The organism is Amphritea sp. (assembly GCF_016744155.1).
Lineage (GTDB): Bacteria > Pseudomonadota > Gammaproteobacteria > Pseudomonadales > Balneatricaceae > Amphritea.
In genome coordinates this window covers 57,672-101,987 of sequence record NZ_JADGEW010000014.1, presented here as the reverse complement: position 1 = coordinate 101,987, position 44,316 = coordinate 57,672, and the positions used below count along the sequence as shown (strand labels likewise).

The following is a 44,316-nucleotide window of genomic DNA, read 5'->3' as shown; positions in this document are numbered from 1 at the left end:
GACTAATAAAACAGCTTTGTTTTCAGTGATCTCAAAAATTGATTCAACGATCGCCTGCGGTACACTTTCTACCACAAAGATCTGTGACAAAATCATGCTGAACAAGATCATCAGCATAATAGTACCGACTGAGGTTGATGCCTCTTTTGCTGCAGCTAAGAAGGTTTTCAGATCAAGCCCTTTATAGATCCAGAAACCCACCGGTATAGCGTATATAACTGCAACAGCCGCCGCTTCAGTTGGTGTCATAATGCCACCGTAGATGCCGCCTAAAATAATCACGGGCATCAGTAACGCAGGGGTCGCATTAAATCCGCGAGTCGTCGCTTCAGCAACAAACTCTTTTCCTTTTAAGCGTTCATTCAAAACCAAAGGAAACTTTCGAGCTAACCATACGTTAACCACGGAGAAGTTAAACATGATCAACAGACCGGGCCCTAATGTCGCCAGGAAGCAGGCCAGAATCGAGGTGTCCGTCACCCAGCCATAAACAATCATCGTGACGCTTGGTGGAATCAACAGCCCTAGCAAAGAAGCGTTCGCGATGAGCGCTGTTGCATATTCACGGGGGTAGCCTTGTTTTTCCATTTCAGGAATGAGTAGCGGGCCAATGGCTGCTACACCTGTTAAGCCTGAGCCTGAAATAGCGCCAATCAAAGCGCAGCTGACGGTCGCTACCACACCCAGACCACCGCGTAAGTGCCCGACAAAGATATTAACAAAGTTAAGTAGGCTGGCGGCTATCCCGCTAACACTCATGATAGTTCCCGCAAAAACAAACAGCGGTATCGCTAATAGAACTGGATTACCCAGCTGCTGGAATCCCCACAGCATATTGCCTTTCATGAAGACATCACCTAAGTAATACATCACCATCAGGCCAGCGCCAAAACAGTAAGGAAGTGGCAGGCCCAAGGTCAACACAACAACCAGAACAGCCACTGCTATCAGTGCAACTTCAATCATTTTATTGCTCCTTATCAGTAGTCAGGTCGCAGATGTGATTCCACAAGTGCCACGCGGTATAAAGCATCATCAAGACCATGCCGGTCAGCAAGGCCACATCGACATAGAAAGTTGGAATGTAAAGCGTTGGGCTCTCTTTCCATACACGCAGAGAGTATTTGGTAAAGTCCCATGCCCAATACGTTAGCCAGCAACCAATCACCAAACTCAGTATCTCGCCAACGATGGCTAATGTGGTTATCTGGCGTTTAGTCTTCAAGAAAATTTCCAGCACATTGGCTCGAATATGCGTATTCTCACGCGAGGCATTCACGGCACCTAGCATGTATAACCACAGCGTTGGATACAGCAGGGATTCTTCCAACCCCATAACTGGAATCTCTAACACGTAACGTGTGATTACCTGGAGAAACTGACCACCTGCCACTAGGCAGATCAGCCCGGTTAACAGATAGCTAGCAAACTTGTTCATCAGAAAGCTCCTTGGCCACTATTCTTATCGTTATCAGTCCATGAATTGTTGCAACGGGAAGGCATAAAATCAATTTCAAAATATTGATACTTCCATAATATTAAATTATGGTTAGTAATATTTCTTATGAATAACAGTTAGTTAAAAATCACAAATATTTTGTGAAAAGCTGATCTATCTTTTTAGTAATGGTTTTTCAGCGGATTCAGCCTAGGGGAAGGCAATATGAACATCACTATTCGCCAGTTGCAGTGCTTTCGTGAAGTTATGCGAACGGGATCAATTTCAGAAGCTGCCCGAACATTACAGCGAACCCAGCCTGCCGTGAGTAACATGATCGCCACGCTTGAAGACGAATTGGGAGTTGAGCTTTTCGAGCGACAACGTGGTCGACTGATTCGAAAGCCTGAAGCTCACTATTTTCTAGAAGAAGCTGGGCACATTCTTGATCGGCTCAGTAAAACCTCAAGAACAATGAAGGAGATCGCCGGGCTTGAACAAGGTCGACTGAGAATCGCCTGTATGCCTGCCGCAGCAAATTACCTGATGCCGCGGCTGGTAGCAGACTTTGTGCGGGACAAACCGAAAGTGAATGTGTCGATGATGATGCGCGCCTCTTCAGTGATTGAGGAATGGGTAGCTTCACAGCAATACGATATCGGGTTGGCAGAAACGCCACCTATTAACCGGGCTCTGTCGATGCGCACCTTTGTTCTTAAGTGTGTATGTGCCCTGCCATCAGATAGTCCTCTTGCAAGTAAAAAGTTCATTACGGCTAAGGATCTCTCGGGCGAGCCAATGGCAACCCTACATGATGACCATCCAAACTATCATTCAACCCGACAAGCATTCAAAAAACAGGGTGCAGAATTGAATCAGCGGTTTGAACTACGTAACTTCCAGCCGGCTTTGAAACTTGTAGAAGAAGGGCTTTGTTACTGTATCTGCGATCCGATGACCGCCAGTGGCTATCTTGAGCGATTTGATGATAGAGCCAAGCTGGTATTCAAGCGCTTTGAGCCGGAAGTTACCCTCTCTATCTCAGTTTTAAATCCAGCACATCGACCGGCATCTGTTCTGGCCAGTAGCTTTATTGATCTGCTGTTAAGTGAGATACAACGTCTTAATGATCAGTTCATGTGATTAGGTCACTTATGCTCTAGGTTGAGATTAAAGCCCTCGCGTAACTTTAATAGCCGCTAAGGGCCCGTGGCAGTATTAACAAAGGGTGAAAACTTTGACGATCCACCGTCTTGAGTCGATAGGTTCGAGCCTTGCTCCTTCATTTGCAATAAATACTGCTAACAATCGGGCTTCAGATGTTTTGCTTGGGTTTGATGTTGTTAATGGAGAAATTAAGCACGGAAGCAGTCCCCAAAAACAGTTATAGCTGCGTATTTCATCCTTAAATTAGTGGTTCACTGAAATCATTATTGTATTTTTTGAGACCGCCACAGTGTCGCTTCTCTTGATAACACCTCGGTATGATCCAAAATATAGTTCTATTAGCGTTAAAACTGTTTCAAATCACTTATATCTCTGTTTAAAATGGCGCTCTCAAAAGCTTCAGTCACTACTCTTTCTTCAATTTTTAGCCATCAGCTTATTAGTTGCCGCTTATCCTGATGAAAGAGCGGCTATGGAATCGCGTCACCATGATAAATTTTGCCAAGTTACAGTCTAAACTCACAATCCTGCGCAGTAATAAAGCGTTCGAGCTGTTTGTGGTGTTTGTCATTATCAGTTCGGCGCTTCTTGTTGGTGCGAAGACCTACGAGCTTTCCCCCCTTTCGCTCGCGCTTGTATCCTGGATGGATCGCTTCATTACGGCGTTCTTTCTGATTGAGATCACCATCCGTTTTCTGGGTGAGGAGAATAAGAAAGACTTCTTCAAAAACCCCTGGAACCTTTTTGACACACTGATCGTGACTATCAGCCTGATTCCTATTGATAACACTGATATGGCGCTAGTCGCCCGATTAGTCCGTGTATTCCGGGTGTTGCGGATGATATCTGTGATACCTGAACTGCGACTATTGCTTAACTCACTGATTAAAGCGATGCCTCAACTAGGCTACATTATCCTATTGATGTTTATAATATTTTATATCTATGCAGCTATCGGAAGCACTTTGTTTGAAGACATCAATCCAGTGCTTTGGGGTGATATTACTATTTCACTACTGACGCTGTTTCGGGTGATGACTTTCGAGGACTGGACCGATGTAATGTATGAAACGATGGAGGTATATCCACTTAGCTGGGTCTACTACCTGACTTTCATTTTCTTCACTGCGTTTGCGTTTTTGAATATGGTGATCGGTATTGTGGTTAACGTCTTAGATGAAGAGCACGAGAAGATCAGAAAGCAGGAAGCGATAGATGCACACGAGCCTACAATTGCTGATCTTCAATTGCAGCTGGAACAGATTAAGACGATGTTACAGCAGCAGACAAAGTAGTAACCTCTTTCGCCAAATACTCTAGCTGCGTTTTTAAACGCAGCTAGAGTCTGCTCTTCCACCATGACGCATTTCTTTCAGATAGTTACGTTGGTAATAATCGCTACAATCGTACTAAAGCAGCTCAGTTTTACTCAAGTCAACGTCACCTGAAAGGTTCACTTTTGCGAACTGTACTGTAGACGTATCTCTTTCTTATTCAGCTTCCCAACGCTGGTTTTAGGTATTTCTGTGACAAAGCTGATCTCCGAGGGTACCGCCCATTTATTAATTCGACCGCTCTCAACAAACTGCTTCAGATGTGTCTGAATTTCCCCGGTATCGACCTTTTCACCGGGCACTGGTACAACTAGAGCAAATGCACGCTCGTCCCATTTCTCATCGGGAACCCCTATAACGGCTACTTCTGCGACCTGTGGGTGCTGGCTGATCAGGCTTTCCAACTCAATAGAGGATATCCACTCACCTCCGGTTTTAATCACATCCTTTATCCGGTCTTTAATCTGCAATACACCGTTTTCATCGATGGAGGCAACATCGCCGGTATGCAGCCAGCCGTTTTGCCACAGCTCTTCGCTTTTTTCGGGCTCTTTGTAATAGCCCTGAGTCAGCCAGGGGCAGCGAACAACAACTTCACCGACGGTTTCACCATCATGGGGGAGATCATTGCCTGCCGGGTCTGCAATTCTTAGTTCTACCAGAGCGGTGGGTACGCCTGTTTTTATCCGTGCAGGCAGCTGTTCAGTTAAATCAAGCTCACGTTCTGAGGGACTTAAGCTGGTCATCGTCAGTATCGGGCAGGTTTCTGACATTCCATAGGCGGTATAAAGCAGTATCCCCTTGTCGGCCATCTGCTGTGCCAGTGCCATTGTTGGTGCGCTGCCGCCGGTGAGCATCTTCCACCCGCTCATGTCAGTATGTTCCGCTTCTTCACAGTTAAGAATCATCTGTAGCACGGTCGGTACGCCGTGGGAGAAGGTCACCTTCTCTTCCCGGTAAAGTTTAACTAATTTGTTCGGCTCGTAGCGCCCGGGATAAACCTGTTTTACACCGAGCATGGTAGCCAAATAAGGAACACCCCATGCATGCACATGGAACATGGGCGTCATCGGCATATAGACATCATCAGAGCGCATTAGCGGCTGACCATTATAGGCACCCATCGACACCGCCTCGGCCAGCGTATGCAGTACTAATTGACGGTGAGTAAAGTACACCCCTTTCGGATTACCAGTTGTGCCCGTGGTATAAAACATCGTCGCGACCGAGTTTTCATCGAAGTCGGGAAAGTCATATGCCTCACTGGCATCCTGCAGCAATGCTTCATACTCGCCTAGAGTATTCAGTGATGTTGTTACCTGTTGTTTTTCATCGCTCAGCTGAATATAACCACGCACGCTGGGTAGCTGGTCGGCTAATTGCTCAGCGATGACCACAAAATCATCATGGACCAATACAAAATTGTCTTCTGCATGATCCATGGTATAGCGAATTTGATCAGGACTAAGGCGGACATTTACGTGGTGCAAAACCGCACCGATCATCGGTACTGCAAAATAGGCTTCCAGATAACGGTGACTGTCCCAATCCATAACGGCCACGGTCTCTCCCGCCTGTACGCCTGCATCACTTAAGGCGTTTGCCAGTTTGCAGATACGCTTATACAGGGTTTGATAATCGTATCGAAACAGATCGCTATAGACGATCTCCTGGGTGGGGTTATATCGCTTCCCCGACAGCAATAAACTTTTGATTAACAACTGAGACGGATGGGCGTTAGCTGCAGGCTCTATTATTTTTGTTTTCATTGTTGTTCCCTTAATTAAATCATCGCGTCCTTCATGACAGGTTGCGTCATATGGGGCTCCGGTTCTTACAATTAGTCAGGGCTGGTGTTGGTCAGACCTTAAGTCTCTGGCTCTATGTTTTTCAGGTACTTTATTGAGATAGAGTATAGGCATAAATGAGGGGGGATCTGCAAATCATTATGTCGCGGGGAAAGCAGATTATGGGGTTCGTGTGCTGTGAGCCTAATTACGATGTTGTGTACTTAATTGTCCTGGATCAAACAATTTAAGCTATTAATTAATATGGATCAAAAAATAGGAATAACTCTTAGATACATTCTCCTGAGCGACCCTTACTATGCCGCACAAGTTCAGGACAACCAAGGATTAGGTTGTGGAACTCAGCAAAGTAGCTAGAAGGATTGCAGGAAGCATAGGCTACATGGAAATGGATCGCTGATCGGGGGAGGGTTTTATGGATATAACGCTCCCTCACCCTCTTTTTTATATTTATATCATTCCTCTTTTTTACCCGCACTTTTAAGCTTATGCTATTGGTACTTATGCCCTTTGTGCATTAACCAACCATCGGTATGGCGACCTCTCGGGTCATGATGGGTCCAATGCACAACGCCACCTTTACTATTCCACTCATATTCACCATTGAAGCTAACGCTGTCACCCTCTTCCAATGAGTTGATGCGCGGAGCCAGGTCGATATTATGTGCGATTAATATCGTTAGCCCGGATGACATACGCAGAATAAACTTCTGATGGCGGCTACCCTCTAGATCGTCTGGCAGTATTCGTGTGACAGTTCCTGTCGCGCTGATTTGAAGATTACTTTGGCGGTTCTTATACGCCTGTTGCAGGCCCTCATCGTTATTAACTAACGCCTGATCATTTGAATATTGTGACGCAAACTTAGGTTGATCGCGAAAGCTGTTGTAGCCCATGCCCAGAACAACGAGCCCGATCACTATAATAGCGATACTCAGCGGACTGATTCCGCCCTTGCGCTTAGATGATATCGCGCCTCGCGGGTTGTGTGAGCTGGGCTGGGAATGCTTCTGAGGCTTTGCTGGTGATGTGTTGCGGGTAACGCCGGAGATATGGGCATCAGCAGCCCGAAGTCTGCCATCGCTGCCCTTCATGGGCTGATAATGGATTATGTCGCCGGTGCGAGGTTTACGGGGGATGTTGCCGAAGTCTCGAATATGCACGAAGACGTCTTTGCTACTGTCTGCTGGCTTGATAAAGCCAAATCCTTTGTCATTTTTCCAGACCACCAACGTCCCTGTCTGCTGTTCCATTGGTCGTTATCTTCCTGTTAGGTACCTGCTGCTTATTACTTAGATCTCAACCCCATAGCGGCCTAGTGATTAATTGGCAGCTGCATATGGAAAGTTGACCCCAGATCAGGGTCTGAAGTGACTGCCATATGGCCCTGATGTTGTTCACTGATAATATAGTATGAGAAAGACAGATGCTGCCCGGTATCAAAATCTTCAGCCTGAGTACTATTGCTGAAAAACGGTTCGAACAATCGCATCTGCTCCTCGCTGGTCAGGCCAACACCGTTATGCTGAATCTTTACCCAAAGGTTGTCGTAGCTCTCTGAAAGAATGATTTTTATGGTTGGCTCGAAGCCTTCTTTTACCAGGCTTTCATTTCCAAGTTTCTTCTGCATCGCAATACAGGCGTGACGGAACAGGCTAAGGAAAACCTGCTGTAATTCGGTGATATAACAGGGGACCTGTGGGAGGCCTTTTTCAATCTGCCATTCCAGCTTCACCTCTCTAAACATCAGCCCTTCAGAGATTGTGATTACCTCTTTACCCAGGTTAACCGTATGCTCCATTACATCAACAATGTCGGCCATCTGTTTTTCAGCTTGGCGATTACGGGCGAACGTCAGCAGGTTGTGAATAATGCTGGAAACCTGGTCGCCTTTATCGGACATATCCCTGAAGATCACATCCATCTGAGCTGATGTATCACTATCGCCCTGCTCTAGAGCTGGAACGGACGCCATGATGTTTTTAAATCGCTTTATATCCATCAGGATCGACTGCAATGGGATATTAATATCATGGGCCATAGTTGAGGCCAGCTCCCCCATAAACGACATCTTGTCGTTATGGATTAGCAGGTTTTCAGCTGTCGTTTGTTTTGAAACGTCATCCACCAGAATAACAACCCCGGCTTCGGTGCCCTGCAATGGATAGATGGTAATGTCAAAATGAGACAGGCTTCGAAGGCTCTGTTTCAGGTGGATTGTTTTGTTCTGTTCAATCGCCTGCTGAATATGTTCTGGTACCACGGTCATGGTTGGGTAGGCTTCCCAAAGCGTTTTTCCGAGCGCCTTCTCAGAAGATACGCCAGACAATTCTTCAACTCGCCTGTTCCACTGGGTTACCTGCCCATCTTTGTTTAGTCCTACCAGCATCAGAGGCATCGAGGTGAGTATGTCTTTGACATATGACTCAGACGCACGTAGCTGATCAGAGGTGATGACATGCTCTGAAATCTCGGATTCCAGTAACAAGTTGCTCTGCGTTAGCTTCTTGTTTGATTCGTCTATAGTTGCTGTTCGCTCTTTAACCCGCTGTTCCAGTTCTTGCTTAATGGTGGTCAGTTCACGATTAGCTCTGTGGGCACGCCGGCTATAAATAAACAGATATACCGCTGCGATCGACAGAATAATGATTAGCGTTGCGCTACTAAAATTAGCCAGATGTTGCCACTTGGTTTTACCGTTTTCATCTTTAAATAAGTCGATGCCAGCGGCAGCCCAAGGGCTATGTAAACAGAGTGCGAGTACAAAGAGTGCATGTTTAATCATATGTATTTTAACTAATCCTGATGAATAACGGAGAGGAAGTTCTGCCATGATAATAATTGACCGATAAGAATAATAGCCGCTTTAATTGCCTGAATATAGCCTTAGTCGGATTTTGATATCCGTTTTACTCTATAGGAGCTGGTGCTGATGTGATTATTAACATTGCATCTTGCTCAAAGGAAATTGCTCTATAAGCCTTAATTTATGCTTTCCCGGAATAAGGATTTTACGTCTATTGGTCAATTGCCGTCATTTGTGAACCTGGCAGACGGCCGCTTCGGCTTTGACGTAGACGCTTAACCGGACGCTCATCAATGAAGATATGAATAACCGCAGTGAGTAAGGCTATTCCTGCGGCAGCCCACCAGACGCTGTTATAACTACCAGTTTGATCGAACATGTAGCCGCCCACCCAGACACCTGTAAACGAGCCCAGCTGGTGATTCAGGAAAACAATGCCGTATAGAGTCCCCATATGCTTAAGACCAAACATCTGTACGACTAGGCCCGAAGTTGCCGGAACGGTTGCCAGCCACAGAAAGCCGGTCGCAATTGAGAATAGATAAACGGAGGTTGTCGTCATTGGCAACAGCATGAATAACGCTATAGCCACTGCCCGAAGCGCATAGATAATACCCAACAGATTTTTCTTTGAATAGCGGCCTGACCAAGAGCCGAAGAGCAAACAGCCAAAGATATTAAACAACCCAATGAGCGACAGACTGGTCACGGCGACTGAAGCGTCAAAACCTTGATCTGACAAAAATGAAGGCATATGCACCGTAATAAACGCAAGCTGAAAGCCACAGACAAAAAAGCCAGCGATCAATAGCCAGTAATGTAGATGGCCCCCCGCTTCCTGCAGTGCTTCTTTAAGGGGCTGTGATGATTCTTCCTGGTCAGCTTCACCTCCCTCTGAATCCTTGCGAAAAGGCGCAGCAAATATCAGCATGCAAAGCGCCCCGCCGCCCAACAGCAGTAAGGCTGTTTGCCAGCCATAGCTGGCAATAAAGGCCTGAGCTACCGGGATAACCATTAGCTGGCCAGCAGAGCCGGCCGCGGTACCCAATCCCAATGCGAAAGCACGTTTTTCAGGCGCAACCATACGCGCTAGTGCTGGCAGAATCACGCCAAAGCCGGTTCCGGCAATGCCCATCCCAATCAGAATGCCCGCCCCGCTGTGAAGTGCCCAGGCGCTATCAGCCGTGGCTGTCAGATACATTCCCAATGCGTAGATCAGCGCTCCGATAATCAGTGTTTTGAACGTACCAAAACGATCAGCAAAAGCGCCAGTAAAGGGCTGAAACAGACCCCAGCAGAGATTCTGTAACGCCAGAGAAAAGGCAAAAACTTCACGGCCATACCCAAACTCACTGGATATAGGCGCCATAAAGAAACCCATTGATGAGCGCAAGCCAAAGTTGATGGCAAGTATCAAACAGGCGGCAACGACGAATATGCTCAGAAGCTTTACATGATTATTCATAGGATTGTATTCGATAAGGTCCAAGCATTGAGATGATATGGCGTTAACTAAGCGCTCATTATACAGATCGAAAATGGCAATCGGCAGGTACAGATGGTGATAGAAATGACGTAAAACTGATTAACAGCCTTGTACCCGCTTTACTGAAAACATTCTCTTCCAGAGAGTCGTTTCAAACATATATGTATTCCCTTGCTGTTTTTCTACTACGCTTATCTCTGTTATAGGCATTATTTAAAGAGGTAAAAGGTTATGTCTGATCACCATACTTATAAGAAAATTGAGGTTGTTGGTTCCTCGCCAAAAGGGACTGATGATGCGATTCGTAATGCGCTGGCGGAGTGTAGTAAATCGTTAAAAAACATCGATTGGTTTGAGGTTATTGAAACTCGTGGACATGTTGTAAATGGTGAAATCGGACATTTCCAAGTAACTCTGAAGGTCGGTTTCAAACTGGAGCATAGTTAGAATAAAACAGGAGCATGAGTTTTTTGCTTCTATAAAAATCAATTTAAAATCAAATTTATAAGAAGATTATCTATAAATTAGTTTAACTCATGATAGTTTTTCTTTATCGGGTGTTTTTTTGACTTTGTAATTGTTTTTTGGGGTCAATTCAAGCTAATCGCCTAAGTCCTGATTTTTGATAAAGTACGTGTATTAGTCAGGTGCGGCCAAAGAGCAAAAACTGAATATAGCTTTAAAAAACAGAACCGCTTCCCTTCTATCTCATGCCCGGTAAATCGAATTCTCCAGCAGGTCTAAAGGCTACAATGCCCGCTGTCATAGCGCTATCGATATATAGTTTTCAGTCAGCTGACGGAGAGCCCGCATTTAAAGTCAAACAACAACAACAGACCCAACCCCTGCACGAGTCATATATTTAGGTGGTAGATCGCCACAGGCAATATCGATCAATTATGTAGCATTTAGATTCATCGCTCCCATTACTCGAGTTCTCCCAAGAAAACTCACCAACGACCCATAAATAAGCGGCTCCTTAATCCAGGGAATACTTTGTTGTGGGCTTTGATAGCTGCAGATACAACAGGCCCTGCCGACCTTTGGGTCTAGCAGATATAAGCGTTATAGATCTGACTGCGAATACAGTGTCGCTAACTAGATAATCAGGACATACGAATAAAAACATAATATGTATTCTGTATTTATAATACGAATTATCGATCTAATCGACAGATAACGCCCATTAAACAGCTTAACCTGCTTTACTCAGATGCAGTCCGACTCTAATATGCTGTTTATATATACAGTATGGTTTACAACTTATGCATATTTCATTGCTGGGGCGTTATTTGCGCCCTTCCGCCTCGATTGCTCTACCTTTGTTTATGAACAGTGTTGCTGCAGGGTTTCCTTCGCCCGCACAAGATTACATTGAGCGCACTCTGGATCTGAATGAGCTCTGCGTCCAGCATCCGGCAGCTACCTATTTTGTCCGGGCAGATGGCGATTCGATGAAAGGGGCTGGTATTTTTTCCGGAGACGTTCTGGTGGTCGATCGTTCATTGACCGCGGTTCATGGAGATATTGTCATCGCCTGTATCGATGGAGAGTTTACGGTTAAAGAATTGAACACGCGCCCTGTATTACAGCTGGTGGCCCATAACCCTGCCTATGCGCCCATTAAGCTAGGCGAAGAAAGTACCCTTGAGCTGTTTGGTGTGGTCACGACGGTTGTCCACTCCGTACGTCAGCGGGGTAAGTAACGGTGTATGCCCTGGTCGACTGCAATAATTTCTATGCCAGCTGTGAAAGGCTGTTCCGACCCGACCTGCAGGGACGCCCCATCGTCGTGCTATCTAACAACGATGGCTGCGTGGTAGCGCGCAGTGCAGAGGCTAAACGGTTAGGTATCAAGATGGCGGTGCCGCTGTTTCAGGTACAGGAACAGATCGATCGGGAAAATGTTGCCGTTTTTTCCTCCAACTATGCACTCTATGGCGATATATCCGCCCGGGTTATGACCGTTCTGGAACAGCAGGCTTCTGCTATTGAGGTTTACTCAATCGATGAGGCGTTTCTCGATCTGAGCGGCCTTGAAGCTAATCATTCGCTGGTGGAGCACGGTCTACAGTTAAAGCAGCGGGTATATCAATATACCGGCATCCATGTATCGGTGGGTATCGCGCCGACGAAAACCCTGGCCAAGCTCGCAAATCACGCCGCTAAGCAGTACCCGGCGACTCTGGGCTCGGTGGACCTGAGTGACCGGCACCGACAGCGTCGCTTACTCAGTTTGTTGCCGGTGCAGGAGGTATGGGGCGTGGGCCGGCGTTTGTCACAAAGATTGAAGCAGCAAGGTATAGAAACCGCTTTGGCCCTCGCTGATTGTGATCCAGCGTGGGTTCGCAGCCACTACTCCGTAACGCTGGAGCGTACCGTGCGAGAACTGAACGGTCAGCCCTGCATGGAGCTGGAAGAGTGCCCTCCACCTCGGCAACAGATTCTTTGTAGTCGTTCTTTTGCCCATCGAATTACCGAGCACAAGGATATGCGCTCAGCTATCGCGCAGTATGCGGCCCGGGCAGCTGAGAAACTGCGGGAGCAAGATAGTTTAGCCAGAGTGATTACTGTGTTTATCCGTACGAATCCTCATAGTCAGCACGAACAATTCTATAGCAACAGCGCGAGCCGAATTTTGAGCGTGCCCAGCGCAGATTCACGACGCCTATGTGGTACCGCACATCGATTACTGAAATCGATCTGGCGACCTGGTTGTCGCTATATGAAAGCAGGCATTATGCTGTCCGACCTGTATCTGTCGGGACACTTTCAGCCCTCCCTTTTTGAAGCTCCGGAATCACCTTCCGCGATGCGATTAATGCAAGCGATCGATAATATCAATCAGAGTGGTCGGGGTCAGGTTCGCTTTGCTGGAGAGATGCTTAGCACCGGTTGGCAGATGCAGCGTAATCACCTCTCACCAGCCTACACGACGCGCTGGGATCAGCTACCTTTGGTTAGAGCATAACAAGCTATTGAACACAGAATTTATATTTTAAATTATATAAAACAATATATTACTTAGTTTTATTAATCTAACTTAGATCTATTTGTCAGGAAATAAACAGGGCTTGTCAGCTGCTTTCCATTGCGGGTACTTTGTCATTACTCCGGTAAAAAGAGTCGATTCCAGATGATGATCCAACCAGCGTTGCAAGGCTGTATATGGCGCACTATAAAACCAGTTTCTATCCACATGGGCGAACTGACGGACAAAAGGAAAGATCGCTATATCAGCCAGACTACAGTTCTCTCCAGCAAGAAAACTGTGCTGTTGTAGCAGCCGCTCCAACTTAACTAAAGTTACTTCACACTGCTCTCGATAATAGCTCTGCGGATGACTGGGGTGGCGCTCAAAGTACTTGTAACGGTCCAGATGCTGCTTGAATACGAAATCATTTTCCTGAATCAACCCCTCAATCTGCCAAAGCAGGTCGGGATCATCACTACAGAGCCAGTTGTTAGGGTCACTCTGTCGCAATGCCCAGCGCATAATATCCCGACTCTCGTCGATTACCCTGCCCTCGAGTGGCACTAAAACAGGTACGGTGCCCTTTGGAGAGGCCTCCAGCATCGTAGCAGGCTTATCTTTTAATACGACCTCGCGCAGCTCCACGACTAGCCCGCTGCCAGCGATAGCTAACCGGGTGCGTATCGCATAGGGACAGCGGCGAAATGAATAGAGTATGGGGTGGTTTGTTTTCATAAGGCTAGTGTACAACAGATGGCAAAAAACGCAGTCTATCGGTTTGGTGGAAGAAGTCACTTTAAACTGTTATCAAGTTATGCAACCATGCCCGCCAGTAACTTATTTTTAGGAAGTAAATGTGGAATTACTTAATCTGGATTATCAGGGACAGAGCCTACGGCTGGAAGGCTCAATGGCGGGCTGGCAACTGTTGTTCTGGAATAATACACCGATCTCCCGGCGCGATGCAGATGGCGACTTTGATGGCATCAGTGAGCACCTGTTTGAGCTACAAAATGAGCAAGGTGAAACTCTGCAGTGCCGCTTGGAAACGGAGGTTCAGTGGGACCCGGTAAACATCAGCTATCGCTTTTATATGGGTGAGCAGCTGGTTGCAAACGGAGGGCATGGACGCGAACTGATGGAAAAGCAGGTCCCCCAAGGGCCTATCCGGCAGGAGAAACGTTCATTCAGTATTATAGGCCTTGGTGCTCTGGGCCTGAAACTACTGAAAAGTGCCAAGATCATCAAAGTGGTTATGGCCGGCGCCAGCTTAGCTGCCTATTCATGGTTTTTCTCTATCCCCTTTGCTCTGGCGCTAATCTTCTGTCTGGTGATACATGAGTATGGCCATATCCGTGCGATGAAATACTTTGGTATGAAGACCAAGGGGATCTATTTGATCCCATTCGTGGGCGGTCTTGCTCTGAGTGATGCGCGTATCAATACCCGCTGGCAGGATGTGTGTATATCTCTGATGGGACCGTTTTTTGGTTTGGGGCTTTCTCTGCTAAGTCTGATTGCTTATTGGATAACCGGTTCAATGTTTTTTGCCGGACTAAGTGCTTTTAATGCTCTGCTAAACCTGTTCAACCTACTACCTATCCTGCCTTTGGATGGCGGTCATGTATTAAAAAGTATTGCCTTCTCAATGAGCTCACTGGCAGGGCTGTTGCTCTGCGGGGCTGCTGCCGCTGGTGGCGTCTGGCTTAGTTATACTTTTGGGCTGGCGCTGCTGGGTTTTCTGCTGATTATTGGCAGCATCGAAGTATTTTTCGAATGGCGTAACCGCCATCACAGCTTACTATTACCGCTGGATCGGTATGGCAAGTTAGTCGCCAGCGCCTGGTATCTGTTAACCGTGGGTGGACTGATCGCAATCATCTGGTACTTCAGTGGCCTGGGTGATGCCCTGCTGGGGCTTCCGCTAAAAGTATTACAGAGCTAAACTGCTGGTTAAGTTACCATGGTTTAACAGTGTATGAGTGCCGGAATATGAGTGATAACGTCGTCGATATCAACAGTAAGCGGGATGATTTGCGCCATAAACGCAAAGAGAAGCAGCTCAGTGAGATGAAAGATAAGTTTGAGAAGGCTCTGCCTACTGAAGAGCAGGATCCAAAGCAGAAACTGCTGAATATTTTCAAGAAAAAACCTAAAAAGTAACGAAAAAAGCAAAAAGGCAGCCCTGCAGGCTGCCTTTTTTGTATAAGAACGACAGAGATTGAGGCTTATAATCAATGAATATACCCACATTAAACAGAAAATAGGTAGTAAAAAAACACCCAATTGCTCTTTTTAAGAGCGGTATCAATACTTTGATTTTTCCCCTGTGATAATTTTCCTCTTTTTCAAGTTTATAGAATAAGTCTTATTTTAGAATTTATCTGAGGATGCAGTCCGGATGTCAGAAGTAGCGGTAACCCTGAACACTATTTGTAGCATAGATGTTCTCCATGCGGCCCCCTTAGATTCTATTTTAAGCATCCTTCACCGGATGCGTCAGTCACACGTGAGTTCAATTGTCATCATTGAACAGAACACTCCGCTGGGCATCATTACTGAAAAAGATATTATCAAGCTTGTCAGCACCAGTGAGCCAGATCTGGAATCACTAACCGCCGCTGATATTATGACCTCCCCTGTAAAAACCATGTATGCAGACTGTGACTTTCAGCAGGCTTATGAGCAGATGCAGAAAGAAAATCTGCGCCATATTATAGTGATCAACCGGGATGGCAGTCTCAAAGGGATTGCTACTGAAACAGATTTTGTCCAGCACCTCGGTTTTGAATACCTGGCAGAGATTAAGCATGTAGAAGCAGTAATGGAGCAGGTCATCCTTTTTGTGGACGCTGATAGCACCCTGCGTCATGCATTCAAGATAATGAATAACAAGAAGATTAGTAGTGTCGTAGTGGGTAGCAGTAAGGAAGCTAAAGGCATTCTCACCGAACGAGATGTTGTACGACTACTAGATGATAAGATCGACCTGAATAAAGCCTTGGTTAGCCAGTATATGAGCAGCCCGGTAGCAACCATTCTGGGCGGCACATCATTGCTAGAAGCCCGGCATATCATGGAACAAAAGAAAATCCGGCGGCTTTTGGTATGCGATGCTGATGGGACAACCATTGGTTTACTCACGCGGCAGCATCTGATTGATCGAATGCAAACACACTTTATTCGTATGATGCAGGAGGCAATTGAAAACCTGAATCATCAATTGACCAGTAGTCGTCATAAGGAGATTCATTACCGTGGCTTTTTTGAAAACTCCCCTCTTGCTTATCAGTCACTGGATGCTAATGGAAGTATTCTTGAAGTAAACGCCAGCTGGCGAAAGATGATGGGGTATTCAAGTAATGAGGTAACCGGAAAACCTTTTAAGACACTACTGACTGAAGGACAAGAAGAGAAATTCAATCACTGTTTTTCTATCTTCAAACAGAAAGGTTTTGCCTCCGATATCCATTATCAACTACTGACAAAATACGGCAATGTGGTTGACGTTCAATTTGATGGTCAGTTGGTGCGTGATGAGCAACAACGATTTATTCAAACCCACTGTTTGCTGACCAATCTGACGGAGAAACATCGGATTGACTCACAGCTTCATCTTTTCAGGCAGCTGATCGACCGCAGTAATGACGCTCTTTTTGTTATCGATGCTGAAACGTCCCAAGTATTAGATATCAACCAGGCTACCTGTGACTACCTGGGTTACAGCAGAGAGCAGATATTACAGAGATATATCACAGACTTTAGCGAGAAAGCTTCTAGTCTGAAGATGTGGAAAGCGCAGGTAGAGAAGATTCAAGCGGATGATAACGGTTCTGTATTTGAAGCCGTTCATAGCACCTCAGACGGGCAAAGCGTACCCGTTGAAATTAGCGCAACCCTGCAGGAATCCGATGGACGGTTAGTCGTGCTCTTCACTGTTAGGGATATTACAGAGCGTAAGCAGGCAGAGTTAAAGTCCCGCGAGGAAAGCGACTTTCTACAGGCGGTGATCGACTGTATCGGTGATCCCGTTATGGTTATCGATACCGACTATCGAGTTATCAAGTCTAATCGTACTGCAAACGACTACTTTTTTAACTGTCAGCTAAAAGAGAACCTACCCTGCTATTTACAAGTGAACGATACCGGTAGTCCCTGCAAGGTTTGTCCGCTTAAAGAGGTTATGGCTCATAAACGCCCAACCACCCGGGTACATGAATACACGATAAGCTCAGGAGAGAAACGAACCTTTGAGCTAATGGCCAGCCCTCTGTATGACGCTGAAGGTCAGGTTACTGGGCTGGTAGAATCCAGTCGGGATATTACTGAGCATATCAGGATACATAAGAAGCTTAGAGATAAAGAGAAGAGTCTGGATTTCTTGGCTCACCACGACCCGTTGACGAAACTACCCAATCGACTGCTCTTCTCTGACCGTTTGAAACAGGCGCTACGTCACGCAAAGCGGACTAAAACCGGGCTGGCGTTACTCTTTATCGACCTGGATGAGTTCAAAGAGATAAACGACAGTTTTGGTCATAACCTAGGCGACCAGCTACTGAAAAAAGTATCGGAGCGGTTGAAAGATCATGTACGTGAAAATGACACCATTGCCCGCTTAGGCGGCGATGAGTTTACGATCATAGTAGAGGATCTCTCCCACCCGGATGACGCAGCAGTCATCGCACAAAACTTGCTGGATGCATTTCATAACCCTATCGAACTGGATGAGCATCAGCTACATGTCAGTCTCAGTATCGGTATTAGTCTCTACCCGAATGATGCGGAGGAAATAGAAGCACTCATCCGTAATGCTGATACCGCCATGTACAGGGCAAAGGCATCGGGTAAGAACCGCTATGACTTCTATACCCAGGATATGACCGACCAGGCCTTTGAGCGAATTCTGATGGTCGGTGCTATGCGCAACGCCATAGAGCACGAACAGTTTGTTCTACATTATCAGCCTCAAATTGACGTGCGAGATAATCGTATTATTGGAGCTGAAGCACTAATTCGCTGGAAAGATCCGCAGATGGGAACGATAGAACCAGGGCGTTTTATTCCGATAGCAGAAAAAACCGGCATGATACAGGTTATCGACCGCTGGGTGCTCGACACTGTTTGCCGAAACATTAAAGAGTGGCAGCAAGCGGGGTATGAGGTTCCACGAATTTCGGTCAATATCTCAGCGCGCCATTTTGGTTCGAATACTCTGGCAGCTGAAGTGGCAGAAATCCTCAACCGAAATAATTGCTCCAGCGATATGATCGAACTTGAGATCACAGAAGGTGTCATCATGAACAACCCTAATCGCGCAGGCAATGAGCTGAAACAGCTACGTGAGATGGGCATTCGCTTGGCTATAGACGATTTTGGTACTGGCTACTCATCTCTGAGTTACCTGAAAAAGCTCCCGCTCGACCGGTTGAAAATAGACCATTCCTTTATTACCGACATACCAGCTGATAAGAATGACCAGGCTATCTCCAGAGCTATCATTGCAATGGCAAACAGTCTTGGTTTGGAAGTTATCGCAGAAGGCATGGAAACCGAAGAGCAGCGCCAATTCCTGATCGATGAAAAGTGTTTTCACGCCCAGGGCTTTCTTTTCAGTAAAGGCGTTCCTGAGCATTCCTTCCTTTCAATGTTAAAACAGCACTGATCACCAGTAAGTGAAAGAAGCGCTAGCCTCATCAGTACAGACCCCTTAGTATCTGCAGCTATTCAGATCTAAATTTAAAGCTATCTGTAACACTCTAAGGGACGCAGATGAAAACTGTACTGATTACCGGTTGCTCCAGTGGTATTGGCCAGCATGTCGCTATCGGCCTGCAAAAACGGGGCTATCGCGTTATTGCCACAGCAAGACAGCTCAAAGATGTTGAGCTGCTGAAACAGCAGGGACTAGAGTCTACTCAACTTGATCTGGAGCGATCTGAATCAATTCAGCAAGCGATGGACTGGGTTGAAGCTGAAACCGGTGGTGAGCTTTATGCCCTTTTTAACAATGGCGCGTACGGCCAGCCTGGAGCCATTGAAGACCTCAGCCGCGACCTGCTTCGGCAGCAGCTGGAAATCAATCTCCTCGGCTGGCATGAGCTCACCTGTCGGGTATTACCGCTGATGCGCCGCCAGGGTTTTGGCCGGATTATTCAGAATAGCTCGGTGCTTGGATTGATCACTATGCGCTTTCGGGGTGCCTACAATACCAGTAAGTTTGCTCTGGAAGGCTACACTGACACTCTGCGCCAAGAACTGGCAGATACCAATATCCACGTGTCTCTCATCGAGCCAGGCCCGATAAGAAGTCAATTCCGAGTCAATGCACACAAGGCATTTCGCGACAATATCAATATAGAGACCAGCCCTTTTCACGAGACTTATAAGAGAGTACTGCAGCGATTAAGCAAAGAAGACAGTGGTGATGATCCCTTCACCCTGGGGCCTGAAGCGGTGTTAGACAAGGTTGTTCTCGCATTGGAAAAAAAGCGACCTAAAGCTCGATATTACGTCACCTTCCCCACCCACCTGTTTGGCTTTCTTCGACGGGTTCTGTCGACCAGATTACTCGACTGGATATTACTGAAGGCGTCAGCATCGGAGAATAAATAAGAGCCGTAGTCCGTGATCTGAAAAAAGCGTATCAACGTAACGATCTGACGTCGACTTCCTTTGTAGGAGCCCCTTCCAGGGGCGATTCATGGCTGATAGCTTTATCGTGACGAGGGCGGCGCTCCTACAGGACTAATACATCGTTTCTACGAGATCTGGACAAGCGCAACGATCGGACAAATGTAGCGTAGTGATCGGATTTTCTGGAGGAGTTTCAGGGCCTGTAAAGCTCTTCATAAAATCCGCTGACTTTCAGATGAATAGTAACAGGCTCTGCGCCATTGTTTTTCCAATACCAGCCATGCGTCCCTGCAAACGGGGCTACAAAGGAGCCGCTGGCTGTGGATCTCGCCCGCTCCAACCAATAGCTGGTAAATTCATCGCCTGCATTCAGTTTTTCCCCGTGCATATCGAAGTACAGATCCCCTCCTTCTGTTTTCCAGTTGAAAACAAAGTTTTCACCGATTTTCATTCTGGCTTTAATTTCTGTCCCTTTATTTGGCTGTAAAATTAAAGACATCTCATCAGAACGATAGGGAGAAGTGCTTACCCAAACAGGCGGAATGGGCGCACTTAGCGAAGTAGTGACTAGATTAGAAGATTGAGCGTTACTTTGTGCTTCTACCACAGGTTCGGCATTTAACAGGGTCAGCCCCATCTTATCTCCCAGTCCAGTAGGATCAATGCCATATTCTGCGGGCAAAATGAAAGTAATAAGAATTAAAAGACCCAATACAGCCGCCAGAACGGTGGCTTTAATTAGGCTTGTCGCAGATGGCAGCTCATCGTGGTTAAGATCAGATATATCTCGCATATTTGATACCTCAGGAAAGCGTTAAATAGCCTGTTAACTGATAGCCAATCAGAATAAAACCAGCAGACATTAAGGCGACATTAGCGGTAAAAGCCTGCCGGGCAAAAGCGTCTGTTTTACGCCAGAAATTCATTAGGATGAGAATGCTACCCAGTGCCAATAGTTGACCTAATTCGACACCAACATTGAAGGCTAAAATATTGGCAATCAACCCTTCCTCAGGCAAAGCAAAGTCCTGAAGCTTAGTTGCAAGGCCGAAACCATGAAAGAAGCCAAAAACTAACACAGCGCCTTTGGCATTGGGTTGAAAACCAAACCAACGCCTGAAGGCTCCCAGATTATCTAAGGCTTTATAGACAACAGAGAGACCAATAATTGCGTCAACAATATGAGCATTAACCTGCACCCCGCTAAGTACGCCATATAAAAGTGTTACGCTATGGCTTATAGCAAACAGCGTCACATAGATGCACACCTCTTTCATTTTATAGAGGAAGAATATGACGCCTGTCAGAAATAGGAGATGATCGTATCCGGTCACCATGTGTTTCGCGCCCAGATAGGCAAAAGGAAGCAGTTGCATCCCACTGGCCTGCTCAATAAACAAAGCATCGCCGTCGGAGACTCCGTGAGCCAAACTTGATGGCACGAACCCAGTGAACAACATCAGTAAAATGAACAGGAAGATAAATACCTGCATTGGAGAAAAAACCGAAACCCACCGCAGAAACGATGATTTATAATACATAGGGAATGTCTCAGTTATAAAGTCACAGGCATTCAGAGACTATTTTAAAGAAAGTATTTAGGAACAATACGCAGACGCTATCTGTATGACACTCTATCATTGACAAGATAAAAGTTCGGCTGAACTTTGGTGCCATCTATATCGGATAATAGATCCTAGCCTTAATCTTTTATTTTATTGCTTCGCTGGTCAAACCTGGAAGACAACGAGAGTAAGCATCGTACACCTCCCCCCTCCATATTTATATTGGTGATAGCTTTATCGATCAGTCACCAAGCTCGACTCCCATCTCTTTCGAGACTTCATTGCACTCAGCGATCAAATCAGGGAGGTTTGAAATGAGTTGGTCAACATTAAAATCTATGGTGGGCCAGTTTTTATGTATGCAGTCTTTGATAATACGCTCTTTCAGTATGCTGTCAGACCAATCACGCCATTCTGGATTTCGCTGAATTAAGGTACAGATAGAATCTGCAAACTGTACTATTGTCAGACGTTGTCGAAACTCAAGAGTGCCTTCTTCTTTCTGCCATAAATCGAATTGATGATGATGCTGTATGACCTGGGAAATTGTTTCAGGTAGCTGCCACTTTTTTGCTGCAAGAGTGCCTGTTTCTACATGGGTAAAACCGAACAACTTATACTCAATATCAGATAGCTGATGGTAGGTATCCCAACCCAGCGCCTCTATTACATCTATGATTTTTGAAGATATCTGTAGAAAAACAAAACGGCCAAGATCGTGTAGCAGTCCGCAAAGGTAGACCAAGCCTTTGTCTACATGAAAATCAGGCAGGTTCTCTGCAATGTGCCTACTCAAATAAGCTGTTTCTATAGAGTGGCTCCAGATCGCTCTATATTGAGGCTTAGATAACGGAAGATTCCGGGAAACAGAAGCCATTGTTATCATCGATAGTGTTTTAAAAATACCTAGGCGTATAAGTGCATCATGAATATTTATGATAGGCGAGCTCGGGGCAGAAGCTGCTGAGTTTGCAAAGCTAAGGATTCTGGATGCTAAGAGAGGTGACTTTTCGGCCAGATTACCCATCTTCTCAAAAAAGCCATCGGCATCATGGGCGAGTTCCATTAACTCACACACCACAGTAGGAAATGCTGGGATACTTTGAATGCGGTTCTCTATCATTTCAAGGGTCAGCTTCGTTCTGACAATTTCCTTTAGCATATGCACCTATATGAAACATAAGCTCCAAAAAAAGGAAGCGAACTTGTGTCTACTTATTAATTTAAGTTCCATTATCTCTAAGTGTTAGAGAATGACAGGGAGCTGTATATAGGAAAAAGTCTGTTTTTTATAACTACTTATGCGGGAGAGACCTGATGCTGCTAATTAAAGCTATGTAAAAGGCGCTGCCCAAGGTCTTCTGGAGAATCCAGAATGACGATCAAGCCACGGGTCAATCATGCTTTATCGATCGATAAACAATTACTCTAAAGGAAATAAAAAAGGCAGCCAATAGGCTGCCTTATTAGGTAGTAATTCTTTTATCAGCTTACCAGGCCATTACGCCCCATAATCTCCTGAATCTCTGGCAAAGATGCCGGGTCATCAATAGTAGAAGGTATAGAATAATCATCGCCGTCTGCGATCTGACGTAATAGCTTACGCAAGATCTTACCTGAACGGGTTTTCGGCAGGCGCTGTACGACGATTGCGCGTCGGAAACAGGCTACTGCGCCGATCTCTTTACGTACCATCGCCACTAACTCAGACTCGATCTGAGCATCATCGATCTCAACACCATTTTTCAACAGTACCAAACCAACAGGCTGCTGACCTTTCAATGGGTCATTGATACCGATTACCGCACACTCAGCTACTGCTGGATGATCAGCAACGATCTCCTCCATCTCGCCGGTCGACAGGCGGTGACCTGCAACATTGATAACATCGTCAGTACGGCCCATGATGAAAACGTAACCGTCATCATCTTTGTAGCCACCATCACCAGAACAGTAATAACCTGGGAACTCGGACAGGTAACTAGTACGGAAGCGCTCAAAATCGCCCCATACTGTTGGTAAACAGCTTGGAGGTAGCGGTAGCTTAAGCGCGATATTGCCCTGCTCACCACTAGGTAGTTCATTACCCTCATGATCGAGCACCCTAATATCAAATCCACTAACGGGTACGGTTGATGAACCAGGCTTAGGCTCAAGCATCTCTACACCGGTCAGGTTGCCACAGATAGCCCAACCTGTTTCAGTCTGCCACCAGTGATCGATAACAGGCTTACCCAGAGTCTCTTTGGTCCAGTGGTACGTTGGTGGATCAAGTCGTTCACCGGCCATGAAAACAGTTTCCAGCTTGCTCAGGTCATAGGCCTTGAGTAGCTCTGAATCAGGATCTTCCTTCTTGATTGCACGGAATGCAGTAGGTGCGGCAAACAAAGCCTTAGCACCATATTCTGCGCAAACCCGCCAGAATGCACCTGCGTCTGGTGTTCTAATCGGCTTACCTTCGTACACGATAGTGGTACAACCAGCCAGAAGCGGGCCGTATACAATATAAGAGTGACCAACAACCCAACCAACATCCGATGCAGCCCAGAACACCTCACCGGGCTCCATGTTGTAAATCGCTTTCATGCTGTACTTCAATGCCACGGCGTGACCGCCGTTATCACGTACAACACCTTTTGGCTTACCAGTGGTGCCAGAAGTGTAAAGAATATAGAGAGGATCTGTCGCTTTAACCGGCGTGCAATCAGCCGGCTCAGCAGAAGCTACGGCCTCAGCCCAATCAAGATCACGGCCTTCAATAAGAGTGGCAGTTACTTCAGGACGTTGGAAAACGATGCAGCTGTCTGGTTTGTGGGCAGATTTTTCAATCGCCTCATCCAGTAAAGGCTTGTATGCGATTACTTTAGCGATTTCAATACCGCAGGATGACGTAACAACAACTTTTGGTTCAGCATCGTCAATACGAACAGCTAGTTCATGTGGAGCAAAACCGCCAAACACAACCGAATGAATCGCACCCAGGCGGGCAACGCCAAGCATCGCGATAACGGCCTCAGCAATCATCGGCATATAGATAACAACCCGATCGCCCTTCTCTACGCCTTGCGCTTTCAGAACGCCGGCAAACTTGGCTACGGCATCACGGAGTTCAGAATAGGTATAACGCTGTTTAGTATCCGTTACAGGGGAATCATAGATTAGAGCATCCTGATCACCACGGCCTGACTCAACGTGATAATCCAGTGCTAAATAAGCAGTGTTCATCTCCCCGTCAGCAAACCAGCGGTCGATACCATTTTCATCCTTACTTAGGATGGTTTGTGGCTTTTTAAACCATTGTATCGCTTCTGCTTTTTCTGCCCAGAATGCTTCTGGAGTTTCGATTGATTTTTTGTATTCGTCTTTATAGGACATAGCACTGGCCCTTCGCTGTAACCGTTATTATATGTTTCAGACCGGTAGCCCTGCTTATTATTATCAATACCTATCTGCAGGTGTTACCACTTGATAACCACTCTAACGGAGAATGACTAAAATTAAACTACTACAAAAGGCTAAATTGTCTACTATGTTCTAGTTATTTCCCAATAAACGGCAGTTTATTGATCTAATACAGTGTAATAATCAGATTAATACTTAAGATTGTCGACAATCTAGAGTTGTCGTTCCTATGAGTTGTTAAAAATAATGCATAAAAAAAGCTACCCGAAGGTAGCTTTAATGAAGCGGGTAAAAAAGCCTCTTAGTTACTTTTCTGAACTGAGATGCTGTTTTTAATGCCGGTCATAATGTTGCGCTGGTGAAGCTCTTCATCGCTAACGCGGTGAGCATCATTTTCATTCTTTGCGTTTTCAAAATAACAGAGTGTTGGCTGAAAGGTTTCGGCTTCCTGTTCATCCAGTTGTACATAAGATCCGATGATTAACAGATCACCTTTAGACGCTAAGTGTGCCGCCGCGCCATTTACAGAGATAATGCCACTGTTATCTTCCCCACGGATTGCGTAGGTTGTGAAGCGCTCGCCATTATTGATGTTGTAGATATGAATCTGCTCATACTCCTTAATGCCGGAGCTTTCGAGCAGAACGCCATCAATAGCGCAGGAGCCTTCATAATGAAGTTCCGCATGGGTGACTGTTACTCGATGCAATTTAGCTTTTAAGAATGTTTGCAGCATATTAATGACCTGCGTCTCAATTTGCCGGCATAGCCGGACATTAATACCGCTGAGCCAGAAGCTCAGCATCTCTCTACCGTGACCCCCTGGTGATACTTAACCGTCACCATTAATCATCGGCACCAAACCCCAGCATTGCTGCTGAACCATCCATGCGGGTTAGTCTCTTCACAACCTCAATTGTGGGATTGATAAAGTTAAGCTTAGTCTTAACCTAAGTTAATTCTTTACTTACCTTTAAGTGGTGGCAATTGTACCAGCAAATTTTGAAAAATTAAGAACAAATCCCTATAACTTTTGTAGATATTGAATGATGATCGGCTGGATTCACTACTGATAAGCGCTCGGAGGCTGTTTCAGACCCCGACTAACCTCAAAGTTTTTCATACATAGATGAGTCTAACTCACCCAAAACCTGTGAAAATCCTATAAAATAGCCGCCTTTACAATAGGTTATAGATAGGTTTTCACCGTGGTAGTAGCAATTCAGACCGATAAGACCGAGCAGCTTAAACAGGCAATGGCAGAACGAATTCTGGTTCTCGATGGTGGTATGGGCACCATGATTCAGGACCGTAAGCTCGAAGAAGAGGATTACCGTGGTGAACGGTTTGCGGATTGGGATATCGATCTGAAGGGTAACAACGACCTTTTGGTACTGACTCAGCCGGATATTATCAGTGAGATTCACCGTGCTTATTTCGAAGCCGGTGCCGATATAGTCGAAACCAATACCTTCAACGCTACCAGCATTGCTATGGCCGATTACGGCATGGAATCAATCAGCTATGAAATGAACTTAGTGGCCGCTCAGCTAGCCCGTAGTATTGCTGATAAGATAACCGCTGAAAACCCAACTAAACCTCGCTACGTTGCCGGCGTACTCGGGCCTACCAACCGTACCTGCTCTATCTCACCGGATGTTAATGATCCGGGGTTTCGTAATGTTAGCTTCGATCAACTGGTGGAATCCTATACTGAGTCCATCGACGGCTTGGTAAAAGGCGGGTCTGACCTTATCCTGATTGAGACTATCTTTGATACGCTGAATGCAAAAGCTGCGATCTTTGCTGTAGACCAATACTTTGAAGATCATTCCATGCGGCTGCCCGTCATGATCTCCGGTACAATTACCGATGCATCAGGACGTACCTTGTCTGGCCAGACGACAGAGGCCTTCTGGAACTCTGTACGCCACATTAAACCACTGTCAATCGGTTTGAACTGTGCCCTGGGGCCGCAGGAACTGAGACAGTACGTTGAAGAACTGTCCCGAATTGCCAATACATTTGTCTCTGCCCACCCTAACGCCGGATTGCCAAATGCATTCGGTGGATACGATGAAACTCCCTGGCAGATGGGTAGCGAGATTCGCGAATGGGCTGAAGCGGGTTTTCTAAATATTATCGGTGGTTGTTGCGGCACAACCCCTGCCCACGTCACTGCGATGGGTAACGCCGCCAATGAGCACCCTCCCCGTCAGATTCCTGAGATTCCAGTTGAATGTCGCCTGGCAGGGCTTGAGCCGCAGAACATCAACAGAGACACCCTCTTTGTAAACGTTGGTGAACGTACCAATGTCACAGGCTCTGCAATGTTTAAACGCCTGATCAAAGAGGGAGACTACGAAACCGCTCTGGATGTTGCCCGTCAGCAGGTTGAAAACGGCGCTCAGATCATCGATATCAATATGGATGAAGGGATGCTGGATGCTGAAGCGGCGATGGTTCGCTTCCTCACGCTAATCGCTTCTGAGCCTGATATCTCCCGTGTGCCGATCATGATCGACTCATCTAAGTGGGAAGTAATTGAAGCGGGCTTGAAATGCATACAGGGTAAAGGCGTAGTGAACTCTATCAGCCTGAAAGAGGGTGAAGAGAATTTCATCAGGCAGGCAAACCTGCTGCGTCGTTACGGTGCTGCGGTTGTTGTTATGGCCTTTGATGAAGATGGCCAGGCCGATACCGAGAAACGTAAGATCGATATCTGCGCACGCTCTTATAAAGTGTTAACGGAAAAGGTTGGTTTTCCGCCAGAAGATATCATCTTTGATCCGAATATTTTTGCTGTAGCCACCGGCATTGATGAACATAACAACTACGCAGTGGACTTTATTAACGCCACCGGCTGGATTAAGAAAAACTTGCCACATGCGATGATCTCAGGCGGCGTATCGAATGTTTCCTTCTCTTTCCGCGGTAATAATCCGGTGCGCGAAGCGATCCACTGTGTCTTCCTGTATCACGCCATTCAACAAGGCATGGATATGGGTATCGTCAACGCAGGTCAGCTGGCTATCTATGATGACTTGCCGGAAGAGCTCCGGGTAGCCGTTGAAGCGGTGATCCTCAATACCGACGATCAGGGAACTGACAAGCTGCTTGAAATTGCCGAAAAATATCGCGGTGACGGTAGTGCTCAAACCGAAGAAAAGGTATTGGAATGGCGGGGACTACCGGTTAAAGAGCGACTCTCCCACTCCCTGGTTAAAGGGATAGCCGAATTCATTGATGAAGATGTTGAAGAGTGTCGGCAGCTGTTTGAACGCCCTATTCAGGTAATCGAAGGCCCATTGATGGATGGTATGGGCGTCGTTGGCGATCTGTTTGGTGCCGGTAAAATGTTTCTGCCCCAGGTAGTTAAGTCGGCCCGGGTTATGAAAAAGGCGGTCGCCTACCTGATGCCTTTCATTGAATTGGAAAAAGAAGGTGCCGGCAGCCAAACCAATGGCAAGATCCTGATGGCCACTGTAAAAGGTGACGTGCACGATATCGGTAAGAACATCGTTGGTGTGGTCCTGCAATGTAATAACTATGAGATCATCGATCTCGGTGTAATGGTCTCCGCAGAAACAATTCTGCGTACCGCCCGTGAACAGAATGTTGACATCATCGGTCTGTCGGGACTGATTACCCCTTCTCTGGATGAGATGGTTCATGTAGCCAAAGAGATGGAGCGCCAGGGCTTTGATATCCCATTGATGATCGGGGGGGCTACTACCTCTAAAGCGCATACCGCTGTGAAGATCGATAAGGGGTATAACCGCGACCAGGTTGTCCATGTTACCAACGCGTCCCGTGCAGTAAACGTTGCCAGCACCCTGCTTTCTAAAGAAAGAAAACCTGCTTATGTCAAAGAGATACAGGAGGATTATGAAGCAACACGTAAACGCTTTGCCGAACGTCAGAATCAGGCGCGCCGCGTTTCACTAATTCAGGCAAGAGAAAATAAGTTCAAGATTGACTGGGATAGTTATACCCCTCCAGTACCCGCTCAACTTGGCATTCAGCAGTTTGAAAATATCGATCTGAATGAACTCCGGGATTACATCGACTGGACTCCATTCTTCCATTCATGGGAGTTGGCAGGCCGCTATCCACGTATTTTGACCGATGAGATTATCGGCGAAGAAGCCACTCGCCTCTTTGATGATGCGAAAGCACTATTAGATGACATCATCAATAATCGCAAGCTTGAGGCGCGTGGAGTTGTTGGTTTGTTTCCGGCAAATAGCATCGATGATGACGATATCGAGTTGTATACCGATGATAGTCGTTCTGAGGTGCTGATGACTCTGCACAATCTGCGGCAGCAAGTTGAGAAAGTCGATGGTAAAGCGAATATGTGTCTTACCGACTTTATCGCACCTAAAGAAAGCGGTAAGCCAGACTACTTTGGTGCCTTTGCGGTGACCGCAGGCTTCGGTGATCAGGTAATGATTGATGCCTATGAGGCCGACCACGATGACTATAACAGCATCATGGTGAAAGCATTGGCAGACCGACTTGCGGAAGCACTGGCTGAATATATGCATGCCCGCACCCGTCGCGAGTCCTGGGGATACGCGTCAGATGAAAATCTGGATAACGATGCCCTGATCAAAGAGAAATATCAGGGTATCCGCCCTGCTCCAGGCTATCCAGCCTGCCCAGAGCACACAGAGAAAGGCCTACTGTGGGATCTGCTGGACGTAGAGAATCGAATCGGCATGACCATTACAGATAGCTATGCAATGCTGCCTACCGCTTCTGTCAGCGGCTGGTACTTCAGCCACCCACAGTCGCAGTACTTTGGTGTAGCGAAAATTGGTGAAGATCAGGTCGAATCCTACGCCCGTCGTACGGATATGGAAAAGCCGGTCGCTGAACGCTGGTTAGCACCAAATCTGGGGTACGAGCCTGAGGATGGTTAATAAGGCCTTAAGTTAAATTGTTTATAAAAAACCGCCATTGGCGGTTTTTTTTGCTTGATATATAACACTCTAATTAGCCAGATACTGACTCTTCTTAACCCAATTGGCAGAGGCATAACGCGTGGTGAATTTTGAACCGGTGTTCTGCCAGAAGAACTCATTGTTGAACATATAAGTCGGATGGTATTTTCGCTGTAGGCTGGCTAAGGGAAAAACCTTTAACCGCTTTATGCCACGTTTTTGGGTGGCTTCAAGCAGATACTCACTACCTTCAACAAATAGCACGACCCAGGCGTGCCCTTCACCATTGTAATCGCCTACCGCAACCCGAGCATCGTAACCCAAACCTATTAACCAATCGGCCAGGAGAATCGCGTGATCTTCACAATCGCCAACCTTCTGGTAGAAAGCTTGTCGACTGCTTTGCCATACCTCAGGACGCCCTGGATAGGTTATATGGTCATACTGATAACGTTTACGTTGCGAAATGGCATAGAGCGCCAGAATAGGATTCTCAACCCGAAAAGGCAGATAGCCATCAAAGAAGCTGTTAACCAGGTAGTATTGCTGGTCAACGCCCGGTGCGATCATAGTATAAGTACCGGTTTTGCTATTTCTAAGGGTATAACTACCCGCAGAAGCCGAGCCTCTTTTTTTACTTAACAGTCGCTTGATATCACTGTCTTTTAGCGTCAGACGCGTATCAGATATATGCAGACGCCCTTGCCTGAGGAGCCCGGGAGATGCCTCTGGATTATCAGGTGACGGAAGTTGTTCGGTTGCCTCTGAAATCATAAGGTCAGTAGAGTCTTTCTGCTCCTGCAACAGTGAGGTAAGTACCACAAAGGCAAGAAACAACACGCCCTGACCCAGGCGTTTCAGCATAACCGATTAACCTTTAAGGCCAGATGCCACAATGATCGCGACAAAGAGCAGTATTGTTGAAGCGAAGATAGAGACCGCAAGGTTACCTTTTTTCATCTCTTCCTCTAGATCGATATTTTTAAGCAGACGTTTATCGATCCATAACAAAGCATAGACACCAACAATTAATGCGATGATGGTGTAGCTGAGATTCAATAAAAGATTAATAAGAGAAGCACTGAAAAATTCCATCTCCATGAAGGCGTTCCTGTTTTGATGAGCTTGTTATTGATGAGTCGGAAAGCAGAAGGGTTCCGAGAAATATTGATTCTCTATCAATAGAAGAAAATTATCTAGGGACGCCAGTGTTCAGAGCCTAACAAACGCATCTGTTTTCTAATCCAGGCTGTTCTTTGCCAGACGTAGCTACTTGGCCGTTCTGCGCTCATTCGGTAGGGGTTGGGCAGCACCGCGGCTAAACGGGCAGCTTCTGTAGCCGAAAGTTTTTTGGCAGGCTTATGGAAGAAGGCCTGGCTGGCTGCTTCAACACCGTAGATCCCCGGGCCAAACTCAACAATGTTCAGATAGACCTCGAGGATTCTCGGTTTATTCCACAAAGTTTCCATCAGCATCGTTAATCCCGCTTCAAGCCCTTTACGAAAATAGCTTTTTGCGGGCCAGAGAAATAGGTTCTTGGCGGTCTGCTGACTCAGGGTACTCGCCCCTTTGATTGCCTGGCCCTTTTTGTTATTACTCAGCGCTTTTGAAATAGACGCAAAATCTAATCCCCAGTGCTGTGGAAAGTTCTGATCTTCAGCGGCAATAACCGCTAACTGCATCGCCGGCGCTATCTGCTCCAGGGGTACCCAATGGTGCTGGCTTTCGGCTGGATAGTATTTCGGCGGATTCAGCTCACGCTGAACTTGCCACATCCAAAGAGAAGGGTCGACAAAACGCAACATCAATACCAGCAGTACCGGCAGGAGAAGCAAAGCGATAAGACTACGTAGAAGCCATTTACGTAAAGAAAAACGGAATACTGTCAATTTGAGGAACCACATAAGTCAGGAGTGGTGGATCATACCTAAAGCTGGCTATTTTTTGAACAGCATAAAGGATGAATAGTCCTTTATACTGTGATTAACTAAATAAACTTACAATTCAGTCCCCACAATTGTCGGAAAGCGATCAATGACTATCGATCTTGAAAAGGTGCTGGTAATCGGCATTTCCAGCCGGGCACTATTTAACCTTGAGCACGAGAACAGTATCTACCAGCAACAAGATATTGAGGCCTATCGACGCTTTCAGTTAGAGCAGGAGAACCGGGTCTTAGAAAAAGGCACAGCCTTTCATCTGGTGGATGCCCTGCTTAGCCTTAATAAGCTGTCTGAAGAGAGACTGGTTGAGGTTGTGGTGATGTCTAAAAACAGCCCCGATACCGGCTTGAGGGTGCTTAAGTCGATACAACACTATGGTCTGGATATAACCCGATCAGCTTTTACGGGGGGAGAACCACTAGCCCCCTTCCTCACCGCTTACAGTGTTGATCTTCTGCTTACTCGTCATTCTGATGATGCTCAGGTAGCCATCGATACTGAAAACTGTGCAGCGGCACTCATCTATGACCCACCCGAAAGCTTCCAGCCAGATCGTGACCAGATACGCATCGCTTTTGATGCGGATGCTGTGCTGTTCTCTGATGAGTCGGAATATATCTATAAAACAGAGGGACTAGAGCGTTTTCAACAAAATGAATCGGATAATGAAGATGTAGTACTACCCGATGGCCCTTTCGCCAAGCTGGTCAGGTTACTGGCTCGGTTGAATGAGAAACTTGGTGTTGATCGCTCCCCCTTGAGGCTATCCATTGTCACGGCTCGAAACGGCCCAGCCCATTTACGGGTTATTAAAACGCTAAGGCAATGGGGAGTTTTTGTAGATCAGGCGTTCTTTCTCGGAGGAATGAGCAAAGAGCAAGTGCTCAGCGTTCTACGACCGCATATCTTTTTTGATGATCAGCCAATCCATTTGATCAATGCATCAAAGCAAATTCCCAGTAGTCAGGTGCTCTATCGCAGTGACTCCCTCATACAAACATTACCGGAGCATGCTGAAACAAATGAAGCCGTTAGCCGCTTCGAAGGAGCTGAGGAAAAATAGCTCACCCTCTAGAGTATGGGATCTACTACCGGCTTGGTCGCAGCTTCCCGCTTACCCGTCATTGCCACAATTCCGGCGCAGCTAATTAGCAAAATCCCCAACAGGGTATTCAGCCCCAGTACTTCGCCCCACACCAGCCAGCCCAGCAGAGAGGCCATGGCAACAGAGTCATACCGTACGCCTTACTTAGCAGAAACTGAGCTCCCGTAAAATTAGCGGCCAGCAGAACCAGTCAAGCCGGTCGCGCAAAAAAAAGGGTGGAAGAGAAAGCAAAATAGAAAACAATCAACTGCGGTGATTCAGTATCTCGTATTCGCCATACTGTTGCGTCGCCGGTTCAGTATGGGAAATTAGCAATTTAATGTATCCGGTATTGTTGACCAGAACACCCATCACACAAGATAGCGATAATGTTGATGTGTTTTTAAAAAGCTAACAACTAATGAGAGCCAGATTCAAGAAATGCAAACGCAGTCATAAATGCCAACTCTTGAAATTGTTTCATGCCTGTATCTTTAAAATTAAGAATAACGCGACTGTCTTTCAGTACTTCTTTCGCTTTACTTGCAGAGAGTAAAGATACATCAAACTCACTCGCCAATTGAATTGCAGCCTCAAGCCTAAAACTGGTCGCACCACCGGCAAACTTACCTTTTGTCATACGTTCACGAATAACGACAGAATCAACATTGTAATCCTGCATTAACTTAATGAAATTAAATTGAAATCCACTTAGTTCATCGCGATTAGACGAGTCCGAAATTGACAGTTTCTTAACACGACAATCCGGCAGGGTATACAAACCTTGATCAAGAACCATTAAACAGATAACTGCATCATTACCTTTTAGCTCGACACCACATACTCTCATTTTAAAAACCCGCAAATAAATATGTATTATACTAAAGCTTAATAACAAAAAATGTTACTAAAATTGATCAATTGGCCCAAGGTATTTGAGTCACTTAAAAACTATTAGTTTAGGGAATTGTAGTTTTCGACGTTGGCTACGAGTATTTAAAATCTGAAGATAGGAACAGCGGCATAAGATTCTCATGCCAAGAGTGAAAGGCCTAATTTAATCAATATTGCACCCGTCAAATACTCTTAACTTAGTATTCCTATCTGATATAAATTCCGCCTAAATAAACTCTGCTTAAAGTAAATACTACAGACTCGGGTCAACGATCACTTTGGTGGGGGTGTCCCGCTTCCCCATCATTGCCACGATTCCGGCGCAGCTAATCAGCAAAATCCCCAACAGGGTATTCAGTCCCAGTACTTCGCCCCACACCAGCCAGCCAAGTAAAGCCGCCATCGCCACAGACCCATAGGTGTATGGCGCCAGTTGCCCAGCCGGTGCCATACCGTAAGCCTTACTGAGCAGAAGCTGAGCTATCGTGGAGGTAGCCGCTAAGAGTATCAGCCAAGCGAACTGTATCAGTGTCAGACCGGCGCCACTCAACCAGGCCGGTATTGCAGATAAAATAGCCGCAAAGAAAGCGAAATAGAAAACAATCAGCTGCGGCGACTCGGTTTCCCGCATCCGCCGCACCGTTACCTTCGCCAGCGCCCCCAGACACGCGCCTGCCAGGGCAATCAAAATACCTAGATTGACGGTAGTTTCCTGAGGATTAAGAATAAACGCAACACCTATGAATCCAACTAATATAGCTACTTTTACCTGCAGACTAATGCGTTCTTTCAACCACCAAAAAGCGACCAGAGGCGTAAAGAAAGGAGCGGTCTGTTTTAATAACGCCGCCTGTGCCAGCGGTAACTGCCCCCAGGTATAAAAAAGACAGGTCATTGCCGTTACCCCGACAGCGGCGCGCATCATGTGAAAACGTAATTTCGTAGTGCGTAAAACACCAGTGCCTTTTCGCAGCAGCCACGGCAGGAACAACGCTAAGCCCAGTAGGTTACGGAAAAAAACAATCATCTCGGTAGGCAGCTCTCCGGAGAGTTGCTTAATAACCATCCCGGACAACACAAGGAACATCTCTGATACTAATATCAGCACTGCGCCGATTAAAAAATCATTACTTTTCATAAACAGAAAAGCCTCACTGCATCAGGCAATGAGGCTTATTTTACTCCTGTAGAACCTAACGAAGATTAAATGGCGATCACTTCAAACTTGTCACTCAGCTCTGCTGCAACAGCCGGGCTTGTGACTACTGCCACACTGGCGTTTTCAGGCTTAAGATATTGTGAAGCAACACGCTTAATATCTGTCACTGTTACCTGCAGAATGCGTTGTCGAAAACTTTTACGCTGCTCCGGTGAGCGACCAAACAGAGTGCTGTGATAAGTCTGCTTAGCTTCGCCGGCAGGTGAGCCAGGTTTGTCGATGCTGCTGACAATACCCAGGATCGCTTCTTCAAGTTTCTGCTCATCATCTTCTGCAGTGAGCAGCCAGTTTAGCGCTGCATCAAAATCTTCCAACGTTTCACTCAGGCGTGGATCACGGTATGAGAAAAACCGGAAAACGGCGTCTGCAGAATCCTGCCCGGCACCACTACCATATGCTCCGCCCTGCTCTCGGACTACGCGATGAAGGAAACCATTACGCAAGAAGTCTCCCAGTACCGTTAACGGTGCTGAGTCGGGATGCTCAACGGCAACTGTCGGGTAGGCTTTCGCGCAGAAGTTAACCTGGGTACTGGTGGTCCAGGCTTGCTGAACCCCCTGGCGTACCGGCGCTAAGTTGAACGCCTCAAAATCACTTTCGTTAACAGTAGCCTGGCTCCACTGCTGAGCAAGCGTTGCAGCAAGCTCCTGCTGATGTTCAGGTTCAGCAACAATCAGAAAGCGACGTGGGGCGGCAATAATCTTCTGATGAATCTGCTCTAGCTGATCCGCGAGCTGTGTCAGGTTCTTCTCATCATTAAGGCTATCATCCAGTGCTTTAACCGCGCGAATGCTTTGCAGGCCACGAGTATTGTGTGACAGCTGCGACGCAGGAGAAAGCTGACTAACTGCCGCCATAATGGCCAGACTATGACCTTGTCCAGTGACACTCTGTTCCTTGCGGGTACGTTGCTGAGACACCAACTCTCGAATCCGACTATGTTCGTCGAAGCGAACGCTATTCAGGGTTTGATGCATTAACTCTGTCAGATTGGTCTGCTTATTCAGCAGCGCCTTACCGGACAGTGTCATATATCCACTAACCTTTTGTTCATCGTCGATGCTACCCCGAACAGAAGGATAAGCACTGATACTGCCACAAACCTGTGACTGCAGTGCCTGAGTGTCCTGATAACTCATTCCATTACAGCCAAGCTCTGTCAGGCAGTGACTATAGAGCGGAAGTAGTTGTAACTCTTCATCAGTCAGGGCGGGTAGATCCATAATGACTTGCTGATATACCAGACCGTTAGTGCCCTGAGCATAGAAACTGTAGTTAAAGTCCGCCAGAGAAGTTTCACTCCCCTGAGGAATACTCATCTCAGCAGGCACGTCGGCGATGGTAACCTTTGGCAATACCGATTCATCATCGATCTGGCTTTGTCGCTCTTCAAGGGCCTGGGCCTTCGCGATTACCGCTTTAACCTGGCTCTCATCAAGTGACTGGCGGATCTTTTCAAGGGCGGTTGCCTCAGCTTGATCACGACGATTAGCCAGCTCTGCATCAGGCCTCAAAGTCAGGCGAACACGATGAGGGTTATCCAATAAGAGTTCGCGAACCATTGAAGGAATAAAGTCGGGCGATTTTATCTCTTCACGCATCTTTTCAAGAACAGGGTCCAGGTTGAGTAGTGCAACCGGATCACCGTGATGAATTGCAGAAGATAGCGACTTGAGAATCAGACTCATGCCGTAAGGGTAACCATCACCATTTATCTCTCGCTGACTGAGTTCCAGTTGATGAAGAGCCGCTTCAAGTTGGATCTGCGGTACACCATTTTCAGCAACCTCAGTCAGTGTATCTAGTACCAGTTGCTCAAACTCTGCTGCTTTTTCCGGCTCACTACCCTCTATACCACACATAAAGGCCATCTCTCGGTTGGAGTCTTCCAACCCGCAGAGGGGTGATGGAGAAAGTCCTAGATCGGTTGATTCCAGTGCATAACGTAGCGGTGAGGAACTGTTATCTAACAGAACTTCAGACAGGAGGTGAGCTTTGAGTTGTTGCTCCAGATCGATACTCGGTCCGAGAAGCCAAGCCAGCACGTGATGGGTTTTAGCACTGCTCTCTTCCTCATCTAAAGCATAAGCTTCCTCGACGCTAATCGGTGAGAAATAACGCTTCTCATCACCAACGGTAATCTCTTCCTCAAGCTTCTCGAATCTGGCCAGCGCCTGTTCATCAAAGCGCTTTTGAAGTTCCTCAACGGGGATATCACCAAAGGTCATAAAGACAGCATTTGAAGGGTGATAGTGGCTCTTATAAAACGTAATCAGCTCTTCATAACTCAGATCAGGAATCGCTTCAGGGTCACCCCCAGAATTGTAGTGATAGGTGGTTGATGGAAACAGGTAGCGTGTCATCGTTTGCCAAAGAGTAGAAACAGGTGAGCTCATGGCCCCTTTCATCTCGTTATAGACCACTCCTTTATAGACCAGAGGGCTATCAGGGTTGCCCGCTTCACTGTACTCGATGCGGTGGCCTTCCTGAGCAAAGTCTAATGGATCAAGCCGGGAGAAAAATGCGGCATCGAGATAGACATCCAATAGATTAAAGTAATCTTTACGGTTCTGGCTGGCAAATGGGTAGGCGGTCCAGTCACTGCTAGTAAAAGCGTTCATGAAGGTATTCAGCGAACGGCGGGTCATCATAAAAAATGGGTCGCGAACCGGGAATTTCTCACTACCGCAGAGCGCGGTGTGTTCTAGAATATGAGCGACACCTTTATTGTCTTCAGGCACCGTACGAAATGCTACCAGAAACACATTCTCTTGGTTATCAGCTGCAATATGGTAATGCAGAGCGCCTGTTTTGCTGTGCACATATTCCTGTACGTCGATTCCCAGTGATTCAATTGTTTCAGTACGTTTAAGCTGAAAAGCCGGTTGACGAGTCATGTAGTTATCCAGTGTCTGTAATATCTTATCGATCTATCCGTTGCGCTCATTGTAACCAAATAAGCGGGTTTTGGCCTGCCCAGGGGAAAGTAAATTACAACTTCCCTTATCTATTTAAAAATAAGAACCTGCGCCTCTTTTATACAAATACGACAGCTCAGTTAAAAGATTCCAGAATACTTTCAAATTTTTGTCATGATTTGTTCACGATAAGCATTTAGGTTACTACAGCAAAGCGTATCTGCTATAAATGATGAGTGGTAGCCAATCCACTCTTTGCTGCACTGCAACAATATAATTGACTTTATTATGCGTGAAGAATATAGTATGGAAAAATTGCTGCAACGCACAAAGATTAAAACTCTTGCGACCACAGGTGAAAAACATGTACGAAGATATGATGAAGGACGTTCAGGAAAACATGAAGCCAGTTGTTGATATGGCTGAAATTAACAAGAAAGCTGCAGAGAAATTAATTGAACTGCAATCTCGTTATGTTTCCGACTTTGTAAATGCCACCATGGCGCAGATGCAGGCTCTGTCTTCTATCAAAGATCCTAAAGAAGCAATTGACCTTCAGGTTGAGTACGTAAAGCAGCTAGAGACAAGATTGACCAGCGTTGCGGAAGAAGAGATGGCTGCATTGAGTTCTGCTAAAGTAGAGCTGAAGGCTGTAATCGATAAGAGCTTTGAAGGTTTAGGCCTTAAAGACATGAACTACTTTGAAGACCTTAGCAAGTTCATGACTCCTGCTACTGAAGCTAAAGCAGCACCTAAGGCTGCGCCAAAAGCTAAGCCAGCAGCAGCACCTGCTAAGAAAGCAGCTCCTAAAGCAGCAGCAGCTCCTAAGAAAGCAGCTCCTAAAGCAGCAGCAGCTCCTAAGAAAGCGGCACCTAAAGCAGCGGCACCTAAAGCAGCGGCACCTAAAGCAGCGGCACCTAAAGCAGCAGCTCCTAAAGCAGCAGCTCCTAAAGCAGCAGCTCCTAAAGCTAAGCCAGCAGCACCAAAAGCTAAGTAAACAATCTTATAAACATAGGTTTATAGGAAAAAAAACGGAGCCATTTGGCTCCGTTTTTTTGTTTTACTAGATCGGTATGTAGGAATTACTCATAAGTTAACGCTTCTCGCTTTTGGCAAGGGCTGGTAATCGCCCCTCCAGCCCCATGGCAAAACGCATCACTCTGTTTTTAGCAGGCTTCAACCTTTCAGCCGCCCCCAGTCCCAGATTACGCAACAATTTCAATGGCAGCAGGTCATTAGAAAAGATTCGATAGAAACCGTCCATTAGCTGCATCATCATCAGATTATGATTACGTCGCTGCTGCTCATAGCGCTTCAATAGTCTAAGGTCGCTGATGTCGGTCCCTTCTTTATGCCCAGCCAAAATAGTTTCAGCAAGTACTGCAGCATCTAAAAGCCCGATGTTAACGCCCTGGCCAGCTAATGGATTAATCATATGCGCAGAGTCCCCTGCCAGAGCAACGCCCTCCTTCACATATTCCTGAGCATGCTGTCTGCGAAGCGGAAAAGCGCCTCGTTCCAGAATAGACTCAATCTTGCCAAGACGATCCGGAAAGGCCTTAACCAACTCATTGGTAAATTGCTGGTCATCCAGCTGTAAGAGGCGTTTAACCTCAGCTGGACGGTTATACCATACCAGCGATGCCCGATTTCCTGAGAGAGGCAGAAAGGCTAATGGGCCATTCGGTGTAAACTGCTGCCAAGTGATGTCCTGTTGTGGCAGTTCAGTTACTACTGAAGCAACTAAAGCATGTTGATCGTAATCCCAGCTATGCACACCAATACCGGCTGCTGCTCTGACTTTAGACATGCCGCCATCAGCAGCCACTAGCAACTTACCAATTAACTCCCTACCATCGGCCAGTTGAACCAAGCTACAACCAGGCGAGTAATCAATTGAAATAGTATCGCCTGGACAGATCAATTCTACGTTATTAAACTGTTTTAACTTTTCTAATAAAGACAGCTGTATAACTCTGTTTTCGACAATATAACCAAGATGTTCAGCGCCGATATCATCACTATTAAACTCGGTAGAGGCCTGATTTTCATTGCTCTCCCATATCTTCATGCGACGATAGAGGCAACTACGTCGAGCCTTAATACTGTCCCAAATCTCAAGGTTTTTCAGGATCTGTTCCGAGGCAATGCTCAGTGCAGATACCCGTAAATCGTGTTCTGAACCTTGCTGGAATTCAACGGGATACTGTTGCTCAACTACGGCAATTTTAAGGTCTGTATTACCCAGGGCTGCAGCGATGGTTGAGCCGACCATACCTCCCCCAATGATTAACAGATCATACCGATTTTTCATTTTATCTCCGCAGCAGCTATATAGCTTTTTTGATCGTTTGGAATTGTACCTTTGCCCCTTAGCTTTCTAAAGAGATTTAGGTAAGCCTAAAGAAATACTTCATTAAGTAAAGGAGCGAATAATTGCAATGCATGCTACTGAGTAAAATATATCACCACTGAATAACCCGATCGATTACCAAGCACTGTCAAAGCTATTTGACGCTCTATGGTTGCTCTTAGAGGCTGGCAGAAACAACCTAGTCTCAGCTTTATCAATCAGAGATAAGCAATGAACATACTTTTAATTGCTGCTTTGATCTTCAGCCACTTTGAAAGCCTGTATCCACAGGGTATGCTAAGACGGCATGGACTTGTTTGAATCGCCCTCAGTTACCTGAATCGGGGAATGTATTCATGCAAGATTGGGGTTTCTGTGTTATTTGTGAATAGATGGGGCGTGGTGTTTGCTGTACTCGCTGAGTGAAACGAATCATTAGGCATGATCAATTGAATTCAGAACAACAAATAGATACATCCAGGGAAACAAGCGGTGGCCTGATTGTCAGGCAGCCTATCTTTAACGAACAGTTGAAGGTTGTTTCTTATCAATTACGCTACGAAGACAGCTTAGAGCCCGGAAACGCTATACTCTCTGATGGGCCATCTACAGCCACTATCCTACTCAGCACTTATGCCAGTCTCAGCCAGGACGGAACCGTCCGAAAAGTCCCCCTGTTTTTACCCTTTTCAGCAGAACTCCTGACAGAAACTGAGCTGCCTCAACTACCGAAGAGAAGCATGCTGATAGAGCTTCCCGCTACCACTAAAGTTACCCGCAGCTTGTTATTCAGCCTGACTTCATTGCGCCAGCATGGCTATCGTATTGTGTTGGATGGTTTTGCATTGCAAAAGGAACTATTCCCGCTGCTTCGTTTCGTCAATATTATCAAAGTCGACATGTCGCGAACTCCCCGGAATAAGTTAATAGGAATGTTAAAAGTTTTAAGGAAGCTTAAAAGCACCCTGCTGGCTCAAAACATACCCGACTTTAAAACTCTACAGCTCTGTAAAAGCGCCGGATTTAAACTCTTCCAGGGAGGCTTTATCAGTAAGCCAACCGTGGTCGAAAGGGACTCAATATCAACTAAAAGTGCGGCGTTACTTCAGTTGGTTCAGGCATTACAAAAACCTGATATCACTGCACAACAGATCGAAGGGATGGTGATTCTGGACCCTATCCTCAGTTTTAAAATGCTCAGGGTTATTAATTCAGCAGCGTACAACTTAGAAACGAAAATTGAATCCTTACAGCAGGCTGTTGTAATGTTGGGGCTGGATCAGATTCGCAGCTGGGCGATGATCATTATGCTCAGTAATCAAGACGGCAAGCCTGAAGAGTGGTCACGTAACCTGATCGCACGGGCGCGCATGTGTGAACTACTGGCAGAACTCACTAATACAGGCAAACCAGAGATCGCTTTTTTGGTGGGTATGCTCTCACAACTTGATCTGCTATTAGAGACACGACTTGAGGTTATTCTGGACCAAATCTCCATAGATGATGAAGTCAGAGAGGCTGTTTTGAATCATCATGGACCCCTTGGTCAGCTGCTTCATGCGGTTATCAGCTTTGAAAATGGCGAATGGGGCATTGTAAAACGTAGTGGTATTCCGATGATGCTATTTAAGCCGGCGTATCGCCACAGCATTAACTGGACTGAAAGTTCGATGCAGGCGATGCATGAGTAATTAAATCAATTATGAATAGATATTAAAAAAGCGCCCTAGGCGCTTTTTTAGTTTTAAATTCAATAAAAGAGCTTAACCTGAGAGTATTACAGTTCAGTAATACCGCCCATATAGGGTAGCAATACTTCCGGCACTTTAATGGTGCCCTCTGCAGTCTGGTAGTTCTCCAGAACAGCTACCAGTGTACGGCCAACGGCCAGACCTGAACCATTCAGTGTATGTACCAGCTCAGGTTTGCCTGTTTCCGGGTTACGCCAGCGAGCTTGCATTCGACGCGCCTGGAAGTCGCCCATGTTACTGCAAGAAGAAATTTCGCGGTACTTCTGCTGGCCTGGCAACCAGACTTCGATATCATAGGTTTTAGCAGCACTAAAGCCTAGATCGCCGCCACAGAGAATAACCACTCGGTAGGGTAAATTTAGCTTCTGTAGAATTGTTTCCGCATTACCAATCAGCTCTTCCAAGGCATCAATAGACTTAGTCGGCTCTACAATGTGAACCAATTCAACTTTTTCAAATTGATGCTGACGAATCATACCCCGGGTGTCACGGCCATGGCTGCCCGCTTCACTTCGAAAACAGGGTGTATGCGCAACAAACTTAAGCGGCATCTGATCAGCATCAATGATCTCATCACGGACCATATTGGTAACAGGCACTTCAGCCGTAGGGATCAGATAGTAATCACGTTCGCCATCACCGGGAACCTTGAACAGATCCTCTTCAAATTTTGGTAACTGGCCGGTACCACGCAGAGAGTCCGCGTTTACCAAATAAGGAACATAGGCCTCTTCATAACCGTGTTCAGCTGTGTGTGTATCCAGCATGAACTGAGTCAGTGCTCGATGCATACGCGCAATACCGCCACGTAGTACAGCAAAACGCGCGCCGGTAATTTTAGAGGCGCTGGCAAAGTCCAGCCCACCATTTTGCTCACCCAGATCGACATGATCTTTCGGCTCGAAATCTTGTGGGGTCGGCTCACCCCACTTGCGAATCTCAATATTGTCATCTTCCGTTACACCGGCGGGTACCGATTCATGCGGAATATTTGGCATGCCCATCAGCAGAGCATCCATTTTATCCTGTACGGTTTTCAACTGCTCTTTAGCAGCATCTAACTGCTCGCCCAGGGTGCTTACTTCAGCCAGCAATGGCTGGATATCTTCGCCGGAAGATTTGGCCTTGCCTATATTCTTGGATCGGGTATTTCGCTCGCTCTGCAGGCGTTCTGCGTCTACCTGAAATTCACGACGCTGATTTTCCAGAGTGTTGAACTCATCGACCGGGAATTGATAGCCCTTTTTGATCAGTAGCTGTGCTACTTCTTCCGGGTTTGAACGAATATTTTTCGGATCTAGCATGATGTCAGATACAACCTTAAAGTCAGAACAGGCGAGTAAACCATAAACCGCCGTACAGGGCGGTTATGCAGAGCACTACGCTCAATAAAATGTAAATTACGGCCGACATTATATGCCCTTCTTGCAGCATGGTCACGGCCTCCAGTGAGAAGGTAGAGAAAGTTGTAAACGCACCGAGAAAACCAACCATCAGGATAGGTCTGAATTCCGGACTGATGCGTGCTTTTTCCATGATAATGACGAAAAAAACGCCCATAAGAAAGGAACCCAGTACATTACAGAGCATGGTTCCATAAGGAAGCCTGAATTGCGCATTGTTAAGAGCGATAGCGCTAACCCAATATCGGGCAAGTGCACCAAACGCACCGCCAGCAGCGATTGAAAACAGCTGTAGCATGAACTATTCCTTATATCGTTGTTTATGGCTGGAGAGGTCCAGCGCTTCTAAGCGCTTTAGCTTTTCACCTATGCGAATTTCTAAGCCGCGAGGTTCCGGCTGGTAATATTTTCGATCAGCAATCTCTTCAGGCAGATATGACTCACCTGCCGCATAAGCATCGGGTTCATTATGGGCATAACGGTATTCTGCACCATAACCCAAATCCTTCATAAGACTGGTCGGTGCATTACGAAGATGCTCGGGCACTTCATAGCCTGGATCGCTGCGTACATCGGCCATAGCTTGATTAAACGCCTGGTAAACCGCATAACTCTTAGGCGCGCTGGCACAATAGATGGCTGCTTGAGCGATTGCCCGTTCACCTTCTGCGGGCCCTACCCGTTCAAAAACATCCCAGGCCGACAGTGCAACCTGCATCGCACGGGGATCGGCATTGCCGATATCTTCGGATGCGATTGCTACCAGGCGACGTGCGATATAAAGCGGATCGCACCCCCCATCTAACATCCGGCAGTACCAATATAAGGCACCATCAGGGGATGACCCCCTAACCGACTTATGGAATGCCGAGATCATATCGTAAAACAGATCACCCTGTTTATCGTAACGTCGGGCACTGGACTTGAGCACTTCCTCAATTATCTGTGGTCCGATTCTATATTCAGAGCCATCATAGTCGGCCAGATCAGCAGCAATCTCCAGTAGATTCAGCCCCCGTCTGCCATCGCCATCGGCGGCCGATGCCAGTTTTTCAAGCGCACCGTCTTCAAAGACCAAGGGCTGTTGGGTTATACCCTGCTCCTGGTCATTGAGCGCTCGCAGTAGCAGCGATTGAATATCTTCAAGCTCAAGGCTGCGTAACAAATACACCCTGGCCCTGGAAAG

General features: G+C 46.4%; 36 protein-coding genes (1 of these 36 cut by a window edge). 13 read left to right on the top strand and 23 right to left on the bottom strand.

Annotated features, from left to right (window positions below; all coding sequences use genetic code 11):
* A partial coding sequence (locus tag QZZ54_RS12140) for a TRAP transporter large permease (protein ID WP_290702954.1) occupies nucleotides 1–966 on the bottom strand: 966 nt, incomplete at its 3' end.
* 1 nt (nucleotide 967) lies between these two features.
* Nucleotides 968–1,438, bottom strand: coding sequence for a TRAP transporter small permease subunit (locus QZZ54_RS12135; RefSeq protein ID WP_290702953.1), 471 nt, complete (start codon nucleotides 1,436–1,438; stop codon nucleotides 968–970).
* A 225-nt stretch (nucleotides 1,439–1,663) separates the two neighbouring features.
* Here QZZ54_RS12135 and QZZ54_RS12130 point away from each other — a divergent pair, with 225 nt between their 5' ends.
* Both QZZ54_RS12130 and QZZ54_RS12125 read left to right on the top strand, forming a co-directional pair.
* Complete coding sequence (locus QZZ54_RS12130; protein ID WP_290702952.1) at nucleotides 1,664–2,581, top strand: LysR substrate-binding domain-containing protein; 918 nt, start codon at nucleotides 1,664–1,666, stop codon at nucleotides 2,579–2,581.
* Between the two features lie 512 nt (nucleotides 2,582–3,093).
* A complete protein-coding gene (locus QZZ54_RS12125; protein WP_290702951.1) occupies nucleotides 3,094–3,900 on the top strand; it encodes an ion transporter in 807 nt (268 codons plus the stop codon).
* Between the two features lie 158 nt (nucleotides 3,901–4,058).
* Here QZZ54_RS12125 and QZZ54_RS12120 read toward each other — a convergent pair whose 3' ends face one another.
* From QZZ54_RS12120 to QZZ54_RS12100, 4 genes are all read right to left on the bottom strand, one after another.
* Nucleotides 4,059–5,708 (bottom strand): fatty acid--CoA ligase, encoded by a 1,650-nt coding sequence (locus QZZ54_RS12120; protein ID WP_290702950.1) that lies wholly within the window; start codon nucleotides 5,706–5,708, stop codon nucleotides 4,059–4,061.
* A 530-nt stretch (nucleotides 5,709–6,238) separates the two neighbouring features.
* Nucleotides 6,239–7,000: a DUF3465 domain-containing protein gene (locus QZZ54_RS19195; RefSeq protein WP_366645519.1), complete on the bottom strand. Its 762-nt coding sequence runs from the start codon at nucleotides 6,998–7,000 to the stop codon at nucleotides 6,239–6,241.
* 62 nt (nucleotides 7,001–7,062) lie between these two features.
* A complete protein-coding gene (locus tag QZZ54_RS12105; RefSeq protein ID WP_290702949.1) occupies nucleotides 7,063–8,532 on the bottom strand; it encodes an ATP-binding protein in 1,470 nt (489 codons plus the stop codon).
* A 232-nt stretch (nucleotides 8,533–8,764) separates the two neighbouring features.
* Entirely contained in the window at nucleotides 8,765–10,018 is a 1,254-nt protein-coding gene (locus QZZ54_RS12100; protein ID WP_290702948.1) for an MFS transporter, read from the bottom strand.
* A gap of 252 nt (nucleotides 10,019–10,270) precedes the next feature.
* On the opposite strand from QZZ54_RS12100, the gene QZZ54_RS12095 reads away from it, so the two are divergent.
* The 3 genes from QZZ54_RS12095 (at nucleotide 10,271) to umuC (ending at nucleotide 13,010) form a co-directional block, all read left to right on the top strand.
* On the top strand, nucleotides 10,271–10,486 hold the full coding sequence (locus QZZ54_RS12095; protein WP_290702947.1) for a dodecin: 216 nt from the start codon (nucleotides 10,271–10,273) through the stop codon (nucleotides 10,484–10,486).
* Nucleotides 10,487–11,304: 818 nt separating this feature from the next.
* The gene (gene umuD / locus QZZ54_RS12090; protein WP_290702946.1) at nucleotides 11,305–11,745 is read left to right on the top strand and encodes a translesion error-prone DNA polymerase V autoproteolytic subunit; all 441 of its coding nucleotides are present in this window, start codon (nucleotides 11,305–11,307) and stop codon (nucleotides 11,743–11,745) included.
* A gap of 2 nt (nucleotides 11,746–11,747) precedes the next feature.
* On the top strand, nucleotides 11,748–13,010 hold the full coding sequence (umuC, locus tag QZZ54_RS12085) for a translesion error-prone DNA polymerase V subunit UmuC (protein ID WP_290702945.1): 1,263 nt from the start codon (nucleotides 11,748–11,750) through the stop codon (nucleotides 13,008–13,010).
* 78 nt (nucleotides 13,011–13,088) lie between these two features.
* On the opposite strand, the gene QZZ54_RS12080 is transcribed toward umuC, so the two are convergent.
* A complete protein-coding gene (locus tag QZZ54_RS12080) occupies nucleotides 13,089–13,748 on the bottom strand; it encodes a glutathione S-transferase (RefSeq protein WP_290702944.1) in 660 nt (219 codons plus the stop codon).
* Between the two features lie 121 nt (nucleotides 13,749–13,869).
* Here QZZ54_RS12080 and QZZ54_RS12075 point away from each other — a divergent pair, with 121 nt between their 5' ends.
* The 4 genes from QZZ54_RS12075 to QZZ54_RS12060 all read left to right on the top strand — a co-directional run bounded on the left by QZZ54_RS12075 (nucleotide 13,870) and on the right by QZZ54_RS12060 (nucleotide 19,628).
* On the top strand, nucleotides 13,870–14,958 hold the full coding sequence (locus QZZ54_RS12075) for a site-2 protease family protein (RefSeq protein ID WP_290702943.1): 1,089 nt from the start codon (nucleotides 13,870–13,872) through the stop codon (nucleotides 14,956–14,958).
* 47 nt (nucleotides 14,959–15,005) lie between these two features.
* Nucleotides 15,006–15,176: a hypothetical protein gene (locus QZZ54_RS12070; RefSeq protein ID WP_290702942.1), complete on the top strand. Its 171-nt coding sequence runs from the start codon at nucleotides 15,006–15,008 to the stop codon at nucleotides 15,174–15,176.
* A 238-nt stretch (nucleotides 15,177–15,414) separates the two neighbouring features.
* A complete protein-coding gene (locus QZZ54_RS12065; protein ID WP_290702941.1) occupies nucleotides 15,415–18,678 on the top strand; it encodes an EAL domain-containing protein in 3,264 nt (1,087 codons plus the stop codon).
* A gap of 107 nt (nucleotides 18,679–18,785) precedes the next feature.
* Nucleotides 18,786–19,628, top strand: a complete 843-nt coding sequence (locus QZZ54_RS12060) for an SDR family oxidoreductase (protein ID WP_290702940.1) — start codon at nucleotides 18,786–18,788, stop codon at nucleotides 19,626–19,628.
* Between the two features lie 214 nt (nucleotides 19,629–19,842).
* Here QZZ54_RS12060 and QZZ54_RS12055 read toward each other — a convergent pair whose 3' ends face one another.
* From QZZ54_RS12055 to panD, 5 genes are all read right to left on the bottom strand, one after another.
* A complete protein-coding gene (locus tag QZZ54_RS12055; protein WP_290702939.1) occupies nucleotides 19,843–20,442 on the bottom strand; it encodes a hypothetical protein in 600 nt (199 codons plus the stop codon).
* Between the two features lie 10 nt (nucleotides 20,443–20,452).
* Nucleotides 20,453–21,142, bottom strand: a complete 690-nt coding sequence (locus QZZ54_RS12050) for a HupE/UreJ family protein (protein WP_290702938.1) — start codon at nucleotides 21,140–21,142, stop codon at nucleotides 20,453–20,455.
* Nucleotides 21,143–21,455: 313 nt separating this feature from the next.
* On the bottom strand, nucleotides 21,456–22,376 hold the full coding sequence (locus QZZ54_RS12045) for an HDOD domain-containing protein (RefSeq protein WP_290702937.1): 921 nt from the start codon (nucleotides 22,374–22,376) through the stop codon (nucleotides 21,456–21,458).
* Between the two features lie 323 nt (nucleotides 22,377–22,699).
* Nucleotides 22,700–24,589, bottom strand: coding sequence for a propionyl-CoA synthetase (locus tag QZZ54_RS12040; RefSeq protein WP_290702936.1), 1,890 nt, complete (start codon nucleotides 24,587–24,589; stop codon nucleotides 22,700–22,702).
* 328 nt (nucleotides 24,590–24,917) lie between these two features.
* Complete coding sequence (panD, locus tag QZZ54_RS12035; RefSeq protein ID WP_290702935.1) at nucleotides 24,918–25,352, bottom strand: aspartate 1-decarboxylase; 435 nt, start codon at nucleotides 25,350–25,352, stop codon at nucleotides 24,918–24,920.
* Nucleotides 25,353–25,824: 472 nt separating this feature from the next.
* Here panD and metH point away from each other — a divergent pair, with 472 nt between their 5' ends.
* Nucleotides 25,825–29,544: a methionine synthase gene (gene metH, locus QZZ54_RS12030; protein WP_290702934.1), complete on the top strand. Its 3,720-nt coding sequence runs from the start codon at nucleotides 25,825–25,827 to the stop codon at nucleotides 29,542–29,544.
* Nucleotides 29,545–29,613: 69 nt separating this feature from the next.
* On the opposite strand, the gene QZZ54_RS12025 is transcribed toward metH, so the two are convergent.
* The 3 genes from QZZ54_RS12025 to mtgA form a co-directional block, all read right to left on the bottom strand.
* A complete protein-coding gene (locus QZZ54_RS12025) occupies nucleotides 29,614–30,429 on the bottom strand; it encodes a transglutaminase-like domain-containing protein (RefSeq protein WP_290702933.1) in 816 nt (271 codons plus the stop codon).
* A gap of 6 nt (nucleotides 30,430–30,435) precedes the next feature.
* A complete protein-coding gene (locus QZZ54_RS12020) occupies nucleotides 30,436–30,666 on the bottom strand; it encodes a DUF350 domain-containing protein (protein WP_290702932.1) in 231 nt (76 codons plus the stop codon).
* A 95-nt stretch (nucleotides 30,667–30,761) separates the two neighbouring features.
* Nucleotides 30,762–31,454 (bottom strand): monofunctional biosynthetic peptidoglycan transglycosylase, encoded by a 693-nt coding sequence (mtgA, locus tag QZZ54_RS12015; protein WP_290702931.1) that lies wholly within the window; start codon nucleotides 31,452–31,454, stop codon nucleotides 30,762–30,764.
* A 145-nt stretch (nucleotides 31,455–31,599) separates the two neighbouring features.
* Between mtgA and QZZ54_RS12010 the strand changes: the two genes are divergently transcribed.
* Nucleotides 31,600–32,571, top strand: a complete 972-nt coding sequence (locus QZZ54_RS12010; RefSeq protein ID WP_290702930.1) for a 5'-nucleotidase — start codon at nucleotides 31,600–31,602, stop codon at nucleotides 32,569–32,571.
* Between the two features lie 8 nt (nucleotides 32,572–32,579).
* Here QZZ54_RS12010 and QZZ54_RS12005 read toward each other — a convergent pair whose 3' ends face one another.
* The 4 genes from QZZ54_RS12005 to QZZ54_RS11990 all read right to left on the bottom strand — a co-directional run bounded on the left by QZZ54_RS12005 (nucleotide 32,580) and on the right by QZZ54_RS11990 (nucleotide 37,602).
* A complete protein-coding gene (locus QZZ54_RS12005) occupies nucleotides 32,580–32,729 on the bottom strand; it encodes a hypothetical protein (RefSeq protein ID WP_290702929.1) in 150 nt (49 codons plus the stop codon).
* 281 nt (nucleotides 32,730–33,010) lie between these two features.
* Nucleotides 33,011–33,442 (bottom strand): DUF3010 family protein, encoded by a 432-nt coding sequence (locus tag QZZ54_RS12000; RefSeq protein WP_290702928.1) that lies wholly within the window; start codon nucleotides 33,440–33,442, stop codon nucleotides 33,011–33,013.
* 297 nt (nucleotides 33,443–33,739) lie between these two features.
* A complete protein-coding gene (locus QZZ54_RS11995) occupies nucleotides 33,740–34,624 on the bottom strand; it encodes a DMT family transporter (RefSeq protein WP_290702927.1) in 885 nt (294 codons plus the stop codon).
* A 65-nt stretch (nucleotides 34,625–34,689) separates the two neighbouring features.
* Entirely contained in the window at nucleotides 34,690–37,602 is a 2,913-nt protein-coding gene (locus QZZ54_RS11990; protein WP_290702926.1) for an insulinase family protein, read from the bottom strand.
* 385 nt (nucleotides 37,603–37,987) lie between these two features.
* On the opposite strand from QZZ54_RS11990, the gene QZZ54_RS11985 reads away from it, so the two are divergent.
* Nucleotides 37,988–38,620, top strand: a complete 633-nt coding sequence (locus tag QZZ54_RS11985; RefSeq protein ID WP_290702925.1) for a phasin family protein — start codon at nucleotides 37,988–37,990, stop codon at nucleotides 38,618–38,620.
* Nucleotides 38,621–38,716: 96 nt separating this feature from the next.
* On the opposite strand, the gene QZZ54_RS11980 is transcribed toward QZZ54_RS11985, so the two are convergent.
* Complete coding sequence (locus QZZ54_RS11980; protein WP_290702924.1) at nucleotides 38,717–39,937, bottom strand: UbiH/UbiF/VisC/COQ6 family ubiquinone biosynthesis hydroxylase; 1,221 nt, start codon at nucleotides 39,935–39,937, stop codon at nucleotides 38,717–38,719.
* Nucleotides 39,938–40,425: 488 nt separating this feature from the next.
* On the opposite strand from QZZ54_RS11980, the gene QZZ54_RS11975 reads away from it, so the two are divergent.
* Nucleotides 40,426–41,667 (top strand): HDOD domain-containing protein, encoded by a 1,242-nt coding sequence (locus tag QZZ54_RS11975; protein ID WP_290702923.1) that lies wholly within the window; start codon nucleotides 40,426–40,428, stop codon nucleotides 41,665–41,667.
* An 86-nt stretch (nucleotides 41,668–41,753) separates the two neighbouring features.
* Here QZZ54_RS11975 and serS read toward each other — a convergent pair whose 3' ends face one another.
* The 3 genes in view from serS to QZZ54_RS11960 are tightly spaced (at most 22 nt apart) and all read right to left on the bottom strand, a layout consistent with a single transcriptional unit that may run on beyond the window.
* The gene (gene serS / locus QZZ54_RS11970) at nucleotides 41,754–43,031 is read right to left on the bottom strand and encodes a serine--tRNA ligase (protein WP_290702922.1); all 1,278 of its coding nucleotides are present in this window, start codon (nucleotides 43,029–43,031) and stop codon (nucleotides 41,754–41,756) included.
* Nucleotides 43,032–43,053: 22 nt separating this feature from the next.
* A complete protein-coding gene (gene crcB / locus QZZ54_RS11965) occupies nucleotides 43,054–43,428 on the bottom strand; it encodes a fluoride efflux transporter CrcB (RefSeq protein WP_290702921.1) in 375 nt (124 codons plus the stop codon).
* A gap of 3 nt (nucleotides 43,429–43,431) precedes the next feature.
* Nucleotides 43,432–44,316 carry the 3' portion of a replication-associated recombination protein A gene (locus QZZ54_RS11960; RefSeq protein ID WP_290702920.1) on the bottom strand. The gene runs 459 nt beyond the window's last position, so the window shows 885 of its 1,344 coding nt (coding positions 460–1,344); its start codon lies off the right edge, out of view; its stop codon occupies nucleotides 43,432–43,434.

Coding starts and splice junctions, on each gene's coding strand:
- panD (WP_290702935.1), bottom strand. CDS start 25,352: ATGCTGCAAACATTCTTAAAAGCTAAATTGCATCGAGTAACAGTCACC.
- QZZ54_RS19195 (WP_366645519.1), bottom strand. CDS start 7,000: ATGGAACAGCAGACAGGGACGTTGGTGGTCTGGAAAAATGACAAAGGA.
- QZZ54_RS12060 (WP_290702940.1), top strand. CDS start 18,786: ATGAAAACTGTACTGATTACCGGTTGCTCCAGTGGTATTGGCCAGCAT.
- QZZ54_RS12125 (WP_290702951.1), top strand. CDS start 3,094: ATGATAAATTTTGCCAAGTTACAGTCTAAACTCACAATCCTGCGCAGT.
- QZZ54_RS12130 (WP_290702952.1), top strand. CDS start 1,664: ATGAACATCACTATTCGCCAGTTGCAGTGCTTTCGTGAAGTTATGCGA.
- QZZ54_RS12010 (WP_290702930.1), top strand. CDS start 31,600: ATGACTATCGATCTTGAAAAGGTGCTGGTAATCGGCATTTCCAGCCGG.
- QZZ54_RS12080 (WP_290702944.1), bottom strand. CDS start 13,748: ATGAAAACAAACCACCCCATACTCTATTCATTTCGCCGCTGTCCCTAT.
- QZZ54_RS12055 (WP_290702939.1), bottom strand. CDS start 20,442: ATGCGAGATATATCTGATCTTAACCACGATGAGCTGCCATCTGCGACA.
- QZZ54_RS11990 (WP_290702926.1), bottom strand. CDS start 37,602: ATGACTCGTCAACCGGCTTTTCAGCTTAAACGTACTGAAACAATTGAA.
- QZZ54_RS12095 (WP_290702947.1), top strand. CDS start 10,271: ATGTCTGATCACCATACTTATAAGAAAATTGAGGTTGTTGGTTCCTCG.
- QZZ54_RS12045 (WP_290702937.1), bottom strand. CDS start 22,376: ATGCTAAAGGAAATTGTCAGAACGAAGCTGACCCTTGAAATGATAGAG.
- QZZ54_RS12070 (WP_290702942.1), top strand. CDS start 15,006: ATGAGTGATAACGTCGTCGATATCAACAGTAAGCGGGATGATTTGCGC.
- QZZ54_RS11995 (WP_290702927.1), bottom strand. CDS start 34,624: ATGAAAAGTAATGATTTTTTAATCGGCGCAGTGCTGATATTAGTATCA.
- serS (WP_290702922.1), bottom strand. CDS start 43,031: ATGCTAGATCCGAAAAATATTCGTTCAAACCCGGAAGAAGTAGCACAG.
- QZZ54_RS12065 (WP_290702941.1), top strand. CDS start 15,415: ATGTCAGAAGTAGCGGTAACCCTGAACACTATTTGTAGCATAGATGTT.
- QZZ54_RS12120 (WP_290702950.1), bottom strand. CDS start 5,708: ATGAAAACAAAAATAATAGAGCCTGCAGCTAACGCCCATCCGTCTCAG.
- QZZ54_RS12005 (WP_290702929.1), bottom strand. CDS start 32,729: ATGGCCTCTCTGCTGGGCTGGCTGGTGTGGGGCGAAGTACTGGGGCTG.
- crcB (WP_290702921.1), bottom strand. CDS start 43,428: ATGCTACAGCTGTTTTCAATCGCTGCTGGCGGTGCGTTTGGTGCACTT.
- QZZ54_RS11985 (WP_290702925.1), top strand. CDS start 37,988: ATGTACGAAGATATGATGAAGGACGTTCAGGAAAACATGAAGCCAGTT.
- QZZ54_RS12100 (WP_290702948.1), bottom strand. CDS start 10,018: ATGAATAATCATGTAAAGCTTCTGAGCATATTCGTCGTTGCCGCCTGT.
- umuD (WP_290702946.1), top strand. CDS start 11,305: ATGCATATTTCATTGCTGGGGCGTTATTTGCGCCCTTCCGCCTCGATT.
- QZZ54_RS12025 (WP_290702933.1), bottom strand. CDS start 30,429: ATGCTGAAACGCCTGGGTCAGGGCGTGTTGTTTCTTGCCTTTGTGGTA.
- QZZ54_RS12040 (WP_290702936.1), bottom strand. CDS start 24,589: ATGTCCTATAAAGACGAATACAAAAAATCAATCGAAACTCCAGAAGCA.
- QZZ54_RS12000 (WP_290702928.1), bottom strand. CDS start 33,442: ATGAGAGTATGTGGTGTCGAGCTAAAAGGTAATGATGCAGTTATCTGT.
- QZZ54_RS12020 (WP_290702932.1), bottom strand. CDS start 30,666: ATGGAGATGGAATTTTTCAGTGCTTCTCTTATTAATCTTTTATTGAAT.
- QZZ54_RS12135 (WP_290702953.1), bottom strand. CDS start 1,438: ATGAACAAGTTTGCTAGCTATCTGTTAACCGGGCTGATCTGCCTAGTG.
- QZZ54_RS12105 (WP_290702949.1), bottom strand. CDS start 8,532: ATGATTAAACATGCACTCTTTGTACTCGCACTCTGTTTACATAGCCCT.
- QZZ54_RS11980 (WP_290702924.1), bottom strand. CDS start 39,937: ATGAAAAATCGGTATGATCTGTTAATCATTGGGGGAGGTATGGTCGGC.
- QZZ54_RS12050 (WP_290702938.1), bottom strand. CDS start 21,142: ATGCAGGTATTTATCTTCCTGTTCATTTTACTGATGTTGTTCACTGGG.